Genomic DNA, 56,339 nt, shown 5'->3' on the forward strand with positions numbered 1-56,339 from the left:
CTCGTGCTCGACGCCGTGCTGCTCGGACTCACGGTGCTCGTGATCGCGATCGCGATCACGACCGTCACGCTCCTCTCGCGGCGGGTGCGCGAGGCGTCGCACCAGGCGCAGGAGAAGGTGGGCGACGTCGCCGCCTCCGTCGAGCGCGCGATCAGCGCCGTGCGCACCATCCGCGCCGCGGGCGCCACCGAACGCGAGATCCGCACCGTCGACACCGAGGCCGAGGGCGCCTGGCAGATGGGCGTGAAGGTCGCGAAGATCTCCGCGCTCATCGTGCCGATCGCCGGCATCGCGATGCAGGTGTCGTTCCTGGTGGTGCTCGGCGTCGGCGGCTACCGCGTCGCATCGGGCGCCATCACCGTGGCGAACCTCGTGGCGTTCATCCTCTTCCTGTTCATGATGATCCTGCCGCTCGGCCAGGCGTTCGGGGCGATCACGTCGGTGAACCTCGCGCTCGGGGCGCTCGGCCGCATCCAGGAGATCCTCGACCTGCCCGACGAGGACGCCCACGATCGTCAACTCGCCCCGCTCGCACTGATGGTGGGCGAGGCGAACGACGGCGTGCTCCCGGATGCCGCGGCGATCGAGTTCGACGATGTGCACTTCGCCTACGCGGCCACCCGGCAGGATCCGGCCGATCCCGGCAACGAGTCCCCCGACGAGCACCTGCCCGAACCCGACGTCACGGCGCGTCAACCGGTGCTGCGCGGCGTCTCCTTCCGGGTGCCGCGCGGACAGCGGATCGCGCTGGTCGGCCCTTCGGGCGCGGGCAAGTCGACGATCCTCGCCCTCGTCGAGCGCTTCTACGATCCGAGCGTCGGCGCGGTGCGCATGGGCGGCCTCGACCTGCGCTCGCTCGACCGCCGCGAGCTCCGGGCGCAGATCGGGTACGTCGAGCAGGACGCTCCCGTGCTGGCCGGAACCCTGCGCGACAACCTGAAGCTCGGCAGCCCCGACGCGACCGACGCCGAGTGCGAGGCCGTGCTGCGCGCGGTCAACCTCGGCGGCGTGCTCGACCGCGACCCGGCGGGACTCGACGCCGCCGTGGGCGAGGACGGCATCATGCTCTCGGGCGGCGAGCGCCAGCGACTCGCGATCGGTCGTGCGCTGCTGTCGGCCCCGCCGATCCTGCTGCTCGACGAGTCGACGTCGTCGCTCGACGGACTGAACGAGCGCATGATGCGCGAGGCCATCGACGCCGTCTCGGCCGGCCGAACGCTCATCGTCATCGCGCACCGCCTCTCGACGGTCATCGACTCCGACCGCATCGTCGTGGTCGAGGACGGGCGCGTGATCGGCGAGGGCACCCACGCCGAGCTCGTGGCATCCGTGCCGCTGTACCGCGACCTCGCCGCGCACCAGCTGCTGGTCTGAGCGCCCTGAGTCGACGGAGCCGAGCGCTACCTCAGCCCGATCGAGACGGAACCGGCTCAGGGAAAACCCCGGGGCGGTTTGGGGGCTAGCCGGGATGGAGCGGCGCGGCATCCTCCGTAGCGTGGGTTCCGCATCCGGTTCAGGGTGCCCCGAGCCCATTCCCCCACGGAGGACCACCATGACCATCGCGACCGTCTCCAGCGCACGCGATCTCTCCCGCATCGACGAGCTGCCCGTCGAGCTCATCGACGACCTGCCGAATGCGGCCGACGGCGAGGCGAACGCGTCGCGAAGCGGCCTCGGCGACTCCTTCGACCGCATCCAGGCGGGCATCCAGGGCTGGCTGCGCCACTGGGAGCCGCAGCGACTGCCGGCCTTCACGGCGGTGCGCGACGAGATGCCCGAGAGCGACCGCGGACGCAGCGCGCTGCGGGCGGCGCCGACCCACGCCGACGGCGCCGTGCGCATCACCGCCAGCCTCTACGACCCGCCGAACCGCGAGGGCGGCCCGCTCAACTGGTCGCGCAACTGGGCGAGCGTCGCCGTGCTGCCGCCGGCGCGCGACGCCGGGCGCCTCTACTACCGCTTCCGCGTGTCGAGCCGCCTCGTGCTCGACGGACAGGCCTCGATGAGCCTCGTCTCGACGAGCGTGAACTTCGGCATCGTGGCGGATGCCGCGAAGGCGAGCCCCTTCCAGACCGCGGGCTTCGCGACCCCGATCGCCCGCCCGCTCGTCGGCGTGCAGGCCCGCGAGGACCAGGACGCCTCGGCGTCGCAGGTGTTCGAGGGCTCGATCGCCGTGCGGCAGGGCGACACCCCGGCCATGGCGTTCGTGATCGGCACGGACCTGCTCTTCGACCAGGGCTGGGTGCGAGTGCACGAGGGCTCGAGCACCTGGATCGGGCCGTCGGAGCCCGGCGCGAGCGGCACCGTCGAGTTCCGGTACGCGCCGGCCGCGATGCTGCGACTCATGGGCCGGCTCGACGAGCCGCACACCGTGGCCTGAACCCGCCCGGTCTGACGCAGCGCCCCCCGGCTAGAATCGCCGGATGGCGCGCTTCGTCGTCGTGCTGCCGCTCGTGCCGCTCGCCGCAGGCGACGAGTTCACGGTCGCGCAATGGCCGCTGCACGTCACGCTGGTCGAGCCGTTCCCCACCGCGCTCACGGCCGACGACGTCGCACGACTGCTCGACGAGGTCGAGGGCATCGGGTCCGTCGCGTCGGTGATCCACGCCGCCGCCGGCGACGAGGCCATGTTCGGACGCCGCCGCGACGTGCCGGTCACCCTGGTGCGAGACGGAGGGGAGCTCACCGCCCTGCGCTCGCGCACGCTCGCGGCCCTGCAGCGGGGGGGTGTCGACGTGCAGCCGCGCCTCGACTTCCAGCCGCACGTGACCCGCAAGCAGCACGGGCGGATCCGCCCGGGCGACCGGGTCGAGCTCGAGACGGTCGCGCTCATCGACATGCGCCCGCCGAAGGGCGGTCACCACCGGCGCGTCGTAGCCGCGTGGCGGCTCGGCGCGTCATCCGGAGCTGCACCCGACGCCGCGACTTCGCGGCGCTAGCCCGGCCCTCCGGCACCCCACACCCGGATGTCGGGATCGTCGCGCCCACGCTCCGCCTGACGCGTGCCGGGGTCCTCGAACACGTCGGGACCCTCGGTGCCGGCGGACCGGTCCCGACGGATCCGCATGCCGAGCACCACGCCGAGGACGACGAGCCCGCCGACCAGGATGAGCGCTGTCGGCCACCATTCCATGGCCGAACGATACGCCCCTCCAGGGGGTGCGGCAACGCGCTCAGAGCGCGTCGGCCGACGCCGGGTCGTCGACCGTCTCAGCTCGCTTCTGCCAGGGCCAGCGCCCCGAGATCTCGAGCTCGAGCGACCAGCTGAGGAACGTCCGGATGAGCACGATGATCGCGAGCACGGCGACCGACTCGAGCGTCGGTGTGACGGCGACGGTCTTGATGATGTCGGCGGCCACGAGGAGCTCGAGCCCGAGCAGGATGGCCCGCCCGAGCACCCGGCGGAAGCGGGTGTAGATCGGATGGATCCGACGGACGCCGCGGAGCGCGGCATCGACCACGGCGTACGAGACGCCGAGCACGATCGCGACGACGCCCAGCAGATCGACGACCTCGCCGACCGTGGAGATGACCTCGCCGAACTCCATCGCGCTCCCCTCTGCGGGACACGCTAGCGGCGCGGGCCGACGACCGCCGTGCGACCTGCCGCAGACCCCGTGAACCGCGCGAGCGGCGCGATCGCCGGCGCAGCGGCAGACGCGCACGAGGGCCGGGGCGCGCCTTCCCGTGCGCGCCCCCGCCCTGGAGTCCCTGCTACCCCTGGTGCTGCAGGTGGTAGCGCAGGCTCGACAGCTCGGCCTTCAGGGCCGCCGGCACCCGGTCGCCGAACTGGGCGAAGTACTCCTCGGTGAGGTCGCACTCGGCGAGCCACGAGTCGGTGTCCACGTCGAAGAGGTGCTCGAGCGCGGCATCCGTGATCTCGAGGCCGTCGAGGTCGAGCGAGTCGGGTGCCGGAAGCAGCCCGATCGGCGTCTCGACCGCGTCGGCGTCGCCCTCGATGCGCCCGACGATCCACTCGAGCACGCGGGAGTTCTCGCCGAACCCGGGCCAGAGGAACGAGCCGTCGGAGCCCTTGCGGAACCAGTTCACCTGGAAGATCTTCGGCGCGTTCGCGCCGAGGATCCGGCCCATCTTCACCCAGTGGCCCCAGTAGTCGGCCATGTTGTAGCCGCAGAACGGCAGCATGGCGAACGGGTCGCGGCGCAGCTCGCCGACGGTGCCCTCCGCGGCAGCGGTCTGCTCCGACGAGATCGTCGCGCCCATGAAGACGCCGTGCTTCCAGCTGCGCGCCTCGGCGACGAGCGGGACGTTGGTGGCCCGGCGGCCGCCGAAGAGGATCGCGTCGATCGGCACGCCGTCGTGCGCGTCCCAGTCGTCGGAGATCTGCGGGCACTGGGCGGCGGCGACCGTGAAGCGCGAGTTCGGGTGCGCGGCCGGTCGGCCCGAGTCGGGCGTCCAGTGGTTGCCCTCCCAGTCGGTCAGCTCGGCCGGCGGCTGGTCGGTGAGGCCCTCCCACCACACGTCCCCATCGGGGCGCAGCGCCACGTTGGTGAAGATCGTGTTGCCCCACAGGGTCTGCACGGCCGTCGGGTTCGTGGTCTCGCCGGTGCCCGGCGCGACGCCGAAGAAGCCGGCCTCGGGGTTGATCGCGTAGAGGCGGCCGTCGTCGCCGGGGCGCATCCACGCGATGTCGTCGCCGATGGTCTCCACCGTCCAGCCGGGGATCGTCGGGCGGAGCATCGCGAGGTTCGTCTTGCCGCAGGCCGACGGGAACGCCGCCGCGACGTGGTAGACGCGGCCCTCCGGCGAGGTGATCTTGATGAGCAGCATGTGCTCGGCGAGCCAGCCCTCGTCGCGGGCCATCACGCTCGCGATGCGCAGGGCGAAGCACTTCTTCGCCAGCAGCGCGTTGCCGCCGTAGCCCGACCCGTACGACCAGACCTCGCGGGAGTCGGGGAACTGCACGATGTACTTGGTGTCGTTGCAGGGCCAGTCGACCTCGGCGCGCCGGTGGCCCACCCCGTCGACCAACGGGTAGCCGACCGAGTGGATCGTGCGCACCCAGGGCTCGCCGGCCTCGATGAGTCGGTAGACCGACTCGCCCATGCGGGTCATGATGCCCATGGACAGCACGACGTACGGCGAGTCGGTGATCTCGACGCCGAGCTGCGAGATGGGGCCGCCGAGGGGACCCATCGAGAACGGCACGACGTACATCGTGCGGCCCTTCATCGAGCCGTCGAAGACGTCGAGGAGCTCCTCGCGCATCTCACGCGGGTCGCGCCAGTTGTTCGTCGGGCCGGCGTCCTCCTCGTACGTCGAGCAGATGAACGTGCGGTCCTCGACGCGGGCGACGTCGCTCGGGTCGGTGCGGGCCAGGTAGCTGTTGGGCCGCCACTCCGGGTTGAGCTTGATGAGCTTGCCCTCGGCCACGAGCTGCTTCGTCAGGAGGTCGGCCTCGTGCTTCGACCCGTCGCACCAGACGATCTCGTCGGGCTTGGCGAGCGCCGCGATCTCGTCGACCCACGCGCGCAGGGCGGGATCCGTCGTGCCGTGCTGCGCGTGTCCGGACGTGTCGGAGCCAGAAGTTCCGACTGAGAACTCGGAGATCGTCATCGTCGTCCCTTTCGTGGGTTCCCGACCAGCGGCCGGATGGGTTCGTACTTCAAGGATGCGACGGATTGCGGCATCCATTCAGCCATTTCCACTGTTAAGAATGTGAGATCTTTCGCTATCCTTAAGCGATGAAAGCCGGCACCCCAGACCTCGCCACACTCGGCCACCGCATCCGCCATTTCCGCGCCGAGCGAGGCCTGACGCTCGACCAGCTGGGCGACGCGGTCGGCCTCGCCGGCAGCCAGCTCTCCCTCATCGAGAACGGCAAGCGCGAGCCGAAGCTCTCGACGCTCGACGCGCTCGCGGCAGCGCTGGGGGTCGAGCTCGCCGACCTCCTGGCCCGCGAGGCGCCGAGCCGCCGGGCGGCGCTCGAGCTCGAGCTCGGCCGCGCCCAGTCGAGCCCGCTCTACGCGAGCATGGGCCTTCCCGCGATCCGTCCCGGGCGCGGCATCACCGACGAGACGCTCGAGGCGATCGTCGGGCTGCACCGGGAGCTGCAGCGCCGGGCGAGCGAGGCCATCGCGACGCCCGAGGAGGCCCGACGCGCGAACACCGACCTCCGCGAGCGCATGCGCGAGCAGGACAACCACCTCCCCGACATCGAGCAGCTCGCCGAGGAGCAGGTGCGCGCTTCCGGTCACCGCACGGGGGCGCTCACCCACCGCGAGGTGAGCGTCATGGCCGAGCGCCTGGGCTTCCAGCTCATCTACGTCAACGACCTCCCCGACTCCACGCGTTCGATCACCGACCTCGCGAACGGGCGCATCTACCTCCCGCCGGCGTCGATCCCCGGCGGACACGGCCTGCGGTCGATGGCGCTCCAGGCCATGGCGCACCGGCTCCTCGGGCACACTCCCCCGGCGAGCTACGACGAGTTCCTCTGGCAGCGGCTCGAGATCAACTACTTCGCGGCCGCCTGCCTGATGCCGCAGGAGGCATCCGTCGCGTTCCTGCAGCAGGCCAAGAAGGAGAAGCGACTCGCGATCGAGGACTTCCGCGACGCCTTCGGCGTGACCCACGAGGCGGCGGCGCTGCGGTTCACGAACCTGGCCACGAGCCACCTCGACATGACGCTGCACTTCCTTCGGGTGGCGGGCGACGGGGCCCTGCTGAAGGGCTACGAGAACGACGGGCTCGTGCTGCCCACCGACGTCACCGGTTCGATCGAGGGTCAGTGGGTCTGCAAGAAGTGGAGCGCTCGCACCGCCTTCGAGCACACGAACCGCACCACCGAGAACTACCAGTACACCGATACGCCCGCCGGCACGTTCTGGTGCGCCACGCAGACCGGGCGCACGGATGCCGCGGAGTTCTCGATCACCGTCGGCGTCCCGTTCGCGCAGGCGAAGTGGTTCCGCGGGCGGGAGACCACGCTGCGGGCGGCGTCGACGTGCCCCGACGAGTCGTGCTGCCGCCGGGCGCCGGACGGACTCGCCGAGCGCTGGGCGGGACAGGCCTGGCCGAGCGCGCGCCTGCACGCGCACGTGCTGTCGCCGCTGCCGTCGGGCACGTTCCCGGGCGTCGACGATGCCGAGGTCTACGCGTTCCTCGAGACGCACGCCGACCACTAGCAGCGCAGGCCGACCGGGAGTGGGCGCCCCGACCGGACCGGGACATGGTCGCGCGCATCAGTGCGGTAGACGCATCGATGTTTATCTTGCATTAGTGTGTGTCACACAGTATCGTGTGGACCATGATCGACGATGAGACGACGGCCGGACACATCCAGGAGCTGCGACGCGGCACCGTGGTGCTCGCATGCCTCGTGCGCCTCCGACAGCCCGACTACGGGTACGCGCTGCTCGAGTCGCTGAACTCGCTCGGCATCATCGTCGACGCGAACACGCTCTACCCCCTCCTCCGCCGCCTCGAGAAGCAGGGCCTCCTCGTGAGCGAGTGGAACACCGAGGAGGCCAGGCCCCGCAAGTTCTACCGCACGAGCCCGGCCGGCGAGGCGCTCGCCGAGGTGCTCACGACCGACTGGCGTCGCATCGACGACGCCCTCGCACGACTCACGACAGGAGACGACCGATGACCACCCTGACCGATCGCTACGTGTGGGCCGCCGCCCGCACCCTGCCCGAGGCGCAGCGCGCGGAGTTCGAACGCGAACTGCGCGAGCGCATCGGCGACGCGACCGACGCCCTCGTCGAGACCGGGCGTGCACCCGCCGACGCAGAGCGCATGGCCCTCGTCGAGCTCGGCGATCCGGCCGCCCTCGCCGCGAGCTACGTCGATCGGCCGCTGCAGCTCATCGGGCCGCGCTACTACCTCGTCTGGTGGCGCCTGCTGAAGCTGCTCTACTCGGTCGTGCTGCCGATCTCGGTCGGCGCGGTCCTCCTGGCGCAGCTCCTCTCCGGCGACGGTGTCGGCGATGCCATCGGCAACGCCATCGGGGTGGGCCTCTCGATCGCCGTGAACCTCGGGTTCTGGACCACGCTCGTGTTCGCGCTGCTCGAGCGCTCGCCGGGCAAGGGCGCCGCCGATCTCGCCTGGACGCCCGACATGCTCCCGGCCCTGCCCGAGCTCAGCCGACCCGGCCGGCGCGGGGAGCTCATCGGCTCGCTCGTGTTCCTCGGCCTCTTCGCCCTCGTGATCGTCTGGCAGCACTTCGGACTCCCCTGGGTCGGCGCGCTCGAGACCACCCCGCTGCTCGACCCGGGGCTGTGGAGCTTCTGGATCCCGTACTTCCTCGTGCTCATCGTGCTCGAGATGCTGTTCGCGGTCGCCATCTACGTTTGGGGCTGGAACTGGTGGCTCGTCGCCGCGAACCTGGTGCTCAACGTGGCGTTCGTCGTGCCGGCGGTATGGCTCTTCACGACGGGTCAGCTGATCAACCCCGAGGCGCTCGACGTGATGGGCTGGCCGTGGGGCGATGCGGGCGACGTGATCGTGCCGATCGTGGTCGTGGTCGTGATCGGCGTCGCCGTGTGGGACGTGATCGACGGCGTCATCAAGACGGTGCGCGGCAGCCGCGCGGGGGCGATGCCGACGCTCGGGCGGATCTGACGGCCGCGACGGCCCGACCCGATCCGGATGCGGCTACTTCGGCTGCATCCGGATCGCGCCGTCGAGGCGGATGACCTCGCCGTTGAGCATCGGATTCGCGATGATCGAGCGCACGAGCGCCGCGTACTCGGCCGGGTGGCCGAGTCGCGACGGGTGCGGCACCTGCGCCTCGAGCGACGCCCGCACGTCGTCGGGCATGCCGGCCATCATCGGGGTCTCGAAGATACCGGGGGCGATGGTGACGACCCGGATGAGGAGCTTCGACAGGTCGCGCGCGATCGGCAGGGTCATCCCGGCGACCGCCGCCTTCGACGCCGAGTAGGCGGCCTGCCCGATCTGCCCGTCGAACGCGGCGACCGACGCGGTGCTCACGATGACGCCCCGCTCGGGCGTCGCAGGCCCGCCGGGCACGCCGGCGCTCACGGGGTCGGTCGCGGCCATCGCGGCTGCGGCGAGGCGGGTCACGTTGAAGGTGCCGATGAGGTTCACGCGGATGGTGCGCTCGAAGGCCTCGAGCGGCGCGGGGCCGTCGCGTCCGACCGTGCGGTTCGCGGTGACGATGCCGGCGCAGTTCACGGCGACGCGCAGGGGTGCGAGGGCGGATGCCGCGTCGACCGCCGCCTGCACCTCCGCCTCGTTCGCGACATCCGCCGCCACGAAACGCGCGCGATCGCCGAGCTCGGCCGCGGCCTCCTCGCCGCGCGGGCCCGGCAGGTCGACGAGCACGACGGATGCCCCGCCGTCGACGAGTGCGCGGGCGGTGGCTCGGCCGAGGCCCGAGGCCCCGCCGGTGACGATCGCGGAGGCGCCGTCGAGTTCCATGTGGTGTCCTTTCGTGGTCGAGTCGGGCGGTCTCGGGTCGAGGGTCCACCCCTGGTCGGAATCGCCTGCCCCGATGCGGCAACCGGCGCCATCTCGGCGACGCGGGGGCGTGCGGAGCGACGGCGCCCGGGCTAGAGGCGTTCGATGATCGTGGCGTTGGCCATGCCGCCGCCCTCGCACATCGTCTGGAGTCCGTAGCGTCCGCCGGTGGCCTCGAGCTGGTTCACGAGGGTCGTGAGCAGGCGCGTGCCGCTCGAGCCGAGCGCGTGGCCGAGGGCGATGGCGCCGCCCCGCGGGTTCAACTTCGCGGCATCGGCGCCGGTGTCGGCGAGCCAGGCGAGGGGCACGGACGCGAACGCCTCGTTGACCTCGTAGGCGTCGATGTCGTCGTGGGTGAGCCCGGCCCGCTCGAGCACCTTCGCGGTGGCCGGGATGACGCCAGTGAGCATGTACAGCGGATCGCTGCCGACGACCGAGAACGAGCGGAACCGCGCGCGCGGCTCGAGCCCGAGCTGCTCGGCCGCCTCGGCGCTCATGATGAGTGCGGCGGAGGCCCCGTCGGTCAGCGGCGACGAGTTGCCGGGCGTGATGCGCCAGTCGAGGTCGGGGAACCGCTCCGCGAGCGGATCGGTGCGGAACGCCGGGTTGAGGCCGGCGAGCGACTCGACCGAGGTGCCCGGTCGCACCGTCTCGTCGACGAGCGCGTCGACCCCCGGCACGGGCACGACCTCGGTCGCGAAGGCGCCGGACTCCCCCGCCTCGGCGGCGAGGCGGTGCGACCGCGCCGCGAACTCGTCGAGCTCCTCGCGCGAGAAGCCCCATCTCGCGGTGATCAGCTCGGCCGAGACGCCCTGGTTGACGAGCCCCTCGGGGTAGCGCGCCCGCACGCGCGACCCGTAGGGGTCGGCACCGGCCGCGCTCGAACCGAGCGGCACGCGGCTCATCGACTCGACGCCGCACGCGATGACGATGTCGGCGTGGCCCGCGAGCACCGCCTGGGCGGCGAACGTGGCGGCCTGCTGGCTCGATCCGCACTGCCGGTCGATGGTCGTGCCGGGCACGGTCTCGGGGAACCCCGCGGCGAGCACGGCGTTGCGCGTGACGTTGTAGCTCTGCTCGCCGATCTGGCTGACGCATCCGCCGATCACGTCGTCGAGGAGCCCGGGGTCGAGGTCGTTGCGGGACACGAGCGCGTCGAGCACCCCGGCCAGCAGGTCGACGGGATGCACGCCGGAGAGGATGCCCCCGGGCTTGCCGCGCCCGACGGGCGTGCGGATGACGTCGACGATGACGGCTTCGGTGCTCATGCGATCCAGCCTAGGACGGTTGCGAGGCCACCGGTGCCGCGCGCTCAGCCCACCCGGGCGGCGGATGACGCCGGCACGCGCTCGAGCAGCACGGGCTCGCGCTCGGGCAGCACGACCGGGTGCGAGCCCGCCATCGCCTCGATGACCCGCACCACCTGGCAGCTGTAGCCGTACTCGTTGTCGTACCAGACGTAGAGCACGGCGTCGGTGCCGTCGGCGATCGTGGCGAGCCCGTCGACGATGCCCGCGCGATTCGAGCCCACGAAGTCCGTCGAGACGACCTCGGGCGATTCGATGTAGTCCACCTGCTGGCGCAGCGGCGAGGTGAGTGACACCCGGCGCAGGTAGCGGTTGAGGTCGGCCCTGGTGGCCGGGCGCTCGAGCTGCAGGTTGAGGATCGCGAGCGACACGTCGGGCGTGGGCACGCGGATGGCACTGCCGGTGAGCTTGCCCGCGAACCCGGGCAGCGCCTTCGCGACGGCCTTCGCGGCACCGGTCTCGGTGATCACCATGTTCAGCGCGGCGGAGCGGCCGCGGCGATCGCCCGCGTGGAAGTTGTCGATGAGGTTCTGGTCGTTCGTGAACGAGTGGACCGTCTCGACATGGCCGCGCACCACCCCGTACGCGTCGTCGACGGCCTTCAGCACGGGTGTGATCGCGTTCGTCGTGCACGAGGCCGCCGAGAGGATGCGGTCGGATGCGGCGATGTCGTCGTGGTTGATGCCGTGCACGATGTTCTTGATCGCGCCCTTCCCGGGTGCGGTGAGGAGCACGCGGGCGACGCCGGTCGAGCGGAGGTGCTGCGAGAGCCCCTCCGCGTCGCGCCAGCGCCCGGTGTTGTCGACCACGAGGGCGTCACGGATGCCGTAGGCGGTGTAGTCGATCGACGCCGGGTCGTCCGCGTAGATCACCTGGATGAGCGTGCCGTTGGCGAGGATGGTGTTCGCCTCCTCGTCGACCTCGATCGTGCCGGCGAAGGGCCCGTGCACCGAGTCGCGGCGCAGCAGGCTCGCACGCTTGACGAGGTCGTTCGCCGAGCCCCTGCGCACCACGATGGCGCGCAGGCGCAGCCCCTGTCCGCCACCCGTGTGCGCGATGAGGATGCGCGCGAGCAGGCGCCCGATGCGTCCGAAGCCGTAGAGCACGACGTCGGTGCCGGATGCCGCGGGCGCGTCGAGGTCGACCAGCACGGGCGCGAGCTCGGCCCGGAGGAACTCGACGAGCGGCATCCGCTCGCCGTCGGCCCCGGACTCGCGGTGGCGCGCGACGAGCCGGGCGACGTCGATCGACGCCGGACCCGGGCCGATCTCGCGCAGCGCCTCGAGGACCCGGATCGTGTCCGCGAGGGGCAGCTCCTCCTCACCGGCCTGCCGCGCGAAGCGGTGCGCCTTCACCAGGGCGATCGCCGAGCGGTTGATGAGCCGCCGGCCGTGGATGGAGGTCACCACCCCGTGGTCTCGGTAGAGGCCGCCGATGAGCGGGATCATCCGCTCGGCGAGCTCCTCTCGGGCGATCCATTCCGCACGTCGGGCGTCGAACTCGTGGCTCACGGTCTTCCTTCTCCGGCTCGCGCGCGTGGGCGACGTCGCCGTGTCATGCTCGGGCCGCGCCTGCCGGTGGGCAGCGTCGACCACGTGTCTTCCGGGGGATGCCTCGATCCTACGCGCCGCCCCCGGAACGTCGCCTGTACGCGACGGCCTGCGGGCGGCACGGCACTGGACGCGCCGGCGCCCGTGGCCCGGGCGGGGTCAGCCCGCCGTGGGCTCGTCGTCGACGAAGCGGATGTCGTACACGGCGACCCGCTGCGGCACGCCCGCGAACACCGCCGCGCGCGCGTCGGAGGCCAGGTAGGCCGTCTCGAGGCGGGCGAACTCCTCGCGATCGCCCGGCGTGCTCACGGCCCAGACGAACTCGTTCGACTCGCGGAGGCCGTAGGCGAACTCGATCGTGAACCCCGCCGGCGGGCGCACCGCGGGCATCGCTCCCCGCCACCAGGCGACGAACGCGTCGTACTCTCCGTCGACGAGCGTGTACCTGCGCAGCTGGGTCGTCTTCACCCGACCCATTCTGCCGTGTCCTGGCCGCGCCGATGCATACTGCGAACCGCCGTGGAAACCCCTCGACACGGCCGCGAAACTGTGGTCGGGTGGCCCTGAGCTCGATCGACGTCGCACGAATCGCTGCGACGGCCCGGATCGACCAGTCCGGAAGGGACCATGATGAACATCCTCCTGATCGTCGTCGCCATCATCGCCGTCATCCTGTTGTTCACGGGCGGGTTCGTGCAGTCGCTGAACTTCCTCCTCTGGGTGGGCATCGTCCTCCTCGTGCTCGCCGTGATCATCTGGCTGGTGCGCATGCTGACGGGCAGCCGCCGGGCCTGACCGCGCTCCCTCCCGCGACACGCGCGCCCGGAGGGACGTAGACTCGTCCCGTCCAGGCGCGCGTGGGCGCCGGTGCTCGAAAAAAGGGCACGAAGCCGGCCACGCGCCGGGGGTCGGCGAGACACATACGGAATCCAGATCCGTCACCGTCTCGAAATGGACCCCGCCATGGCCTCCGTCTCCGCGCACGTCGCGCACACCCTCTCCGCCCATGTCGATCACGTCTTCGGCGTGATGGGCAACGGCAACGCCGCGTTCCTCGACGCCCTCGACGCGACGCGCGCGCACTACACCGCGATGCGGCGCGAGGCCGGGGCGGTCGCCGCCGCCGACGCGTTCCACCGCGCCTCCGGCCGTCTCGCCGCGGCGACCGCGACGTACGGCGCGGGCTTCACGAACACGCTCACGCCGCTGGCCGAGGCGGTGCGGGCCCGAATCCCGCTGGTCCTCGTCGTCGGCGACGCGCCGACCGGCGGCCCGCGCCCGTGGGACGTCGACCAGGTCGCGATGGCGGCGGCGGCGGGCGCCACGACCTTCGCCGTCGACCGAGCGGATGCCGCCGCGACCACGTCGCACGCGATCGAGCACGCGCTGGCGCACCGCACGGCCGTGGTGCTCGCCATCCCCTACGACCTCGCCACGGCCGACGCCGGCGCACTCACCTCGCCGGTCGCGATCACCGCGCCCGCGGCCCTCCCGCCGACGCCGCCGAGCTCGACGCCGTCGCGCGGCTGCTGGCCGGGGCAGTGCGTCCACTGCTCGTCGCCGGTCGCGGCGCGTGGCTGTCGGGTGCCGGCGATGCGCTCGGCCGGCTCGCCGCCGCGACCGGCGCCGTCACCGCGACGACGGCGCTCGCGCGCGGGATCTTCCCCGACGCCGCGTTCGACCTCGGCGTCGCCGGCGGATTCGGACAGGAGTCCGCCATGCGACTCGTGCACGATGCGGACGTCGCGGTGGTCTTCGGCGCCTCCCTCAACCAGTTCACGATGCGGTTCGGCGGGTTGTTCGCGAAGGACACGCAGGTCGTGCAGGTCGACGTCGGCGCGGGCCCGACGCATGCCGCGGTGACGCGGTTCGTGGCGGGCGACGCACGCCTCGCGGCATCCGGGATCGCCGACCGCCTCGCCGCGATCGACGCCGCGCCCGGCGGATGGCGGGAGTCGATCGACGTCGCGCCGTTGCGCGCGCGCGAGGCGGGCGACGGCATCGCGGCCGACGGCCGGCTCGATCCGCGCAGCGTCGCGGCCCGCCTCGCCGAACTGCTGCCGCACGACCGCGTCGTCGTCTCCGACGGCGGCCACTTCATCGGCTGGGCCAACACCCACTGGCCCGTCGCGGCGCCCGACCGCATGCTCATGGTCGGCACGGCGTTCCAGTCGATCGGGCTCGGCCTGCCGAGCGTGCCCGGCGCGGCCGCCGCGAGGCCCGACGCGACGATCGTGCTGACGACCGGCGACGGGGGCGGGCTCATGGCCCTGGCCGACCTCGAGAGCGCCGTGCGAGCGGCCGGCGGGCGCGGGATCGCCGTGGTCTGGAACGACGCGGCCTACGGCGCCGAGGTGCACCTCTACGGACTCCAAGGCTACGCCGAGGCGCCCATGCGCATCCCCGAGGCCGACTTCGCGGGACTCGCCGCGGCCGTCGGCGCGGAGGGCGTGGTCGTGCGCGAGCTCCCCGACCTCGACCGGGTCGCGGAATGGGCTGACGAGCCCGTGGCGTCCCGGCGCTTCCTGCTGCTCGACTGCCGCATCTCGGGCACGGTCATCGCGCCGTACCAGCACGAGATCATCGCCGTGAATGCGCGCTGATCGCACCTCGAACGCCGACGGGAGCACGACCTCGGCGACTGGCGGCGAAATCGTATACGATCGGCACCAGCATTCCGACGACGAAGTGGAGCTCCCGTGCTCGATCCCTCCCGTATCGCGGCGATCGCCGACGAGCTCGCCGACGCCGACCGCGCGCGCACCACGGTCCCGCTCCTCACCGCCCGCAACCCGGGCATGACCATCGAGGACGCGTATGCCGTGCAGCGCGAGTGGACCGACCGCGGCATCGCCGCCGGCCGTCGGCTCGTGGGCCGCAAGATCGGGCTCACGTCGAAGGTCATGCAGGTCGCGACCGGCATCACCGAGCCCGACTACGGCGTGATCTTCGACGACATGGTGATCGAGTCCGGGGCATCCGTCGAGTTCGACCGGTTCTCGAACGTGCGCATCGAGGTGGAGCTCGCGTTCGTGCTCCGAGAGCGGCTCGTCGGTCCGGAGGTCACCCTCTTCGACGTGCTCGATGCCACCTCCTACGTCGTGCCGGCCCTCGAGATCCTCAACTCGCACATCGAGCTCGAAGGCCGCACGATCGTCGACACCATCTCGGACAACGCCGCGATGGGCGCGATGGTCATCGGCGGCACGCCCGTGAAGCCCGACGCCGTCGACCTGCGCTGGGTGCCGGCGCTGCTGTCGCGCAACCAGGTGATCGAGGAGTCCGGCGTGGCCGCCGCGGTGCTCGGCCACCCGGCGATGGGCGTCGCCTGGCTCGCGAACAAGCTCGCCCGGCACGGGCAGGCCCTCGAGGCCGGCGAGATCATCCTCGCCGGATCCTTCACGCGCCCGATGTGGGTCGAGCGCGGCGACACGGTGCACGCGGACTACCGCGAGTTGGGAACGGTGACATGCCGGTTCGAATGACCCTCCCCCCGACGCTCGCGGCGCGGCTCGCGGCATCCGATCGCCCGCTCGCCGGCATGTGGGTCTGCTCGGGCAGCGCGGTGAACGCCGAGATCGCCGCAGGCAGCGGCCTCGACATCGTGCTCATCGACGCCGAGCACTCGCCGAACGGACCCGAGTCGATCCTCGCCCAGCTGCATGCCGTGGCCGCGTACCCGGTGGCGCCGCTCGTGCGTCCGCCGTTCGGCGACACGGTCGTCATCAAGCAGTACCTCGACCTCGGCGTGCAGAACCTCCTCGTGCCGATGGTCGACTCCCCCGAGCAGGCGGCCGGGGTCGTGCGTGCGGTGCGGTACCCGCCGCTGGGCGTGCGCGGCGTGGGCAGTGCGCTCGCGCGTTCCTCGCGCTGGAACCGGGTGCCCGGGTACCTCGCGGATGCCTCGAGCTCGATCTCGCTCTTCGTGCAGATCGAGTCCGCGGCCGCCGTCGAGCGGGTGGCCGAGATCGTCGCCGTCGACGGCGTCGACGGGATCCTCGTCGGTCCCGCCGACCTCGCCGCCTCGATGGGGCACCTCGGCAGGCAGGACCACTCCGACGTGGTCGAGGCGGTGCTGCGCTCGATCCGCGCCGCGGTCGAGGCCGGCAAGCCCGCCGGCGTCAACGCCTTCGATCCCGCGGCCGCGGAGCGCTACCTCGCCGCCGGCGCGGCATTCGTGCTCGTCGGGGCCGACGTGGCGCTGCTCGCCCGGGCGTCCGAGGCGCTCGCCGACCGGTTCGTCGGCGACGGATCGGCGACCCCTGCGGCCGAGGCGGCCGCGCGGCCGGAGTACTGACTCGCCGCCCTCTGGCGCGGTCGGCAGATCGTATATGATTTCAGATACCGAACGACGAGGATGTCCATGACCAGCTCCGGCCGCACCCCCGGCAAGATCATCGCCGTGCATCTCAACTACCCCTCCCGCGCGGCGCAGCGCGGGCGCACGCCGGCCCAGCCGAGCTACTTCCTGAAGCCCTCCTCGTCGATCGCGGCATCCGGATCGACGCTCGAACGCCCGGCCGGCACCGAGCTGCTCGCGTTCGAGGGCGAGATCGCGATCGTCATCGGCGAACCCGCGCGTCGCGTCTCGCCCGCCGACGGCTGGACGCACGTGGCGTCGGTCACCGCGGCGAACGACTTCGGCCTCTACGACCTGCGCGGTGCCGACAAGGGCTCCAATGTCCGGTCGAAGGGCGGCGACGGCTTCACGCCGCTCGGGCCCGCGCTCATCGACGCGACCTCGGTCGACCCCGCCGGCCTGCGCGTGCGCGCCTGGGTCAACGGCGAGCTGGTGCAGGAGGATACGAGCGACACGCTCCTCTTCCCGTTCGGCCGACTCGTCGCCGACCTCTCGCAGCTCATGACGCTCGAGACGGGCGACGTCATCCTCACCGGCACGCCCGCCGGTTCCTCGGTCGTCGTGCCCGGGGACGTCGTCGAGGTCGAGGTGGATGCACCGGATGCCGCGGGGGCGCCGAGCTCCGGCCGCCTCGTGACGACCATCACCGCGGGCGACGTGCCGTTCGGCGACTTCGGGTCGGCCCCCGAGGTCGACGACCGCCAGCGCATCGAGGCGTGGGGCGACGCCCGTGCCGCCGGGCTCGCGGAGCCCGAGGGCGCCTTCGAGCTGACCGACGACCTGCGCGACCTGCTCGGCTCCGTCGGCGTCGCGACGCTCAGCGTGCAGCTGCGCAAGCGCGGCTACACCGACGTCTTCCTCGAGGGCGTGCACGCCAACCGGCCCGGCAGCCGGATGGTCGGCCGCGCCCGCACCCTCCGGTTCATCCCCTTCCGACCCGACCTGTTCGCCCGGAAGGGCGGCGGCCACAACGCCCAGAAGCTGGCCTTCGACACCGTCGGCCCGGGCGAGGTGCTCGTGATCGACGCCCGCGGGGAGCGCGGCACGGGCACGGTCGGCGACGTGCTCGCCCTGCGCGCCCAGGTCCGTGGTGCCGCGGGCATCGTCACCGACGGCGGCACGCGCGACTTCGACGTGGTCGCCGCGCTCGACATCCCCACCTTCTCGCAGGGCCCGCACCCCTCGGTGCTCGGGCGCCGGCACGTCCCGTGGGAGACCGACGTCGCGATCTCGTGCGGCGGCGCCGCGGTGGAGCCCGGCGACGTCATCGTGGGCGACGGCGACGGCGTGATCGTGATCCCGCCGGCCGTCGCGTGGGAGGTGGCCCGCGAGGCGGCCGCGCAGGAGGCCGAGGACGCGTGGGTGGCCGAGCAGGTCGCGGCAGGGGCATCCGTCGACGGCCTGTTCCCGATGAACGCCGAATGGCGCGCCAGGTACGAGGCCGACCGAGCCGGCGGCCCCGACGCCGAGGCCCCGAGTGGCGGGGAGCCGCGATGAGCGCCGGGCAGCCGACCCGCCTCGAGAGCAAGTCGCAGCGGGCCTACGGCTTCATCCGCGAGCGCATCGACGACGGCCGCTACGTGCCGGGATACCGGCTCGTGCTCGGCCAGATCGCGAAGGAGCTCGACGTGTCGGTCGTGCCGGTGCGCGAGGCGATCCGCCGGCTCGAGGCCGAGGGCCTCGTGACCTTCGAGCGCAACGTGGGCGCCCAGGTCGCGCTCATCAAGGAGACCGAGTACCTGCACACCATGCAGACCCTCTCGATCGTCGAGGGCGCGGCCACCGCGCTCTCGGCGCCGTACCTCGCGCCCGCGCAGCTCGATCGCGCACGCGAGCTCAACGAGCGGATGCGGCGCACGCTCGACGACTTCGACCCGCACCGCTTCACCGAGCTCAACCTCGAGTTCCACTCGGTGCTGTTCGAGGAGTGCCCGAACCCGCACATCCTCGACCTCGTGCACCGGGGCTGGAACCGCATGCGGATGCTGCGCGACTCGTCGTTCAGCTTCGTGCCCGGCCGCGCACGCGAGTCGGTGGCGGAGCACGACGCCATCGTCGACCTCATCGAGGCCGGCGCCGCCCCGCTCGAGATCGAGCTCGCCGCCCGCCGCCACCGCACGGCCACCCTCGACGCCATGCTCGCCTACCAGGCGCAGCACCGACCGACGACGCCGACGGATGCCGCGACGCGACGCACCCCGGCCGCCGGCGCCGGCGCCGCCGCGGCCCGCGCCTGACCACGACCGACCGACACGAAGGCACGCACATGACGCATCACATCCCCTCCGGGCTCCCCGACCGCATCCGCCACCACATCGACGGGAAGTCCGTCGACTCGGTCGGCGGCGAGAGCTTCGACGTGCTCGACCCCGTCTCGAACGAGACCTACGTCCAGGCCGCGGCCGGCCAGCAGGCGGACATCGATCTTGCCGTCGCCGCCGCCCGTCGCGCCTTCACCGAGGGGCCGTGGCCGCGGATGCTCCCCCGCGCCCGCGCCCGCATCCTGCACCGCATCGCCGACCTCGTCGAGGCGCAGGACGCCCGCCTCGCCGAGCTCGAGACGTTCGACACCGGCCTGCCCATCACGCAGGCACTCGGGCAGGCCCAGCGCGCCGCCGAGAACTTCCGGTTCTTCGCCGACCTGATCGTGGCCCAGCGCGACGACACCTACAAGGTCCCCGGCCGCCAGGTGAACTACGTGAACCGCAAGCCGATCGGGGTCGCCGGCCTCATCACGCCGTGGAACACCCCCTTCATGCTCGAGTCGTGGAAGCTCGCGCCGGCGCTCGCCACCGGCAACACCGTCGTGCTGAAGCCCGCCGAGTTCACCCCGCTCTCTGCCTCGCTCTGGGCCGACATCTTCCACGAGGCCGGCGTGCCGGCCGGCGTCTTCAACCTCGTCAACGGACTCGGAGAAGAGGCCGGCGACGCGCTCGTGAAGCACCCCGACGTTCCCCTCATCTCCTTCACGGGCGAGAGCCGCACCGGCCAGCTCATCTTCGCGAACGCCGCGCCGTTCCTGAAGGGCCTCTCGATGGAGCTCGGGGGCAAGAGTCCGGCCGTCGTGTTCGCCGACGCCGACCTCGAGCAGGCGCTCGACGCGACCGTGTTCGGCGTGTTCTCGCTCAACGGCGAGCGCTGCACGGCGGGCAGCCGCATCCTCGTCGAGCGCGCGATCTACGACGACTTCGTCGCCCGCTACGCCGAGCGCGCGGAGCACATCGTGGTCGGCGACCCCCACGACCCGAAGACCGAGGTCGGTGCCCTCGTGCACCCCGAGCACTACGAGAAGGTCATGTCCTACGTCGAGATCGGCAAGGGCGAAGGACGCCTCGTCGCCGGCGGCGGCCGACCCCACGGGCTCGAGACGGGCAACTACGTCGCGCCCACCGTCTTCGCGGATGTCGCGCCCGACGCCCGCATCTTCCAGGAGGAGATCTTCGGCCCGGTCGTCGCGATCACCCCGTTCGACACCGACGATGAGGCGCTCGCCCTCGCCAACGGCGTGAAGTACGGCCTCGCCGCCTACATCTGGACCAACGACCTCAAGCGCGCCCACAACTTCTCGCAGGCGGTCGAGGCGGGCATGGTGTGGCTGAACTCCAACAACGTGCGCGACCTGCGCACCCCCTTCGGCGGCGTCAAGGCCTCGGGCCTCGGACACGAGGGCGGGTACCGATCCATCGACTTCTACACCGACCAGCAGGCGGTGCACATCACGCTGAACGAGGCGCACTCGCCCCGCTTCGGCACGCACTGAGGGAGGCCGCCGCCCCGCGGCATCCGCTCGACGACCCCACGACCGAACCACTCGCAGCAAGGAAGCCGACATGCATATCCCCGAGCCCGTCGTCACCGACACCGACCCGATCCCCGCCCCGACGGACCCGATCCCGACGCCCGCCGCGACGCCGCCCGACATCGTTCGCTGCGCGTACATGGAGCTGGTGGTCACCGACCTGGCCGCCTCGCGCGCCTTCTACGTCGACGTGCTCGGACTCGTCGTGACCGAGGAGGACGACGACGCCGTCTACCTCCGCTCCCTCGAGGAGTTCATCCACCACAACCTGGTGCTGCGCACGGGCCCGGCGGCGGCCGTGGCCGCGTTCAGCTATCGCGTGCGCACGCCCGAGGACCTCGACCGGGCCGTGGCGTTCTACACCGAGCTCGGATGCCGCGTCGAGCGCCGCGCCGAGGGCTTCACCCGTGGCATCGGCGACTCGGTGCGCGTCGAGGACCCCCTCGGCTTCCCGTACGAGTTCTTCCACGACGTGCAGCACGTGGAGCGCCTCGCGTGGCGCTACGACCTGTACACCCCCGGCGCCATCGTGCGCCTCGACCACTTCAACCAGGTCACGCCCGACGTGCCTCGCGCCGTGAGGTACATGGAGGACCTCGGCTTCCGGGTGACGGAGGACATCCAGGACGAGGCGGGCACGACCTATGCCGCGTGGATGCGCCGCAAGCCCACCGTGCACGACACGGCGATGACGGGCGGCGACGGCCCGCGCATGCACCACGTGGCGTTCGCGACGCACGAGAAGCACAACATCATCGCGATCTGCGACAAGCTCGGTGCCCTGCGGATGTCGGACGTGATCGAGCGGGGACCGGGCCGGCACGGCGTCTCGAACGCGTTCTACCTCTACCTGCGCGACCCCGACGGCCACCGCGTCGAGATCTACACGCAGGACTACTACACGGGCGACCCCGACAACCCCGTGGTGACGTGGGACGTGCACGACAACCAGCGACGCGACTGGTGGGGGAACCCGGTCGTGCCGAGCTGGTACACCGAGGCGTCGACGGTGCTCGACCTCGACGGCGACCCGCAGCCGCTCACCCACCGCACCGATGACTCCGAGATGGAGGTGACGATCGGGGCCGACGGGTTCTCGTACACGCGCAAGGGCGACGAGGCGCAGGGGTTCAAGCTCGGCAACACGCTCTGAGCCCCGCACCGGGCGTCATCACGTCGTCGTGGCCTCCTGCGGCGGAGCGGCATCGTCGAGGAACGCGATCGCGGCGTCCTTGAACCCGCGGGACGTGAGCGTCGAGACGTGGTCGCGCCCCGGGATGGACACGAAGTCGGCACCCCACTCGAGGGCGAGCTCCCGCGCCCCTCGGGGGACGGGATCGGCCTCGCCGGCGACGAACAGCGTCGGGATGTCGCCGGGGATCACGAGCGGGGCCCCCGAGACGCCCTCGATGCACGCGAGCAGCGCCTCCCGGTCGGCGCCGGCCGTGATCGCCGGCCGGAGCACCTGCTCGATGACGGGGTTGCGCGCCGGCTCGTCGCGGAGCAGCACGGCCCGCGCGTCGTCGAGGTCCCAGGTGGCGAACAGCTCGTCGGGGCCCGCTCCCCCGATCACGACACGGCGCACCCGCTCGGGCGCGAGCTCGGCGAGTGCGGACACGACCCGGTTGCCCATCGAGTAGCCGACCACGTCGACCACGTCGGCGCCCGCGGAATCGAGCACGGCGATGAGGTCCCGGCCGAGCCGCTCGGGCGCGTACGCGTCGGCGTCGACGGGCTTGTCGCTGTCGCCGTGCCCGCGCAGGTCGACGTCGATGGCCGACCGGTGCGCGTCCTGCAGGGCGCGGACCCAGCCGGTCCCCTCCCAGGTGACGGCGGCGTTGGAGGCGAACCCGTGCACGAGCAGCACGGGAGGTCGGGCGTCGTCCACCTCGGATCCCCGGTGGACCCGGAATGCGACGAGCACCCCATCGGGGCCCTCCGCGTGCAAGGTGGGGACCTGGTCGCTGCCCGCCTGCCTCACGCCATCGCCTCGTCGAGCACCGACGACTCGGTGATCACCGCGCCGGCGTGGCCGAGCTCGGCGAGCGCGGCATCCGAGCTCGCCGGTGCGACGCCGGCGATGAGGTCGGTGAAGACGCGCACGTGACGGCCGTGCTCGACCGCATCGAGGCCGCTCGCGCGCACGCAGTAGTCCGTCGCGATTCCCACGAGGTCGATGTCGGTGACGCCGAGCTCGTCGAGCAGCTGGGCGACGGGCCGCCCATCGTCGTCGATGCCCTCGAAGATCGAGTACGCGGGCACCCCCTGGCCCTTGCGCACGTGGATGTCGACCTCCGACGTGTCGAACGCGGGATGGTACTCCGCCCCGTCGGTGCCCGCCATCGCGTGCTTCGGCCAGGTCTCGACGAAGTCGGGCTCCGCGTCGGTGGCGAAGTGTCCGCCGTTGTCGTTGTCGGCGTCGTGCCAGTCGCGCGAGGCGACCACGACGCGGTAGGCGTCGCGGTGCTTCTCGAGCAGCTCGGTGATGCCCGACGCGACGGCCGCGCCGCCCTCCACGCCGAGGGCCCCGCCCTCGGTGAAGTCGTTCTGCACGTCGACGATGAACAGTGCTCGGGTCACGTGTGCTCCTTCCGTCCTACCGTCCATTCTCGTCGCAGAATGCGCGGATGACCCCCTCGAGCACGTCGACGAGCGTTCGCAGCGAGTCGATCGACACCCACTCCTCGTCGGCGTGCGCGCCGGCGCCGGCCGGTCCCACGAGCACGACGGGCATCCCCGCCGCCGCGATCAGCCCCGCGTCCGTCCACCAGGGGTCTCCGCGGCGGGCGGCGGGCGCCCCGGTGGCGCGTCCGACCTGCTCGAGCACCACGCGCGCGATCGGCGAGTCGGCATCGGCCTCCATCGCCGGGCGGGCGACGAGCGGGACGATCCGCGCCGGTCGCGACGGCGCCAGCACGCGCTCGAGCTCCGGCCCCGGGTCGGGCTCCCCCGGCAGGGTGCGGCGCTCCACGACGACGACGCACCGGTCGGCGACGGTCGCGGCATCCGTGCCGCCCTCGATGGTCGCGACGCGCACGCTGCCGACGCCGAGCAGCGGATGCCGCGGGCGCCCCGCGAGCTCGGCGGCGAACGCGCGGAGGGCGACGAGCCCGTCGACCGCCCTGTCGATGGCGTCGACGCCGAGCTCGGGCTGCGACCCGTGCGCGGCCAGCCCCTCGTACTCGGCGCGGTACCAGGCGAAGCCGCGGTGGGCGAGCGTGACCCCGAGGTCGGTCGGCTCCAGCACGACCGCGGCGTCCGGACGTGGGCGTGGGCCGGCGGATGCCGCGGCGTCCGCGTCGGCGTCGATCGCCGCCAGCAGCTCCTCCATGCCGACGGAGCCGAACTCCTCGTCCGCGGCGAAGGCGAGCACGAGGTCGCCCGCCGGGTCGGATACCGCCGCCGCGGCCGTCATCGCCGCGGCGAGCCCGCCCGCCATGTCGTACGCGCCCCGGCCGACGACGCGATCGGGGTCGACATCCGTCCCCGCGTCGCCGATGCCCGATCCGCCGACGGTGTCGAGGTGGCCGGCCAGCAGCAGCGACCGGCCCGCGCCCGTCCCGCGGCGCCGCGCCAGCACGCTCGGACGGGCTGGATCCGAGCCCACCAGCCGCACCTCGAAGCCCCGCTCGGCGAGCCATCCGGCGATCACGTCCGCGAGCTCGCGTTCGCCCGCCCCGCCCGGGACGAGCGAGGGATTGGTGGCGTCGATCCCCACCAGGCGGCGGGCGAGCGCCGCGACGTCGGCGCGCGGCATCCGCTCGCCCGGCCCCGACGCCCTCGGGCTCATGTGTTGGCGAGGTTGTCGCCGCAGAGGAAGAAGCCCGTCGTGAGCGTGTCGATGGCCTGCTTGGTGTCGTCCGAGACGTCGCCGAGCGCGTAGATCGCGAACGTCAGCGTGGAGCCGTCCTGCGCGCGGATGACGCCGGACAGCGTGTACCCGGTCTCGATCCAGCCGGTCTTCGCCGACACGGCGCCGTCGGCCACCGCGTTGTCGCCCGCGAATCGGTCGCTGTACGAGAGCGAGCCGCGCTGGCCGGAGACCGGCAGCCCGTCCATGATGACGCCGAGGTGGGCCTCCCGCGCATTGATCTTCGCGAACAGCCGTGTGAGGTACGACGGCGGAACCGCGTTGTTGTCGCTGAGGCCCGAGCCGTCCACCACCGTGATGCCGGCGGTGTCGATGCCGTAGGGGGCGAGGCCCTGCAGGACGGCCTCGTTGATGGCGCCGAAGGTGTTGCCCGTGCCCGCCTCGATCGCGACGAGTCGGGCCAGCATCTCCGCGACGGTGTTGTCCGAGACGACGAGCGCCTTGTCGATGAGCTGCGCGACGGTCGGAGACGCCACCTGCCCGAGCTGCGCGGCGCCCGCGGGAGCCGTTCCCCGCTCGATCACGGAGATGCCCCCGAGCTCGGAGGCGAACGCATCGCCGGCGCGGCCGATCGGATCGCCGCTGCGCCACGACGTGTTCGCACCGGGGTCGTCGCGGTCGCCGTCGACCTGGAGGGCGGTGATGTTCGACATGTAGCCGAACTCGCGCTCCGCCGGATCCCAGCTCGGCTCCCACTCATCACCGCCGAACAGGCTCGCATCGAGGACGAGCTTGGTGAGGGGCGGGTTGGCGGGGTCCGCGTCCCATGCGGCCCGCACCTGGGCGGCGAGCTCGTCGAGGTGGGCGGCGCCGGGATACACGGTCTCCGTTCCGCTCGGCGTACGGGAGAGGGTGACGTCGCCGCCGCCGACGAGGACCACGGAGCCCGGCTCCGCGCCCTTCACCACGGTCGTGGTGGCCCGATGGTCGGGACCGAGCACCGTGAGGGCGGCCGCCGACGTCAGCACCTTCATGACGCTCGCCGTGCGCGAGGGGGTCGTGCCGCCGCGGTCGTAGAGCACCTCACCGGTCGCGGCGTTGACGACCTGTGCCTGCAGGTTCGCGAGGCGCCCGTCGGCCGCGCGATCGGCGACCGAGCACGTGCGGATGCGGCTCGCCGCTGCGGCGGCGGCGGGCGCCGGGCGCGCCGGGTCCGCCGTCGGCGTCGGGGTCGAGGTCGCCGCGATCGCCTCGACGTCGCCCCCGCCGGACACGGCGGCACCGGCGAAGACGGCTCCCGTGCCGAGCAGGGCGAGGGCGAGGGCGCCGCCGGTGATCGAGAGGGCGAGCCGGTGCCTCCGCGCGAAGGCGGCGACGGATGCGCCGACGCCCGTTGCGCCGGCAGGGGTCGTCGCGTCAGCGGTCGTGTCGGCGTCGGCGGCGTTCGTGCCGGCCGTCGCGCCGGGGTGCTCGCCGGGGGTCGCCGCCGAGTCCGCGCTGTCGCGCCGGGGGTCGCCGGGCGTCGTGGGCTCGCCCGCGGCATCCGTCTCGTCGGTCATCCGGGGAATTGTACGCGGCGCCCCGGAGCGCAAGCTGACCGTCGCCCGAACGCACGCTGGGCGCGCGACCGGCCGACGGCGGGAGCCGCTGCGGGATCACTCGCCGGGGTAGCGCAGCCCGATCTGCTCGCGGATCGTGTCGAGCGTGCCCATGATCGCGACGGTCTCGTCGATCGTGAGGAGGTCGCCGCGGAGGTCGCCCCCGGCCACCAGTCGCTCGACCGCCTCGGCCTGGAAGTGCATGCCGCGGCCCGTCACCTCGGAGCGGAACTCCTCGACGATGGTGCCGTCGGCGGCCACCACGCGGAACGTCGTCGGCGTGTACCAGACGCGATCGATCTCGATCCGGGCGAGCGTGCCGATCACGGCGGCGGTGTTCGGGCCGAGGGTGTCGCTCGCCGAGAGCATCGACGCGACCCTGCCCCCGTCGTAGGCGAAGAGGTTGGCGATCTGCGCGTCGGCGCCGGTGCGCTTGAACGTCGCCGTGGACTGGATGGTGAGGGGGGCGCCGAACAGGTCCCACGAGAACGACACCGGGTAGATGCCGAGGTCGAGCAACGCGCCGCCGCCCAGCTCGAGCGCGTTGATGCGGTGCAGCGGGTCGTCCGAGAGCTTCTGGGTGTGGTCGGCGATGAGCGTGCGCACCTCGCCGAGCGCGCCGTCGGCGATGAGTTCCCGGATGCGCACCATGTGGGGCAGGTACCTCGTCCACATCGCCTCGAGGGCCAGCAGCCCGCGCCCCGCGGCGAGGTCGGCGATCTCCTGCGCCTCCCGCGCGTTCACCGTGAACGGCTTCTCGACCAGCACGTGCTTGCCGGCCTCGAGCACCAGTCGGGCGTTGGCGGCGTGCAGCGGATGCGGCGTGGACACGTACACCACGTCGACGTCGGGATCGGCGACGAGCGCCTCGTAGCTCGCGTGGGCGTTCGGGATGTCGAACTCGGCCGCGAACGCGTCGGCTGCGGCCTGCGATCGGGATCCGACCGCCTGCACCGTGAATCCGTTGAGCTTCAGGTCGTTCGTGAAGGCGTGGGCGATGCCGCCCGTCGCGAGGATGCCCCAGCGCAGTCGATCGGTCATTGCGCCAGCCTACTGGGCACGATCGTGCGCATTCGCGGCGGCCCACGCGGTTCGCCCGCAGGATCGGCACGTGCGGCGCCCGCCGTCAAGGGATTGATCGTCGATTGGCCCTGCGGTACTCGTTGAGCATGGAGCGCATCTACTACGCGGGCGACCGCTTCCTCACCGGAACCGATATCGCGCGGGCGCTCGTCGCCTATGCGGCGGCCCTCGCCCAGCAGGGCAGCGCCGGCGCGATCGAGATCCCCGTGCGGCACGAGCAGGACGGTCGGCCGGGCGTGGTCAACTTCCTCGTCGGCCCCGCGAGCCAGCTCGTCACCGAGAGCGTGGAGGCCGACGGCTACGACGAGGTGCGCGACGAAGCACTCGTCGCCCGCCTGCAGGGCCTCATCGCGGAACTCGCGCCGATGCATCCGGTGGCGAGCACGTCGGCGCCCGATCGCGACACGGTCGACTACGACTGGACCGACGAGGTCTAGACCGGGCGCTCGTCGGGGATCGGCATCAGCGCGATCGGGATGCCCGGCCCGACCAGGATGTCGGCCGGCTGCGGGCGCCCCTCGCCGTGGTTGACCCGGACCCAGACGGCGCGGCCGTTCCGGTTGGCCTCCTCGATGTCCGCCTTCATCTGCTCGAAGTCCTCCTCGCCGATGGAGAACTCGCGGCCGGCGTAGATGATGCCGATGCGCTTCATGGCTCCCGCTCTCCGCTGGGCCCCGACTCCTCGGGCTCCGGCATCAGGTGCAATCCGCCCGGTGAGTTCGCCGCGCTCATGAGCAGGTCGATCCAGGCGCGGTTGATCGACGGCTGGCGCCCGCCCGCGTACTTGAAGTACAGCGGGATGGTGGGATGGATCCAGAGTGCGCTGCGACCGTCACCGACCGCGGGATCGTCGCGCCAGCTGAAGTAGAACGACTCCGCGCGGCGCAGCTTGGCGCCGATGACGAGTTGCAGGTGTGCGAGCACGCGGTCGTCGAAGTCGACGGTCAGCGTGGAATCGTAGGTGAGCTTGCCCACCGGACCTCCCTCGAACGTCCCGCGCGATCGGGTCGTCGCGGCAGTCGTCGGCCCCAAGGATAGTGCGGGCCCGCCCCTGCCGCGCCCCCTTGACGCCGCGCCCGACGGTGGTATGGACCCCCGAACTGGGTCGCGCGGCGAGCCCGCTCGGGGACTATCCTCCGGGCATGACAACGCTGTCGAGAACCCGGCGTCTCCTGACGCTCGCCAGCGCATCGATCCTCGTCGCCTCGGCGGCGGTCGTCGGTGCCCTTCCCGCGAACGCCGCCCCCGGCGGCGAACCCGGACCACCCGCGGCAGGCAAGGTCGCCTACGCTGCGCTCGGCGACTCGTACGCGGCCGGCGTCGGCGGCGGCGACTACCTCGACGAATGCTTCCTGAGCCCGAACGGCTACGCCGCGCAGCTCGCGAGCGACCCCGGCAACGTGCACGTCGCCCTGAACGGATGCATCGGAGCGACGACGACCGACGTGCTCGGGCAGCTCGGCGGAATCGATCATCGCACGCGCTCGATCACCCTCACGGTCGGCGCCAACGACCTCGGTCTCGCCGCCGTCACCGCGGCGTGCCTGGGCGGCCCGATGGAGGCATGCCTGGCGGCGATCGCCGAGGCACAGGCCGACCTCGGCCCGATGGCCGTGAGCCTCAGCACCACCCTGGCGGCGATCCGTGCCGCGGCCCCGAAGGCGGAGGTGATCGTCACCGGGTATCCCGTGCTCCTCGAGCCCACGGTCGACCCGTCGGGCGGAGCGCTGGCCATCGCCATCGCCGCCCTCAACTCGACGATCGCGGGCGTCGTGGCCGCGGCGGGCCCCGGGTTCGAGTTCGTCGACGTGACCGAGGAGTTCGCCGGTCACGGCATCGGAAGCCTCGACCCCTGGATCGTCGCGCCGCCGGCGCTCGACGCGTTCCACCCGAACATCGCCGGCCACACCGCCTACGCGGACGCGATCCGGGCCGTCCAGTGACCTCGGCGGGGACGGCGCCGACGACCACTCGTCGGCGGGCGATGCTGCTCGCGACCGCGCTGCTCGCGACGCTGGGCCTGGCCTTCGGCTGGGTCGCGGTCGGACCGGCGGACGGTGCGGGCGCCGTCGTCGTCACGGGCAAGGGCGACAAGCCCGGGAAGCCGGGGGGCGGCGGTGGGGGCGGTGGCGGCGGGACGACGGAGCTCGAGTACGCCGCCGTCGGCGATTCGTTCGCCGCCGGTGTCGGCGCGCGCAGCTATCTCGAATCCACCTGCTACACGAGCGCCAAGGGCTACCCCAAGCTCCTCGATGCCGAGGCCGATCTGCGCCTGGTGGCGCTCCCCGCGTGCTCGGGCGCCTCCACCGCCGAGGTGATCGCGGGCCAGGTGCCCGCGGTCCCGACGACCGCCACTCGTGTGACGCTCACGGTGGGCGGCAACGACGTGGGCTTCGCCGCGGTCATGCAGAACTGCTTCGTGATCGTGACGAGCTCATGCGAGTCCACCATCCTGAGCGGGGAGGCCCTCGTCGCGAACGGCACGGTCACGGCGAACGTCGCCGCGGCCGTCCAGGCGGTCCGTGCGCGGGTCCCGGGAGCGAAGGTGATCGTCACGGGGTATCCGCTGCTCTTCCACCTCCCGAACGCGCGGTACCAGTGGGCGGAGCGTGTCAATCAGGGCACCGTCGCGCTCAACGACGCCATCGAGGCGGCCGCCGCAGCGAACCAGGCGGTGTTCGTCGACGTGGAGGGGGCGTTCGCGGGCCACGGCATCGGCAGCTCCATCCCGTGGATCAACGACTGGAACTGGTTCCGCTACGTCGACGGCTTCCACCCGACCGCCACCGGATACGTCGCATACGCGACGGAGATCCGGAAGGCGATCGGCTGACGCGGACCTCCCGGACGCACGAAGGGCCCGGATCTCTCCGGGCCCTTCGTGGCGTTCCGAGCCGCCTGTGGGAATCGAACCCACGACCTTCTCATTACGAGTGAGACGCTCTGCCGACTGAGCTAAGGCGGCGTGGCATCCGGTCTCGCCTGGGCGATCCGGCTGGCACGAGAATCTATGTTAGCGGGTTTCGCGCGTGCCGATGACCACGTCAGCACATCGGATCGCTGGCGGGAACCGTGCCCTCGATGAGGAATCCCTCGACGGCCTGGCTCACGCACGCATTGGACTTGTTGTAGGCCGTGTGGCCCTCGCCCTCGTAGGTGACGAGCACGCCGCTCTCGAGCTGGTCGGCGAGCGCGACGGCCCATTCGTACGGCGTGGCCGGGTCGCCCGTCGTGCCGACGACGAGGATCGGCGCGGCCCCCGCGGCATGGATCTCGACCCGCTCCCGATCGCTCACGACGGGCCAGTTGACGCAGCCGAGGTCGCCGTAGCCGAAGTAGGGCCCGATGGTCGGGGCCGCCGCTGAGATCGCCGCGGCCTTCTCGCGCATGACGGCGACGTCTGCCTGGTAGGTGTAGTCGAGGCAGTTGATGGCACGGAACGACTCGGTGGAGTTGTCGCGATAGGTGCCGTCCTCGTTGCGGCCGTAGTATCCGTCGGCGAAGGACAGCGCGACGTCGGCCTCGCCGAACATGACCGACTCGAACATCTGGCTGAGGTAGGGCCACGACTCGGAGCTGTAGAGCGGGTAGATGATCGCCGTGAGGAGCGTGTCGGCCCCGACCATGCGGCCGTCGGTGGCCCGAAGCGGGCTCGCGTCGACCGACGCGAGCAGGCGGCTCACCTCGGCCATGCCGTCGTCGACGGTGCCGTCGAACGGGCATTCCGTGCCCGTGAGGCAGTCGCCAAGGTACGCGCGGAGGGCCTGCTCGAAGCCGACCGCCTGCGCCTCGGTGACCTCGGCGTCGCTCGCCGAGGGGTCGATGGCCCCGTCGAGCACGAGCCTGCCGACGTGGTCGGGGTAGAGGTCCGCGTACGTCGCCCCGAGGAAGGTGCCGTAGGAGTAGCCGAGGTAGTTGAGCTGCTCGTCGCCGAGAATGGCGCGGAGCAGGTCGAGGTCGCGCGCCGCGCTCACCGTGTCGACCTTGCCGAGCAACTCACCGGTCTTGTCGCTGCAGGCCTCGCCGAACTCGGCGGCCGCCGAGCCGACGAGGTCGATCCACTCGTCGCTGCCGCGTTCCGCCGGCACGATGCCGTAGAGGTAGTCGTCCATCTGCGCCGCGTCGTAGCACGCGACCGCCGACGACCGGCCGACGCCGCGCGGATCGAAGCCGACCACGTCGAAGCGCTGCATGAGCGGCTCGCCGACGGCGTAGTCGAGCGACTCGGCGATGAACTCGTAGCCCGAACCACCGGGGCCCCCGGGGTTCACGAGGAGCGACCCGATGCGGTCGCCCGTGGCGACGTGCCGCACGAGCGCGAGCTCGACCTCGCCGTCGCCCGGACGCTCCCAGTCGAGCGGTGCCGTGGCGGTGGCGCAGCTCAAGCCGTCGCCGCAGTCCTCCCACTCGAGGACCTGGGAGTAGAACGGGCGGAGGTCCTCGGCGACGTCCTCGCCGGTGGGCGTGGAGACCGGCTTCGCCGGGCTCAGGAACGTCGGCATGCAGCCCGTGAGGACGAGCAGGGCGGCGAGCGCGACCGCCGCGATGCCGGCTCGGGGGGCGCGCGGCATCCGGCCGGTGCGGCTCGTGCTGCGTCTGCCGGTCATGCGGCTCCCCGTTCGGTCGTGGCGGTGCGGATGGCGGAGACGAGCATCGCCTCGAGTGCGAGCGCGGGCTGGACGTTCCCCTCGATGCGCTCCCGGGCCTGCTGGATGGCGTCGAGCGTCGCGAGCGTGCGCGCCGGCGTGGCGGACGCCGCGGCACGGCGCATCGGATCGAGCAGCTCACGATTCACGAGGTCGACATCGGCATCGAGCTGGATGAGCAGGATGTCGCGGTACAGCGAGGCGAGGTCGACGAGGATGCGATCGATGCCGTCACGGAGGCTGCGCGTGGCACGGCGCTTCTGGTCGTCCTCGAGGGCCTTGAGCTGGGGTCGCAGCGCAGGGGGTACGGCCTGGCCCGGCGCGAGCCCGAGCGAGTGCAGCGCGTGCTCGCGCTCCTCGGCATCTCGGAGCTCGGTGATGGCCTTCGCGTCGTCGCCCGCGATCTCGAGGAACCGGGCGGCGGTCGCGACCGCGGTGGCTGCGGAGCGGACCTCGAGCGCGAGCCGCAGCGTCTCGCCGCGACGCCGTCTCGCCTCCTCGCTCGTGGCGAGCCGGTGCGCCATCCCGATGTGGCACTGCGCCTCGCGCGCGGACCGCTCGGCCAGCTCGGCGTCGACGCCGTCGCGTCGCACCAGGAGGGCGGCGACCTCGGCGACCGTCGGCATCTGGAGCCGAACGGTGCGGACGCGCGAGCGGATCGTGGGGATGAGGTCGGCCTCGCTCGGCGCGCACAGGATCCACACCGTGCGCTCCGGCGGCTCCTCGAGCTCCTTCAGGAGGAAGTTCGAGGTCTGCTCGGTCATGCGATCCGCATCCTCGACGATGATCACTCGGTGCCGCCCGACCGACGGCGCATAGTGGGAACGCCGGACGATCTCGCGCACGTCGTCGCGCTTGATGATGACGCCCTCGGTGGCGAGCACGTGCAGGTCGGGATGACTGCGCGCCTCGACCTGGATGCGGGTGGGCCGGTCGCCGTCGGGGTCGCCGGAGATCAGCGCGGTGGCGAACGCGTAGGCGAGGTTCGATCGGCCGGATCCGGGAGGACCGGTGATGAGCCACGAGTGGGTCATCTGGTGCGACGGAGCGCCCGCGGCCTCGGCGGCGGTGCGGAACACGGCGATCGCCTGCTCCTGCCCCGTCAGCTCGGTCCACACGCTCACGTCACCACGCTACCTTCCGCCGCCGACCGCGACGCCCAGACGATTCAGAGCAACCCGGCCACGCGGGCGCGGATGCGGCCAGCGATCTCGTCGACCGGTCGGGAGGCGTCGACGACGAGGAAGCGAGCCGGCTCGCGATCCGCGATCGCGAGGTAGGCCTCGCGGACCCGGTCGTGGAACTCGGATGCCTCCGCCTCGAGCCGGTCGTATCGCGTGCGCGCCTCGTCGAGCCGGCCGCGCGCAGCCGCCGCCTCGAGGTCGAGGAGGATCGTGAGGTCGGGGGCGAGGCCCTCGGTCGCCCAGTCGGAGAGCGCCCGGACGGCGTCGGCGTCGAGCACCCGGCCGACGCCCTGGTAGGCCACCGAGGAGTCGATGTAGCGGTCCTGGATCACGACCTCGCCGCGCTCGAGCGCGGGACGCACGACCGTGGCGACGTGGTGGGCGCGGTCGGCCGCGTAGAGCAGCGCCTCGGCACGCGGAGTGATGTCGCCCCGATGATGCAGCACGATCTCGCGGACCTCGACGCCGACCTCGGTGCCCCCGGGCTCCCGGGTGCGCACGACGACGCGCCCCTCAGCCGCCAGCCATGCGCGGAGCAGCTCGGCCTGCGTGGTCTTGCCGGAGCCGTCACCGCCTTCGAGTGTGATGAAGAGGCCGCGCGTCACGCCGGGCTCTTCTTGGCCGCGGGCTTGCGCGCGGGCGCCTTCTTGGCGGTCGTGGCGCGCTTGGCGCGCGGTGCCGCCGGACCCTTGTCGCGCTTGATCTGCAGCAGTTCGACGGCCCGCTCGAAGGTGATGTCCTCGACCGACTCGGCGCGCGGGATCGTCGCGTTCGTCGTACCGTCGGTGACGTACGGGCCGAATCGGCCGTCCTTCACCTTGATCGGCTTGCCGCTCACGGGGTCGTTGTCGAACTCCTTGAGCGCGCTCGAGGCACGGCGGGCACCGTACTTCGGCTGCGCGAAGAGCTCGAGCGCGCCCGGCAGGTCGATCTCGAAGATCGCGTCCTCGCTGGGGAGGGTGCGCGTGTCGGCCGCCTTCTTGAGGTACGGGCCGTAGCGGCCGTTCTGGGCAGTGATCTCCTCGCCCGACTCGGGGTCGAGCCCGACGACGCGCGGCAGGTCGAGCAGCTTCAGGGCGGTGTCGAGGTCGATCTCCTCGATCTGCATGCTCTTGAAGAGGGACGCCGTGCGGGGCTTGGGCGCTGCGGCCTTCTTCGCACCGCGCTTCGGCTTGGGCGCCTCGACGACCTCGCCGGTGGCCGGGTCGACGGATGCCTCGGCGGACTCCGGCTCGGGCTCGAGCTCGGTGACGTAGGGGCCGAAGCGGCCGTCCTTCACGACGACCTGCTTGCCGGTGTCGGGGTTCTCGCCGAGCACCCGGTCGACCTGCACGGGCGCGTCGATGAGCTCGCGCGCCTTCGCCTCGGTGAGCTCGTCGGGCGCGAGGTCGGGGGGCAGGTTGACCCGCCGCGGCGTCGCGTCGGGCGCGGCGTCGGGCTCGACCGCCTCGAGGTACGGCCCGTACTTGCCGATGCGGAGGGTGACGTCGGGTGCGATCTGCACCGAGTTGATCTCGCGCGCGTCGATCTCGCCGAGGTTGTCGACGACCTGCCGGAGCCCGCGGTGCTTGTCGGAGCCGAAGTAGAAGCTCGAGAGCCAGTCGACCCGGTCGGCCTCGCCGGCGGCGATGTGATCGAGGTCGTCCTCCATCTCGGCGGTGAAGTCGTACTCCACGAGGTCGCCGAAATGCTCTTCGAGCAGTCGCACGACCGAGAAGGCGACCCAACTCGGCACGAGCGCCTGACCGCGCTGCGTGACGTACCCGCGATCGAGGATCGTGGAGATGATCGATGCGAACGTCGAAGGGCGCCCGATGCCGAGCTCCTCGAGTCGCTTGACGAGGCTCGCCTCGGTGTAGCGCGGCGGCGGGCTCGTCTCGTGCCCCTTCGCCTCGAGGTCGGCGATCACGACCGCCTGGCCCTCGCGGAGCGGCGGCAGCTTCGCCTCGCCCGGGGCGTCGTCGGCGTTCCGCTCCTCGTCGCGGCTCTCCTCGTAGGCCGCGAGGAATCCGCGGAACGTGATGACCGTGCCGCTCGCGGTGAACTCGGCGATCGTCCCCGCGACGGACACGCTGCCCCCGTCGGGCGTCGATGCGTCGGCGGCCGTCGGCCCGACCTCGATCGTGACCGTAGCGGTCTGGCCCTTCGCGTCGGCCATCTGCGAGGCGACCGTGCGCTTCCAGATGAGGTCGTAGAGCTTGAACTCGCTGCCCCGGAGCACGCTCTGCAGTTCGGAGGGCGTGCGGAAGACCTCGCCCGAGGGGCGGATCGCCTCGTGCGCCTCCTGTGCGTTCTTCGACTTGCCCGCGTAGACGCGGGGCTTGTCGGGGATCGAGTCCGAGCCGTAGAGCTTCGTCGCCTGCGCCCTGGCCGCGGTGATCGCCTGCTGCGACAGCGACGTCGAGTCGGTGCGCATATAGGTGATGTAGCCGTTCTCGTAGAGCGACTGGGCCACCCGCATCGTGTCGCGGGCGGAGAGCCGGAGCTTGCGTGCGGACTCCTGCTGGAGCGTCGAGGTGGTGAACGGGGCTGCGGGCCGGCGCGAGTACGGCTTCGACTCGACCTTGGAGACGGTGCGGGAGACCCCGTCGGCGCGGAGGGCGTGCACGAGCGACTCGGCGACGCGCTCATCGAGCACCACCGCCTTGCCCTTCAGCGCGCCGGCGTCGTCGAAGTCGCGACCGGTGGCGACCCGCTCGCCGCCGAGGCGCACGAGCCGGGCCTCGAACGCCTGGGCGCCATCGTCGGACGACGTCGCCGGGGAGAAGCGACCGATCAGGTCCCAGTACCCCGCGGCGACGAAGGCGAGCCGCTCCCGCTCGCGATCGACCACGAGCCGGGTCGCCGCCGACTGCACGCGGCCGGCCGACAGGCCCGGGCCGACCTTGCGCCAGAGCACCGGCGACACCTCGTAGCCGTAGAGGCGGTCGAGGATGCGGCGGGTCTCCTGCGCGTCGACGAGCGCCGTGTCGAGGTCGCGGGTGTTGTCCTTCGCCTGCTGGATCGCGTCCTTCGTGATCTCGTGGAAGACCATGCGCCGCACGGGCACCTTCGGCTTCAGCTCCTGCAGCAGGTGCCACGCGATGGCCTCGCCCTCGCGGTCCTCATCCGTTGCGAGGAGGAGTTCGTCGGCGTCCTTGAGGGCGCGCTTCAGCTCGGCGACCGTCTTCTTCTTGGCGTCGGAGACGACGTAGTACGGCTCGAAGCCGTGCTCGACGTCGACGGAGAACTTGCCGAGCGAGCCCTTCTTGAGTTCGGCGGGAAGGTTCTTCGGCTCGATGAGGTCACGGATGTGGCCGACCGAGGACAGCACCTGGTAGCCGTCGCCCAGGTACTGGGCGATCGACTTCATCTTGGTCGGCGACTCCACGATGACCAACTTCTTCGCGCCTGACACCAGACTCCTCTTGTTCCTTGTTCCGTGAATGGGAGAACGCACATCCGAGCCGCGCCCCCGAGCGGTGTGCCGTCGATCGGCGGGGCAGTCCGCCGACAGGCACACCATACACACCCTCACCGTGAGCGCACCCACTCGACGCCGCGAAATGGGGGTGCGACGACGGGCGAGCCCCCTTGCAGTTCCGCGAGGGCGGAGGAGAATTGGCGCCATGGACACCTCCTCCGCGAGCTCCTACACCGCGAAGCTCATCGACGGTCCGCTCGAGGGCAAGACGGTCGCGACCGCCTTCCTCGAGACCGGCGATCCGCGTCCGCGGCTCGAGCTCAACACCGACAAGGGCAAGCACTACATCTACACCCGCGGCGCGGGCCTCGAATTCGGAGCGGACGACGACGACCGCCCCACGGCCGTCGAGTACCGCTTCGTCGAGACCGTCTTCGACTGACGTCACCCCACCCACCCCGGCGGCCCCGCTCGCGCGACCGCTCGCTGTTCGATGCCGAACGCCGAGACCGTCGCCGTGACGGAGGCGACGGGGCCGTCGGTGCGACAGCCGGCGAGCGAGGCTCCGTTCCGAGCAGCCGTCGCCGCGGCCAGCTCGCAGGGCACACCGGGTACCGCCCCGGAGACCGCGTCTGCGGCGGCGAGGGCGGCGGCGTCCGCGGCGTTCGCGGCGCGTTGCGACGCGACGAACGACGCCGTCACCGGGACCACGAGCGCGGTCAGCGCGACGACCGCACCGACGATACCGAGCGCGAGCACCGACGCGGCCCCCCGGTCGCCGACGCCCACGGCGGGTCGTCGCCGAAGCGCTCGCCGTCGCGGCGAGCCGTGGGCGGCGGCCCGGCGCCACGCCCGCCTCACGCTCCCCCGCCGACCGCGCACGACTCGGCGCGCAACTCGATCGCCGCCAGGAGCCCACCGCCGGGCGCGGTGAGCACGACGCAGACGAACGGCTCCTCGGTCCACGCCACGAGCCCCGAGCCACCCGAGACCCGATCGGCGATGGAGCGGGCCGTGCCCTCCGATTCGCCCCGCCCGAGCGCACGGGCGGCGTCGGCCGCGGCATCCGTGAGTCGCACCTGCTGCGCCACGAGCTGCACCGAGGCCAGGCAGGCGGCGAGCACGAGGGCGATCGCGGGCAGCGCGACGGCGAACTCGGCCGTCACGCTGCCGCGATCGGGGTCAGCCGACCGTGAGCGCATTCCGCACGAGGTCGGTGAGGATGCCGCGCACCTCGTCGCCGCGGAGGATGACGACGAGGAGCCCGGCGAATCCGACGGCCGCCATGGTGGCGACGGCGTACTCGGCGGTGGCGGCGCCGCGCTCGCCGACGACGAGGCGGAGCGCGCGACGGATCCGACCCGGGTCGCCCGATCGGGTCGAGCGGATCGAGCGAGCCGCGACCTGCGCACCGACCGGACCGGATGGGACCGGCGGAGGCGTGTCGATGGTCTGAGGGTGCATGTGGTGTTCCTTTCTGTTGCGCCGGGATCACGGCGGATTGTCGGCACGAGTCGGGGGTCGTCACACGGCACCGTCGAGGGTTCCGGTCACGACGGAGATGAGGAGCGGCGCGACGCCGAGCAGGACGAAGGCCGGCAGCACGCAGGCGCCGAGGGGCAGCATGAGGCGCACCCCGAGCGCCGCAGCACGGGCGGACCCGTCGGCGCGCGCGACGCGTCGCAGGCGCGCGGCCTCGGCGCGGAGCAGCTCGGCCACGGGCGCGCCCGCGCGAGCGGCGAGGCCGATCACGTCGTCGGCCGCACTCGCACCGACGGTGGTGGTGCCATTCGCCTCGAGCGCGTCGCGGACGAGTCGCCGTGCCCGGTCGACCGAGGCGCCGCCCGACATCGCGATCGCCAGCAGCTCCAGTTCGAGTCCGGCGTCGGCCTCCGAGCGGGTCGCACGTGCGGCGAGCGCCGCGCTCCAGCGGCGCCCCGCCCACAGCAGGGCGCCGCCGACGACCACGCAGGCCAGCCCGAGGGGGCTGCCGAAGAGCACCGCGAACGTGTCGAATCCGAGGAGCACCCCGAACGCCATGGCGATCAGCGGGAGCGCGAGCACCAGTCTCGCACTGGCGAGTGGCCCCGCCAGCGCGCTTCCCACCTCGCGCCGCAGCTGCGCCTCGTCGCGAAGCGCGGCCCCGAGCTCGCGCAGGCTCGCCGCGAGCGGCGCCCCCGAGCTCGCGGCGACCGCCCAGGCGGTGGCGAGAACGGACCACTGGGCAGCCGAACCCGGAACCGTCGCGCGCGCCGCGGTGATCGCCGCGGCCACCGGTTCGCCGGCGGCGGCGGCGGAGATGGCCGCACCCCGCACGACGTCGTCGTCGCTCGGGTCGACCGTTCGCATGTCGCCGACGTGCGCCCATGCAGCAGGTGCCGGAACGCCGGCGGAGAGGAGCACCGCGAGGCGTTCGGCCACCACCGCGATCGCATCCGCCGTGGCGCCCGGATCGGGTCGCCGGCGAAGGAGCGCGAACCTGGCGCGGATGCCACCACGCCGTGGGTGATCTCGTCGCCGCCATCGCCCGTGCCGGCCCGGCGCGCGGGACGGCGCGCCGCGCTCGAGCGGACCCGACCCGGTCACAGGGGGACCACCGCGAGCCGCTCGGCACGGAGCTCGAACCGTCCGATCCCGGCGAGCCGGCGGCGCCCGTCGACCCGATCGAGGTGCAGCACGAGGTCGAACGCGCTCACCGTCTGCCGTGCGACCGCCTCGGTCGAGAGGCCTGCGGTGGCGCCGAGCGCCTCGAGGCGCGCGGGGACGTCGTCGAGCGAGTTGGCGTGCAGCGTGCCCGCGCCGCCGTCGTGACCGGTGTTGAGCGCGGCGAGGAGCTCGCGCAGCTCGACCCCGCGGCACTCGCCGACGACGAGCCGATCGGGGCGCATCCGCAGCGCCTCGCGCAGCAGCGCGTCGAGCCCCACGTGCCCCGCGCCCTCGAGGTTCGCCTGCCGTGCCTCGAGGGACACGACGTGCGGGTGGTCGACCGTGAGCTCGGCGACGTCTTCGATGATGACGAGTCGCTCGCGCCCAGGTGCCTCGCCGAGCAGCGCCGCGAGCAGCGTGGTCTTGCCGGTGCCGCCCGCACCGGTCACGAGCAGGTTGCGGCGCCCGGCCACCGCCTCGCGCAGCACCTCCTCCTGCGCCGCGTCGACCATGCCGGTGCGCGCGAGCGCGGCGAGCGGGAACCCGGCCGCCCGCGGCACCCGGATCGAGATCAGCGTGCCGTCGGATGAGACGGGCGGGAGCACGGCGTGGACGCGGATGCCGCGGCCGAGCCGCACGTCGACGGCGGGCGTGGCCTCGTCGATGTGCCGGCCGCCCCGGGCGATGAGCTGGACGGCCAGCGCGCGCACCTCGACCTCGTCGGCCGACCATGCCGTCTCGCGCTCCGGTCCGGCCCCCCGATCGATCCAGAGTCCGCGATCGCCGTTGACGAACAGGTCGGTGACGGGCCCGGAAGCCGCGAACGGCGCGAGTGGACCGAGGAGGGCGAGGTCTGCGGTGGCAGCGCCCGACGCCGGCAGGTCGACCGCGTCGCCTGGCGGACTCGAGGGGTCGTGCGGGGCGACGCCTCCCGAGCGTGCCGGCGCCGGGGGCCACGGGTGCACACCGCCCGCGCCCGCCCGGTCGGCGACGTGCGGCGCGGAGCGGTCGGCGACGATCCGCCGAGCGGGCGCGCGCGCCTCGCGCTCCCACGACGGGGTGGCGACGAACGGGGTGGTCATGCGACGACGGTAGGCAGCGCGGGCGGCCGCGGGGCATCCGGAGCTCGTCGTGGTGGGAAGGAGCCTCCCCCACGTCGTTGTGGAGGAGGACTCGCCCTGCGCGCTGCCTGGGCAACGCCCTTAACGAAAGGGGGCGGCACCCATTGGGGGGAACAGGTGCCGCCTCGGCAGCGCAAGGATTGGGGGGAATCACGAGCGCTGCAGGCCTCGAAACGAGTGTTCGGGCGGTACCCAGTGTATGGCCTCAGAAAGGATGCGCAAGCATTTTTTGTCCCCATTTGTGCGGACATACAGATTTCTCTGCGCAAAGGCACAGTAACCGCTCTCACGGCTGCTCGGAAGAGCATGCGTCCCGGCGTGACCGACCCGTTACGAGCTCGTTCGCGACGGGAGGTAGGGTGCTGGTGGGGCAGGCGACCCAACCGATGCACCACTCGCGAAGGAGCGACCGGAGAACCATGACCGTTCAGATCGATCACGCGCTCGAGGAGATCAGGCGATTCCGCCCGAGCCCCGAGTTCGCCGCCCAGGCCGTCGCCGGCACCCGCCTCTACGAGGAGGCGCGAGCCGACCGCCTCGCCTTCTGGGCCGACCAGGCCCGCAGCCTCCTGCAGTGGGAGACGCCCTTCACCCGCACGCTCGACTGGTCGAACCCGCCGTTCGCGAAGTGGTTCGACGACGGCACCCTCAATGTCGCCGTCAACTGCCTCGACCGGCACGTGGCCGCCGGCAACGGCGACCGGGTCGCGCTCCACTGGGAGGGCGAGCCCGGCGACAGCCGCGACGTCACGTACGCCGAGCTCACCGACGAGGTGAGGCGCGCCGCGAACGTGCTCACCGACCTCGGCATCGGCGAGCACGATCGCGTCGCCATCTACCTCCCGATGATCCCCGAGGCCGTCGTCGCGATGCTCGCCTGCGCGCGCATCGGCGCCATCCACTCGGTCGTCTTCGGCGGCTTCAGCGCCGACAGCCTCGCGTCCCGCATCGACGACGCCGAGGCATCCCTCGTCATCACGGCCGACGGCGGCTACCGCAAGGGCAAGGTGTTCCCGCTCAAGCCCGTCGTCGACGACGCCCTCGCCAAGGCCGAGGGCGGCACGGTGAAGAACGTGCTCGTCGTGCGCCGCGGCGAGAACGACATCGAGATGGCCGACGGCCGCGACCTCTGGTGGCACGACACCGTCGCGCAGGCGTCGAACGAGCACGAGGCGCAGGGGTTCGAGGCGGAGCATCCGCTCTTCATCCTCTACACCTCCGGCACCACCGGGAAGCCGAAGGGCATCCTGCACACGTCGGGCGGCTACCTCACACAGGTGGCGTTCACGCACAAGAACGTCTTCGACCTGCACCCCGAGACCGACGTGTACTGGTGCACCGCCGACGTCGGCTGGGTCACCGGCCACTCCTACGTCGTGTACGGGCCGCTCGCGAACGGCGCGACGCAGGTGCTCTACGAGGGCACGCCCGACACCCCGCACCCGGGCCGCTGGTGGGAGATCGTCGAGAAGTACCGGGTCTCGATCCTCTACACCGCGCCCACGGCCATCCGCTCGTTCATGAAGCTCGGTCGCCAGATCCCGCACGAGTTCAACCTGCGCTCGCTGCGCCTGCTGGGCTCGGTCGGCGAGCCGATCAACCCCGAGGCGTGGATCTGGTACCGCCACGTCATCGGCGGCGGCTCCATCCCGGTCGTCGACACCTGGTGGCAGACCGAGACCGGCGCGATCATGATCTCGGCCCTGCCCGGCATCACCGACCTCAAGCCGGGCAGCGCGCAGGTGCCGGTGCCCGGCATCTCGATCGACATCCTCGCCGACGACGGCACCCCCGTCGAGGGCGAGGGCGGCGGGCTGCTCGTCGTGACCGAGCCGTGGCCCTCCATGCTCCGCGGCATCTGGGGCGACCCGGAGCGGTTCAAGGAGACCTACTGGGAGAAGTTCGGCGACAAGTACTTCGCCGGCGACGGCGCGCGTCGCGACGAGGACGGCGACATCTGGCTGCTGGGCCGCGTCGACGACGTCATGAACGTGTCGGGCCATCGCCTGTCGACCGCCGAGATCGAGTCGTCGCTCGTCGCGCACCCGTGGACGGCCGAGGCGGCGGTGGTCGGCGCCTCCGACGAGACGACGGGCCAGGCGGTCGTGGCGTTCGTCATCCTGAAGGCGAGCCAGGTCGAGCACGTCACCGATCCGTCGGATGCCGCGGAGGAGCTGCGCCGGCACGTCGCCACGCAGATCGGCGCCATCGCGCGTCCGCGGCAGGTGTTCATCGTCAACGAGCTGCCGAAGACGCGCTCGGGCAAGATCATGCGACGCCTGCTCCGCGACCTCGCCGAGGGCCGGCAGGTTGGCGACACCACCACGCTCGCCGACACGTCGGTGATGACGGCGATCACCGAGCAGGTCAGGTAGCACGAACGACGGATGCCGCGGCGGGATCGCTCCCGTCGCGGCATCCGTGCGCCGTGCGAGCGCCGCTAGGCGAACTCGACCACGAGCTCGATCTCGACGGGCGCGTCGAGCGGCAGGGCTGCCACGCCCACGGCCGACCGGGCGTGGCGCCCGGCCTCGCCGAACACCTCGCCGAGCAGCTCCGAGGCACCGTTCACGACGCCCGGCTGCCCGGTGAACGACGGGTCGGATGCCACGAAGCCGACGAGCTTGACGACGCGGGTGACCCGGTCGAGCGAGCCGAGCTCGGCGCGAACCGCGGCGAGCGCGTTGAGGATGCACGTGCGGGCATACGTCTTCGCGTCGTCGGCGGGGACGAACCCGTGGCCGTCGCCGACCTTGCCGGTGGCGGGCAGTGCGCCCGAGACGAACGGCAGCTGGCCCGACGTGTAGACGTACGAGCCGGTCACGACGGCGGGCACGTAGGCGGCGACGGGCGGGGCGACCTCGGGCAGCTCGATCGCGAGCTCGGCCAGCCGGGCCTCGGCGCCCATCAGGCCTCTCCCTCGAACTGCTTGGACGCCACGGCGGCGGCCGCGGCACCCGCGGAGGCCGCCGCGGAGGACTCTCCGCCGACCGGGCGCTTCAGGTATGCGACGAGCCCGCCCTCGGGTCCCTGCACGATCTGCACGAGCTCCCAGCCCTCCGAGCCCCAGTTGTTCAGGATGGCCGCGGTGTTGTGGATGAGCAGCGGTGTGGTGATGTACTCCCAGGCGGGCATGCGGATTCCTCGTCTCTGATGTCTGCGTTGCGTCGACCGATCCGGCGGTCGATCCGACCGGAGTCGGCGTGTCGGCGCGATGGCGGCGCCCGCCGCGCATAGCGGGTTTTGTCAGCCTTCTCCGTTAAGCTCCACTATATGTCTGCCCAAAAACGTACGATGAGCGACGTCGGCACCGGGATCCTCGGCTTCGTCGGCATGAGCGCTCTCGCCGGCGTTCTCGTCACCGCTGCGGTGACCCCGGCACTCGCGGTGACCGGCATGGCCGCGAACAACGGCATCTCCATGTTCGAGAACCTTCCCGGCTACCTCGAGGTCGGCGAGCTCTCCGAGAAGACGGACATCTACGCCGTGCAGGCGGACGGCACGCCCTATCACCTCGCCTCGTTCTTCGACGAGAACCGCGAGGAGGTGCCGTGGGAGTCGATCAGCCAGTACGTGAAGGATGCCGCGGTCGCCGGTGAGGACCCCCGGTTCTACGAGCACGGCGGCATCGACATCCAGGGCACCATACGCGGTGCCGTGAGCACCTACGTCCTCAACCAGGACGTGCAGGGCGGCTCGTCGATCACGCAGCAGTACGTGAAGAACGTGCTCATCAACAACGGCGTGCGCGAGGCGCAGACCGAGGAGGAGAAGGAGGCGGCGTACGACGCGGCCACCGAGACCTCGCCCGAGCGCAAGCTGAAGGAGATGCGCTACGCGATCTCGCTCGAGAAGAAGTTCTCGAAGGACGAGATCCTCATGGGCTACCTGAACATCGCCGCGTTCGGCGGTCGCGTGTACGGGATCGAGTCCGCGGCCCAGTACTACTTCGGCGGGAAGCACGCGTCCGACCTGTCCCTGGCCGAGGCGGCGAGCCTCATCGCAATCGTGAACACCCCCGAGAAGTTCCGGCTCGACTACCCCGAGAGCGAGACGAACGGCGCGAGCACGGTCGTCGACGGCCAGCCCGTCCCGTACGCCGACAACAAGCAGCGACGCGACTACATCCTCGGCCAGATGCTGAAGGAGAAGAAGATCACGCAGGAGGAGCACGACGCGGCCGTCGCCTCGCCCGTCGCCCCGGCGATCCAGGAGCCCAGCACCGGCTGCCAGACGGCCGGCGGGAGCGCCTTCTTCTGCGACTACGTCAAGAACGTCATCCTCAACAACTACGACGATCCCGCGACCGAGGAGAACGAGGGCGCCGCGATGCTGCAGCAGGGCGGCCTGCAGGTCTACACGACCCTCGACCTCGAGCTGCAGGGTCGTGCCGAGGCCGCGATGGCCGAGAACGTGCCCTACACCGACCCCCGATTCGATGTCGGATCCGTGGCCGTCACGGTCCAGCCGGGCACCGGCAAGATCCTCGCGATGGCGCAGAACAAGCGCTTCACGGAGGACCCCGACATCGCGGCGACGAGCCCCGAGTACACCTCGATCAACTACAGCACCGACTTCGGCTACGGCGGCTCCAGCGGGTTCCAGCCCGGTTCGACGTACAAGGTCTGGACCCTGGCGCAGTGGCTGAACTCGGGCCACTCGCTCACCGAGACCTTCAACGGCGCCCGCCGCGACTTCACTCGCTTCACGAACTCGTGCGAGGGCAACTTCTCCGGGTCGTTCAATCCCAGGAACGACGACGGGCGCATCGCGAACAACGCCGTGGATGCCACCAAGTGGTCGGTCAACTCCAGCTTCATGGCCATGGCCCAGCAGATGGACCTGTGCGACATCAAGAAGACGGCGGAGGCGTTCGGCATGCACCGCGCCGACAGCCAGCCCCTCACGATGTATCCGTCGGACGTGCTCGGCACGCAGGAGATCGCCCCGGTCACGATGGCGGCCGCCTTCGCCGGTATCGCCAACAACGGCACGACCTGCAGCCCGGTCGCGATCGATCGCATCGTCAAGGCCGACGGCACCGAGGTGGCGCCGCCGGCGTCCACGTGCACGCAGTCGGTGACCCCCGAGGTCGCGCACGCGATGGCGTACGCGATGCAGCAGACGTTCGCAGGCGGAGGCACGGCCGTCGCGTCCAACACCGGCACCGGCGTGCCCCATATCGGCAAGACCGGTACGACCGACAACGCGTTCGACACGTGGATGGTGGGTTCCAGCACCAAGGCGGCGACCGCCGTCTGGGTCGGGAACGTCACCGGCGGTGACAATCGGACGAACCTCCGCAACATCAGCTTCGACAGCGGTGCAGCGGCGACCGCACGCCACCGCATCTGGCCCTCGATCATGGAGCTCGCCGACACCAAGTACGGCGGCGACGAGTTCCCCGACCCCGACCCGAGCGCCTTCAAGCAGGTGCTGGTCGACGTGCCGCAGGTGGCCGGGCTCTCGCTCGACGCTGCGAGGCAGGCGCTCGAGGCAGCCGGGTTCGTCTTCGAGGACGGCGGCCAGCAGGACTCCAACCTGCCCGCCGGTACGGTGGCCGGCACCGATCCGTCGGGCCAGGCCGGCCGCGGCGCCACCATCCGCGTGTTCACGAGCAATGGCCAGGGAACGACCGTCCCCGACCTCACGGGCATGAATGCGCTCGAGGCGAAGGCCGCACTCGACGCGGCCAGCCTGCGGATGAAGGGCGGCGGCGGCAACCCGACCGGCACGGTCACGAGCCAGAGCCCCGCACCGAACAGTCCGGCCAAGCGCGGTGACGAGGTCACCGTCACCTTCGGCGGCAACGGCAACGCGCCGGGTGACGGTTGACGCGCTCCACCCTGTCGCCTGCCGCGCGGATCGCCATCGCGATCGGCGCGGCAGGCGCTGCCGCGTTCGCCTGGGGCTCCCTCGTGGAGCGCACGCGGTGGACGCTGCGGCGCGCTGAGGTCCCGGTGCTGCCCGCCGGCGCCGAGCCCATCAGGGTGCTGCACGTCTCCGACCTGCACATGGCGCCGTGGCAGCGCGACAAGCAGGCGTGGGTGCGCTCGCTCGCCGAGCTCGAGCCCGACCTCATCGTGAACACGGGCGACAACCTCGGTCACGAACGGGGCATCGAGGGCATCCGACGCGCGTTCGACGGGTTCGCGGGCATCCCCGGGGTGTTCGTGAACGGCTCGAACGACTACTTCGGCCCGGTGCTGAAGAACCCGTTCATGTACTTCGGCGGCCCGTCGGGGCCGATGGCCCGCGCGAAGCGCCTCGACATCGAGGGCCTGCACGCCTACTTCGCCGGCCTCGGCTGGCACGACCTCGACAACACGGCGGCGAGCCTCGACCTGCGCGGCACGCACTTCGAGTTCTTCGGGGTCGACGACCCGCACAAGGGCTACGATCGCCTCGACCTCATCACCGCGGCGATCGACGAGCTGCGCGCCGAGGACCCTCTGGGCGACGAGCTGTGGCCCGACGCGGCATCCGTCAGCGAACGCCGCCCCACGGTCACGGTCGGCGTCACGCACGCGCCCTACCAGCGGGTGCTCAATTCGTTCGTGAACCACGGCGCGCAGCTCGTGCTCGCCGGCCACACGCACGGCGGCCAGGTGTGCGTGCCGGGGTTCGGCGCGCTCGTCACGAACTGCGACATCCCGCGCAAGCAGGTGCGCGGGCTCAGCGTCTGGCAGCACGGACTGCGCACCGCGTACCTCAACGTCTCCGCGGGTCTCGGCACGTCGATCTATGCGCCGGTGCGCTTCGCGTGCCCGCCCGAGGCCACGCTGCTGACCCTCGTGCCCGCGGCGTAGCGCCGACGGCGAGGGTCGGGCGACCCGTCCCACGAGACGGTCGCGTGGTCGGATGGTCCGGATTTATCGGCTATCCTTGTGGAGGCTCGTGAGGGCCACCGGGGTGTGGCGCAGCTTGGTAGCGCGCGTCGTTCGGGACGACGAGGTCGCAGGTTCAAATCCTGTCACCCCGACCACCGGTGAAGCCCCCTCCTCCGGGAGGGGGCTTCGTCGTACCGGGGCGCATCGCATCGCCGCGCGAGACGTGCACGGTTCACGGATGTCGCACGACCACGGCTTCCCCGAGCACGTGCACGACGGTCCACTCCGGCCCCTGCCCGCCCTCGGCCGCCGCGAGCTCGTCGGCGCCCACGCGAACCTCCCGCGGATCCCGTGCCAGCCCCGTCCCGTGCGCCTTCAGCACCGCCTCCTTGATCGTCCACGCCCGAGCGAGCGTCCGGCGTCGCACCGCGTCGGGCAGCGTCGCCGCGAAGGCCCGCTCGTCGTCGGCGCACATGCGGCGCACGAGTGACCGGCGACCGAAGGCCGCGAACGGCTCGTCCTCGACGTCGACGCCCACGAGCCCCTCGGCGGCGACCCCGACCAACAGGGTGCCGGCGCCGTGCGAGATGCTCACGTCGATGCCGCCCCCGCCGAGCAGGACCGGCTTGCGGTGCGTCGCGACGGTGGCGAATCCCGGCCACTCGACGCCGAGCCGGGCCGTGACGAGTTCCCTCACCCAGCGCCGGCCGACCCGGCGGCGCCGATGGAGCTCGGCGACGCGCACCTCGTGGGGACCGGCCGCGGCGACAGGTGGCGGGGCCGGATCCTCCGCCGCGCGCCAGTCCCCCCGGCGCCAGTGGACGCCCGTGTCGGTCACGCCCTCGACGGGCGGAGCCGGCGTCCGGGGTGGGGCGTCGACTCGGGTCACGCCGCCGCCGCGAGCCGGCCGGCGATGCCGTGGGCGAGCGACCTGATCGTCGGGTGGTCCCAGACGATCGTCGGGTCGACCTCGAGGTCGAACCGGTCCTCGATGTCGCCGCACAGCGTCAACGCGTACACGGAGTCGAGGCCGAGCTCGGCCAGCGGCGTCTCGGGGGTGAACGATCCGATGTCGACCTTTCCATAGGCCACGACGCGGCCCTCCAGCCAGGCCTCGATCGTCGATGCATCCGTGTTCATCGGACGTCTCCTTCCTTCGGCGCGGGGTCGCGCGCGTCGTCTCGGGTCGAGATGGTCAAGCGGATGCCGCGATCGGTGCGGTCCACGGCGTAGGCGACGAGGCGCTCCACCAGCTCCGGCTCCAGGGAGCCGGCGCGACCGGCGAGCCGGTCCTCGACGCGACGGAGGCACGCCTCGCGGACGAGCGGATCCGCCGTGATCGGATCGCCCTCGCGCTCGGCGCACACGCCCGCGAACGCGCCCGCGGCGAGCAGGAGCGTGAGGCGATGCAGCGGCACGGCCCACTCGGCCGTGTCCGTCGACGGCTCGGGCGCCCGCGCCACGACGAGGTCGAGCTCGTCGCGGGCGGCGTCGAACGCGTCGGCGAGGCGGTCGAGCACCGCGAGGTGCTGGCCGTTCGTCCCGAGCGCTGCGCGAACCCCGGGATCGCGCAGCGCGGCGCCGAGCACGTCGCCCGGGCCGGCGTCGAGCCCGAGTCGATCGAACGCGAGGGGGCCGAGCGGCGCGCCGAGCCGGAACCACGCGCGGTCGGCGGCCGCGATGCCACGCGAGGAGTCGAGCCATCCGTCGAGTCCCGCCGCGATGGTGCGGAGGCAGGCGTCGGTGCCGTCGTGGCCGATCGACAGCACGGCCACGTCGCGGAGGAACTTCTCGAAGACGTCGTAGGGCTCCACGCGTGCGTAGAACGTGGAGCCGAAGAGCACCGACAGGTCCTGCATCGCCGACGAGAGCAGCTGCGGCACCAGGTAGCCGCTCGCGGCCGTGGGGACGAGGCAGTCCTCTGGCGCGACGTGCAGGCCGCGCACCACCACCGAGCTGAACGCGTCCGCGAGGAGGAAGTCCGCGATCGCGCCCGCGAGGAGCGCGCGCGACTGCGGGAGGTCGAGCACGGAACCGCCGTAGAGCGACCGCTCGCCGGCGTACCGGACGGCGAGCTCGAGCGAGGAGTCCACGGTCGCGACGGCGAGCGCCGGGAGCACCGCCCGGGTCACCTGCGACGCGATGCGGGCGGTCGGCACTCCCGTGCCGGGCGGTCCGACCGTGCGGCCGACGGGCACGGGCAGCTCCCGGAACTCGGCCGCGCCGAGGCGTCGCCCGCGCGTGCCGCCGGTGAGCACGCGGCGCGCGGTGTCGACGTGCGGGGCGGCGACGGCATCCCGGTCCCAGAGCAGGAGCGAGTGGCTGCGCGGCCCGGACCCGGAGCCGGTGCGGGCCAGGATGAGCATCGACTCGGCTCGATCGGCGTTGTCGACGACCTGCTTCACCCCGCTCACCAGCCAGCGATCGCCGTCGAGCGCCGCGGTGCAGGCCACGTGCTCGAGGTCGCCGCGGTCGAGCTCGTCGAGGCCGGCCGCGATGCGCTCACCGCGCAGGAGGCGAGCCGCGACGGCCGCCTGCTGCGCGGGGTCGCCCGCGATCCAGACATGCGTCGCCGCCGTGAGCGTGGCGACACCGTGGCCGAGGCCCAGCGACGGATCGCGGCGGAAGACCGGGCGCCAGCGATGGACGAGCTCCTCCGTGGACACCCACCGGCCGCCGAGCGCTGCGGGCACGAAGTCGGCGGCCGCGCCCCACTCGTCGAGCAGTGCCTCGGCGGCGGTGCTCACTCGGCGCGCCTCGTCGTCGGCCACGATCGACGCGTAGTCGAACGGACCCGTGGTGCGTGGGTCGCCGAAGCGCACCTCGAGGTCGTCGGGCTCGCGGACCCGCGGTTCGGCGTCGACGCGCGGCCGGCTCACGGCGCAGCCTCCCATCCCTCGAGCACCGAGAGCCGGCGACCGTCGCGGGTCGCCTCCAGGGCGAGGTCGCCGAGCAGCGAGGCCGACGCCGACGCCGACGCCGCATCCAGCACGCCGAGGCGCACCGCGATCCGGTCGAGCATGGCGCGCAGTCGGGCCTCGGATGCCGCGCCGGCGGCATCCGGCCCCCCGAGCTCGACCGCGATCGCGCACGAGGCGCCGAAGCAGAGCGCGATGCGCTCGGCGAGCTCGAACGACCGGGCGCTCGGCATCGCCGCACGCGGCGCGCCGGCGGCGAGGTCCACCACCCGGTCGAGCTCCGACGCGATCCGCCGGGCGGGGCGGGCGGACTCGCGCGGCCCGAGCAGGTCGACGAGCCCGGGCAGGGCACGGAGCAGCCGGGACCCGCGACGGGTGACGAGCCGCAGCCGCCCGGGATCGAGCCATCCGTCGGGCGCCGCGTCGTGCCGCATGGACGCCACGACGAGCGAGGCGTCGACGGGGTCGTCGGGCCGCGCGATCGTGCCGAACTCGTTGACGATCATGTTCAGGTTCACCATCGAGTTGCCGTCGAAGATGCCGACCACGCGATTGTCGCGGGCCACCTTCTGGAAGCCTCCCGCGCCCGCGACGCCGAGCAGCTGCGAACGCTCGCCGAGGAACGGCGCGATCTCGCGCACGAGGAGGTCGACCGTGTTGGGAACGAGGAACTTGGCGAGCGAGCTCACGAGCGCCATCTCGTGCGTGGCGTGGTGCATCTCGCGTGCCGCCGCGACCATGACCGCCTCGGCGAGGAGCCCGTCGGCGACGGCGGTGCCCAGCGTCGACCGGGTCGAGGGTCGGCGGGCGGGTGGGCCGCCGACGGCGGGCGAGGTCACCGCGAACTCGAGCGCGACCCCGATGGCGTGGTCGGCCGCCCCGACCGAGAGCGGCGTGGTCAGCGGGCGGGTGAGCTGCAGGCTCTTCAGCACCGTCTCGAGGCCGTGACCGGGCTCCCCCACGAGCATCTCCGGGTCGACGACCGCGCGGCGCATGGCGAGCCCGCTGATGTCGGCGCCGCGCGTGCCGTGCGTGGCGACCTTCGGCAGCGTCGTGAGCGTGGCCGCGTCCACGCGACGCTTGTCGACGAGCACGAGCGACAGCGATCTCGGGCCGGGCTGGTCGGAGCTGCGGGCGAGCACCGTCATCGCGCGTCCGCGCGTCGCGTTGTTGATGGGCCATTTCTCGCCGTCGAGCACGACGTGGCCGCCGATGCTCGCGGTGGTCGCCGTGTTCGAGAGGTCCGACCCTCTGCCCCGCTCCGTCAGCCCCCACGAGACCGGACCGCCGTCGAGCACGAGCTCGGCCATGGTTCGGGCGATCGGGCCGCCCGTGATCCAGGCGCCGACCGCCCCGAGGAAGGTCACCCCGTGCGCCACCGCGACCGTGAGGTCGCGTCGCGCGATGCTCCGGATCATCAGCATCGGCACGAGGAAGTCGCGGAGCTCGCCGCCGTGGGCCTCGGGCACGTACCACCGCTGCAGCCCCAGCTCGTCCACCGCGGCGATCGCGTCCGCCGGGAACTCGCGGCGCTCGTCGAGGCCCACCGACCGGTCGACGGGAATGACGGATGCCGCATCGCGCGGATCCCCGAGGTGCCGCTCGAACTCGCGCACGACGCGTCGCGCCGCCCGAACCGTCGGGGCCTCGTCGAGCACGGCGTGGTCGGCGGTGCTCACCGCGCGCCCGCCCGTTCGAAGCCGAGCGTGAGCACGGTCGCGAGTCGATCGTCGGCCAGGAGCGACCGGGTGAGGCTCCGCTGCACCTTGCCACTGGTGGTGCGCGGGAGCGTGCCCTTCCTGATCAGCGCGACGCCGAGCTCGGGGAGCTGGAACTCCTCCGCCACCGAGCGCCGCACGCGCTCGGCCAGGTCGCCGAGGTCGTCGGGCGAGACCCTCGCCGTGTCGACCTCGGCCACGAGCCCGACGAGGGGCTGCGCGACCGTGCCCTCGAAGGCGGCGCTCAGGCATCCGGAGTGCAGCAGCCCCGCCGCCATGCCCTCGAGGTCCTGCGGGTACAGGTTGCGCCCGCGGATGATGATGAGGTCCTTGAGTCGTCCCGTGATCACGAGCTCCCCGTCGACGAGGACGCCGAGGTCGCCGGTCCGCAGGTATCGACGGCCGTCGGGATCACCCGGGATCGTGGCGGCGAAGGTCTCCGCCGTGGCGTCCGGCCGCTTCCAGTACCCCTGTGCGACGCTCGGGCCGCGCACGAGGATCTCGCCGATCGAGCCCGCCGTCGCCCGCTCGCCCGACCGCGGGTCGACGATGACGACCTCGTGGCCGCCGGCCGGCGGACCGCACGACACCAGCTCCACGGGTCGTCGGCCGATGGACGCCGGTACGAGCTCGCCGCGCTCGATCGCCGCCGAATCGGCCTCGACCGTCGAGACCGCTCCCTCGCGCACGCTCGCCGTGACGAGCAGGGTGGTCTCCGCCATGCCGTACGCGGGGATGAACGCCCGGGCCCGGAAGCCCGCCGGGCCGAATCGCCCGGCGAACGCCGCGAGCGTGTCGGCGCGCACCGGTTCGGCGCCCGTGATGACGCCCTCGAGCGACGACAGGTCGAGCTCGCCGACCTGTTCGTCGGTCACCAGCCTGGTGCAGAGGGCGTACGCGAAGTCGGGCCCGACGGTGTGCGTCGAGCGGTGCTGGGTGATCAGTCGGAGCCAGAGCAGCGGCCGCCGGAGGAACTGGCTCGGCGAGGTGAGCACGCTGTCGGCGGCCACCGACACCGGCTGCAGCAGCTGGCCGATCAGGCCCATGTCGTGGTAGTGCGGCAGCCACCCCATCGTCCGGGACTCGCCCGTGATCCCGACGGCTCCCGCGATGGCCGCCTCGTTGGCGACGAGGTTGCCGTGGCTCACCATGACGCCCTTCGGCACGCCGGTCGACCCTGAGGTGTACTGGAGGATCGCGAGCGAGTCCGGCGTGATGGGCGGTGCGGTCCAGTCGTCGACGACCCCCTCCAGGGCGGTGATCGGCACGAGGTCCGCGCCCGCGAGCGTGCCCGACGGCTCCAGGCCCAGCGACCGCAGCGCGGTGGGGTCGGCGAGGATGAGGCGACTCCCCGAATCGGCGATGATCGCCTCGAGGCGACGCAGTGCGACGTCGGGCTGCCGCGTCGCCGCGACGGGGACCGGGGCCGCCACGAGGCCGGCGTAGAACGTCGCGTACAGCGCCCGGATGAACTCGAGGCCCGGCTCGAAGGCCAGCACCGCGACCTCACCGGGAGCGTGGCCCAGCGCGGCCAGCGCCGCGGCATCCGCCCTGGCCTGCCGGTCCAGTCGCGCGTAGGAGGCGAACGCGGACTCCGTCGGGTTCGCGTAGAAGCGGAAGCCGCGCGCGTCTCCTGCGGCGACGGCCGCAGTCCGCATGGCGTCGAGGAAGGTGCTGTTCGCGGTCACGCCGGATCCCTCCGCTGGTCGGCAGGGCTCGGGGCGCCGACGCGCCCGTCCCCCCTTCGGTCCGGCGAGCCTACGGCCCGCAGTTGAACGGGGAGGGCGCGTGGTGTTGCGACCGTGTTACAAGTCCCTGCGTCCTACCCCCAACTCGGGGGCGGCGTTCGCGGTCGCCCCTGTTACCTCCCGGTAAACAATCCCCCGCACGACGGCCCCGGCGTCCGGTCGCCGGATACGCTGGTCGGGCTGGCGACTCGGCCGACGGCGGACCCTCGGTGACGGCACACCGGCTCGGGGGCGCGGTCACCGAGGTCGGCGACCGGGGAGGGCGGACGTGAACGGACTTGACCTGCTCCTGCTGATGCAGCGGGCACGCGACGCGGCCTTCTCGTGGATCGCCGGTACGGGCTTCGCGCGCTTCGGTGCGCGGACGCGGATCCTGCTGCCGTTCCGGGTGGGGAACGCGGATCGCATCGCGATCGGCTCCGACGTGCTGATCGGACCGGGCTCCTGGCTCATCGTGCCGCGCCTCGACGAGCCCGGCCCGGTGATCGTCATCGGCGATCGCGTCCGCATGAACGAGACCTCGATCTCCGCCGTGCACAGCGTCGTGATCGAGGACGGCGTGGCGATGGCGCGCGGCGTCTACATCTCCGACCACACGCACGGGTTCGACGCGCCGGACACGTTCATCAGGGACCAGCCGCTCGCCAGGGTCGCGCCGGTGCGGATCTGCCGGGGCGCGTGGCTCGGCCAGAACGCCGTGATCATGCCCGGCGTCACCATCGGCGCCGGCGCCGTGGTCGGCGCCAACTCGGTCGTCAGGGAGGACGTGCCGCCGCGCTGCGTCGTCGCGGGCGCTCCCGCCCGACTCATCCGGCAGCTGGCCGCATGACGGAGCAGACCGGCACCGGCTCGGTCCCGGCCCAGGTCGGGGCCGGTCCTCGCCGCGCCGCCGACTACGTCTTCACCTTCAGCTACGAGACGTACTCCGACGCCGTGCGTCGCGGCATGATGCGCCCGCCCGACCGGATCCTCGCGAGCCTGATGCGGAGCCCGGAGGTGCGCCGCCTGCTCGTGGCGAACCCGTTCCGGTGGCTCCCCAGGGTCGCGGCGACGCCGCTGCTCGACCGCGACGCGCGGTTCCCCCCGAGTGGGCGGATGTCGCTGCATCGTCCCGTGCGGATGCGCCGCGACGACCCCACCGACGTCGGCGCCCTCGACGCCGCTTACCGCGGCTACGACCGCTCCCTGCTCCGTGCCGCCCGCCGGCTCGAGCTGGTGCTGCCGTACGTGCTCACGACCAATCCCCTCGTCGCCGGATTCGCGCCGTTCGACTGGGCCTCCGAGGTGACGTTCTTCGCGCGTGACGACTGGTCGAGCTCCCCGGCGCGCGAGGCGTACTGGCCGGCGTATCGGGCGGCGTACCGCCGGATCTCGGAATCGGGACGGCCGGTCGCCGCCGTCTCCGAGGAGATCATCGATCGGATCGCCCCGACCGGCCCCAGCGCCGTCGTGCCGAACGGCGTCGAGCCGTCGGAGTGGCTCGGCCCGCCGCCGCCGGCCCCCGCCTGGCTCGACGCGATCCCGGGTCCACGGGCGGTGTACGTCGGCACCCTGGACTCGCGTCTCGACGTGCCGGGGATCGTGGATCTCGCGATTCGCCGCCCCGACCTGCAGGTGGTGCTGCTCGGCCCGCTGCCCGACCCCGCGTACGTGGCCGAGCTCCGCCCGCTCCGCAACGTCCACCTGCACCCGAGCGTCGCTCGTGCCGAGCTCGTCGCGACGCTTCGCAACGCCGACCTCTGCCTGCTCGCCCATCGCCGCACCCCGCTCACCGAGGCCATGAGCCCGCTGAAGATCTACGAGTACCTCGCGGCCGGGATCCCGGTCATCGCCACCGATCTGCCGCCCGTGCGGGGCATCGACGAACGGGTGCTGCTCGCCGACACCGTCGGCGAGTTCGCCGACGTCGTCCCGATGGCGCTCGCGCTCGACCGCGCGGACGAACCGCGGCGCACCGCCTTCATCGAGGCGAACTCGTGGGCGGCGCGACACGAACGGGTCTTCGCCCTCGCACGATCGTGAGGTGCTCGCCGTGCGCGTCACGAGCCCGCCGGGGAGCCTGTGCGCCGCCGGATCGGCCCGCTGCCCCCCGAACGGAGGGGGCACCCACCCGAATGTGTCGGCCGTGTATCGGTCACCTGAAGAGCCTGTGAATTGCACCTCCGGGCGCTATCGCGGGGATCCGACGTCTGGCTAGCATCGCCCCAGAGGACGATCGACCGCGGCACCGGGGAGGGCCGCGGATCCCCCGACGGGACGTGGACACCACGTCGATCGCACTCGCTCGAGTTCACAGGCGACGACCGCCTGCACCACTGCCAGCATTCGGCCGGGCAGGGTGGTCGCCCCCTCCGACCGCTCGTACGAGCCGTATGGGCCGCCACGGAGGGGGAACGATCGTTGACCACTGAAGCAGACAGCAGGTCGATCGCGGGCTCACCCGCGGAGCGCCTGCTGGACCGCGCGGCATCGGTCGGGGCATCCGTCGGCCAGCGCGTGGCCTCGCAGCCGCGCAAGCTCGGTTGGCGCCACCGGCTCGTGTTCGCCCTCACGGCGACGGATGCCGCGGTCATCGTCGTCGCGCTCCTCGTCGCGCAGTTCGTGCGATTCCGGACCACCGCGCTCGGTGCCGCGACGCCCCAGGCGGACGTCGCCTACCTGTCGCTCGGCGCGACCATCGCGGTCGTCTGGGTGGTCGCCCTCTCGGCGACGAGGTCCCGGCTGATCCGCAACATCGGCACGGGCACGGTCGAATACCAGCGCGTGGTGAACGCCACCCTGATCACCTTCGGGACGCTCGCCGTCGTGGCCTTCCTGCTGCAGCTCGAGATCGCGCGCGGCTACCTCGCGGTGGCCCTGCCGCTCGGGCTCGCGCTGCTGCTCGCGGGCCGCGTCACCTGGCGCTACCTCCTGCACCGGATGCGTCGTGTCGGCCGCTGCACGACGGGGTCGATCATCGTCGGCCGGCCGGACGACGTCGCGCGCGTGGTCGACGAGCTCCGTCGGCAGTACCGCGTCGGCTACCGCGCGATCGGCGCCACCTTCGCGGGATCGGCGCGGACCCGCCGGTCGCAGGAGATCGACCTGCCCACGGTGGACTTCGCCGACCTCGCCGCGACGTCGAAGCGCACGAGGACGCGCGCGGTGATCGTCGCCGGCGACCTCCCCGG

Annotated in this window: 53 protein-coding genes, 2 tRNA genes and 1 pseudogene (2 of these 56 only partly in view); 25 read left to right on the forward strand and 31 right to left on the reverse strand. The window is 72.3% G+C overall.

The features are described 5' to 3' along the window. From EV187_RS02070 to EV187_RS02080, 3 genes are all read left to right on the forward strand, one after another. On the forward strand, positions 1-1,374 hold the 3' portion of the coding sequence (locus tag EV187_RS02070) for an ABC transporter ATP-binding protein (protein WP_130351373.1). Its footprint begins 516 nt before the window's first position; only the last 1,374 of its 1,890 coding nucleotides appear in the window; the start codon falls outside the window, past its left edge; the stop codon is at positions 1,372-1,374. A 178-nt stretch (positions 1,375-1,552) separates the two neighbouring features. Next, positions 1,553-2,380: a hypothetical protein gene (locus EV187_RS02075; protein WP_130351374.1), complete on the forward strand. Its 828-nt coding sequence runs from the start codon at positions 1,553-1,555 to the stop codon at positions 2,378-2,380. Positions 2,381-2,423: 43 nt separating this feature from the next. Continuing rightward, the gene (locus EV187_RS02080) at positions 2,424-2,939 is read left to right on the forward strand and encodes a 2'-5' RNA ligase family protein (protein ID WP_130351375.1); all 516 of its coding nucleotides are present in this window, start codon (positions 2,424-2,426) and stop codon (positions 2,937-2,939) included. Here EV187_RS02080 and EV187_RS02085 read toward each other — a convergent pair. From EV187_RS02085 to EV187_RS02095, 3 genes are all read right to left on the reverse strand, one after another. Then, complete coding sequence (locus EV187_RS02085) at positions 2,936-3,133, reverse strand: hypothetical protein (RefSeq protein ID WP_130351376.1); 198 nt, start codon at positions 3,131-3,133, stop codon at positions 2,936-2,938. The two genes, EV187_RS02080 and EV187_RS02085, sit on opposite strands and share 4 nt — an antisense overlap. Before the next feature lie 40 nt (positions 3,134-3,173). Beyond that, entirely contained in the window at positions 3,174-3,548 is a 375-nt protein-coding gene (locus EV187_RS02090) for a DUF1622 domain-containing protein (protein WP_130351377.1), read from the reverse strand. A gap of 166 nt (positions 3,549-3,714) precedes the next feature. After that, a complete protein-coding gene (locus EV187_RS02095) occupies positions 3,715-5,577 on the reverse strand; it encodes a phosphoenolpyruvate carboxykinase (GTP) (protein WP_130351378.1) in 1,863 nt (620 codons plus the stop codon). A 128-nt stretch (positions 5,578-5,705) separates the two neighbouring features. On the opposite strand from EV187_RS02095, the gene EV187_RS02100 reads away from it, so the two are divergent. From EV187_RS02100 to EV187_RS02110, 3 genes are all read left to right on the forward strand, one after another. After that, a complete protein-coding gene (locus EV187_RS02100; protein ID WP_130351379.1) occupies positions 5,706-7,148 on the forward strand; it encodes a helix-turn-helix domain-containing protein in 1,443 nt (480 codons plus the stop codon). 122 nt (positions 7,149-7,270) lie between these two features. Then, entirely contained in the window at positions 7,271-7,612 is a 342-nt protein-coding gene (locus EV187_RS02105; protein WP_130351380.1) for a PadR family transcriptional regulator, read from the forward strand. Next, positions 7,609-8,586, forward strand: coding sequence for a permease prefix domain 1-containing protein (locus EV187_RS02110; protein ID WP_130351381.1), 978 nt, complete (start codon positions 7,609-7,611; stop codon positions 8,584-8,586). Before EV187_RS02105 ends, EV187_RS02110 begins: the two co-directional genes overlap by 4 nt. 33 nt (positions 8,587-8,619) lie before the next feature. Here the strand turns inward: EV187_RS02110 and EV187_RS02115 are convergent, their stop codons facing one another. The 4 genes from EV187_RS02115 to EV187_RS02130 form a co-directional block, all read right to left on the reverse strand. Next, complete coding sequence (locus EV187_RS02115; protein WP_130351382.1) at positions 8,620-9,408, reverse strand: SDR family NAD(P)-dependent oxidoreductase; 789 nt, start codon at positions 9,406-9,408, stop codon at positions 8,620-8,622. 131 nt (positions 9,409-9,539) lie between these two features. Next, complete coding sequence (locus tag EV187_RS02120) at positions 9,540-10,715, reverse strand: thiolase family protein (RefSeq protein ID WP_130351383.1); 1,176 nt, start codon at positions 10,713-10,715, stop codon at positions 9,540-9,542. A gap of 44 nt (positions 10,716-10,759) precedes the next feature. Then, the gene (locus EV187_RS02125) at positions 10,760-12,265 is read right to left on the reverse strand and encodes a glyceraldehyde-3-phosphate dehydrogenase (RefSeq protein WP_130351384.1); all 1,506 of its coding nucleotides are present in this window, start codon (positions 12,263-12,265) and stop codon (positions 10,760-10,762) included. A gap of 198 nt (positions 12,266-12,463) precedes the next feature. Beyond that, entirely contained in the window at positions 12,464-12,772 is a 309-nt protein-coding gene (locus tag EV187_RS02130; RefSeq protein ID WP_130351385.1) for a hypothetical protein, read from the reverse strand. 162 nt (positions 12,773-12,934) lie between these two features. Between EV187_RS02130 and EV187_RS18260 the strand changes: the two genes are divergently transcribed. The 8 genes and pseudogenes from EV187_RS18260 (at position 12,935) to hpaD (ending at position 21,616) form a co-directional block, all read left to right on the forward strand. After that, positions 12,935-13,099, forward strand: a complete 165-nt coding sequence (locus EV187_RS18260; protein ID WP_165391071.1) for a DUF2207 domain-containing protein — start codon at positions 12,935-12,937, stop codon at positions 13,097-13,099. A gap of 168 nt (positions 13,100-13,267) precedes the next feature. Next, a pseudogene (locus tag EV187_RS02135) lies at positions 13,268-14,907 on the forward strand (thiamine pyrophosphate-binding protein). 96 nt (positions 14,908-15,003) lie between these two features. Further along, positions 15,004-15,789: a 2-oxo-hept-4-ene-1,7-dioate hydratase gene (hpaH, locus tag EV187_RS02140; protein ID WP_130351386.1), complete on the forward strand. Its 786-nt coding sequence runs from the start codon at positions 15,004-15,006 to the stop codon at positions 15,787-15,789. Beyond that, positions 15,774-16,601: an HpcH/HpaI aldolase family protein gene (locus EV187_RS02145; RefSeq protein WP_130351387.1), complete on the forward strand. Its 828-nt coding sequence runs from the start codon at positions 15,774-15,776 to the stop codon at positions 16,599-16,601. The genes hpaH and EV187_RS02145 overlap by 16 nt, the downstream gene beginning before the upstream one ends. 66 nt (positions 16,602-16,667) lie before the next feature. Further along, a complete protein-coding gene (locus EV187_RS02150; RefSeq protein WP_130351388.1) occupies positions 16,668-18,161 on the forward strand; it encodes a fumarylacetoacetate hydrolase family protein in 1,494 nt (497 codons plus the stop codon). Then, on the forward strand, positions 18,158-18,901 hold the full coding sequence (locus EV187_RS02155) for a GntR family transcriptional regulator (RefSeq protein ID WP_130351389.1): 744 nt from the start codon (positions 18,158-18,160) through the stop codon (positions 18,899-18,901). The genes EV187_RS02150 and EV187_RS02155 overlap by 4 nt, the downstream gene beginning before the upstream one ends. Before the next feature lie 29 nt (positions 18,902-18,930). Continuing rightward, positions 18,931-20,424 (forward strand): 5-carboxymethyl-2-hydroxymuconate semialdehyde dehydrogenase, encoded by a 1,494-nt coding sequence (gene hpaE, locus EV187_RS02160; RefSeq protein WP_130351390.1) that lies wholly within the window; start codon positions 18,931-18,933, stop codon positions 20,422-20,424. Positions 20,425-20,494: 70 nt separating this feature from the next. After that, a complete protein-coding gene (hpaD, locus tag EV187_RS02165; RefSeq protein ID WP_130351391.1) occupies positions 20,495-21,616 on the forward strand; it encodes a 3,4-dihydroxyphenylacetate 2,3-dioxygenase in 1,122 nt (373 codons plus the stop codon). 18 nt (positions 21,617-21,634) lie between these two features. Here the strand turns inward: hpaD and EV187_RS02170 are convergent, their stop codons facing one another. The 5 genes from EV187_RS02170 to EV187_RS02190 all read right to left on the reverse strand — a co-directional run bounded on the left by EV187_RS02170 (position 21,635) and on the right by EV187_RS02190 (position 26,913). Further along, positions 21,635-22,351 carry an alpha/beta fold hydrolase gene (locus EV187_RS02170; protein WP_130351392.1) on the reverse strand — a complete coding sequence of 239 codons (717 nt, stop codon included), beginning with the start codon at positions 22,349-22,351 and terminating at the stop codon, positions 21,635-21,637. 89 nt (positions 22,352-22,440) lie between these two features. Beyond that, a complete protein-coding gene (locus EV187_RS02175; RefSeq protein ID WP_130351393.1) occupies positions 22,441-23,043 on the reverse strand; it encodes an isochorismatase family protein in 603 nt (200 codons plus the stop codon). A gap of 16 nt (positions 23,044-23,059) precedes the next feature. Beyond that, a complete protein-coding gene (locus EV187_RS02180; RefSeq protein WP_242609389.1) occupies positions 23,060-24,253 on the reverse strand; it encodes a M20/M25/M40 family metallo-hydrolase in 1,194 nt (397 codons plus the stop codon). Then, positions 24,250-25,833, reverse strand: a complete 1,584-nt coding sequence (locus EV187_RS02185; protein WP_130351394.1) for a D-alanyl-D-alanine carboxypeptidase/D-alanyl-D-alanine-endopeptidase — start codon at positions 25,831-25,833, stop codon at positions 24,250-24,252. The genes EV187_RS02180 and EV187_RS02185 overlap by 4 nt, the downstream gene beginning before the upstream one ends. A gap of 96 nt (positions 25,834-25,929) precedes the next feature. Further along, positions 25,930-26,913, reverse strand: a complete 984-nt coding sequence (locus tag EV187_RS02190) for a Gfo/Idh/MocA family protein (RefSeq protein ID WP_130351395.1) — start codon at positions 26,911-26,913, stop codon at positions 25,930-25,932. 128 nt (positions 26,914-27,041) lie between these two features. Here EV187_RS02190 and EV187_RS02195 point away from each other — a divergent pair, with 128 nt between their 5' ends. Next, positions 27,042-27,392, forward strand: coding sequence for a hypothetical protein (locus EV187_RS02195; RefSeq protein WP_130351396.1), 351 nt, complete (start codon positions 27,042-27,044; stop codon positions 27,390-27,392). Here EV187_RS02195 and EV187_RS02200 read toward each other — a convergent pair. Both EV187_RS02200 and EV187_RS02205 read right to left on the reverse strand, forming a co-directional pair. Then, positions 27,389-27,607 carry a hypothetical protein gene (locus EV187_RS02200; protein ID WP_130351397.1) on the reverse strand — a complete coding sequence of 73 codons (219 nt, stop codon included), beginning with the start codon at positions 27,605-27,607 and terminating at the stop codon, positions 27,389-27,391. The two genes, EV187_RS02195 and EV187_RS02200, sit on opposite strands and share 4 nt — an antisense overlap. Continuing rightward, complete coding sequence (locus EV187_RS02205; RefSeq protein ID WP_130351398.1) at positions 27,604-27,930, reverse strand: DUF7882 family protein; 327 nt, start codon at positions 27,928-27,930, stop codon at positions 27,604-27,606. Before EV187_RS02205 ends, EV187_RS02200 begins: the two co-directional genes overlap by 4 nt. Before the next feature lie 167 nt (positions 27,931-28,097). Between EV187_RS02205 and EV187_RS02210 the strand changes: the two genes are divergently transcribed. Continuing rightward, complete coding sequence (locus tag EV187_RS02210; protein WP_130351399.1) at positions 28,098-28,898, forward strand: SGNH/GDSL hydrolase family protein; 801 nt, start codon at positions 28,098-28,100, stop codon at positions 28,896-28,898. 41 nt (positions 28,899-28,939) lie between these two features. After that, positions 28,940-29,788 (forward strand): SGNH/GDSL hydrolase family protein, encoded by an 849-nt coding sequence (locus EV187_RS02215; protein ID WP_130351400.1) that lies wholly within the window; start codon positions 28,940-28,942, stop codon positions 29,786-29,788. A 59-nt stretch (positions 29,789-29,847) separates the two neighbouring features. On the opposite strand, the gene EV187_RS02220 is transcribed toward EV187_RS02215, so the two are convergent. The 5 genes from EV187_RS02220 to topA all read right to left on the reverse strand — a co-directional run bounded on the left by EV187_RS02220 (position 29,848) and on the right by topA (position 36,182). After that, positions 29,848-29,920, reverse strand: a tRNA-Thr gene (locus tag EV187_RS02220). A gap of 79 nt (positions 29,921-29,999) precedes the next feature. Then, positions 30,000-31,562, reverse strand: a complete 1,563-nt coding sequence (locus tag EV187_RS02225; RefSeq protein ID WP_207221708.1) for an alpha/beta hydrolase — start codon at positions 31,560-31,562, stop codon at positions 30,000-30,002. Continuing rightward, the gene (locus EV187_RS02230; RefSeq protein WP_130351401.1) at positions 31,559-32,725 is read right to left on the reverse strand and encodes a DNA polymerase III subunit delta'; all 1,167 of its coding nucleotides are present in this window, start codon (positions 32,723-32,725) and stop codon (positions 31,559-31,561) included. Before EV187_RS02230 ends, EV187_RS02225 begins: the two co-directional genes overlap by 4 nt. Before the next feature lie 44 nt (positions 32,726-32,769). Continuing rightward, entirely contained in the window at positions 32,770-33,390 is a 621-nt protein-coding gene (tmk, locus tag EV187_RS02235; RefSeq protein ID WP_130351402.1) for a dTMP kinase, read from the reverse strand. Beyond that, on the reverse strand, positions 33,387-36,182 hold the full coding sequence (gene topA, locus EV187_RS02240) for a type I DNA topoisomerase (RefSeq protein ID WP_130351403.1): 2,796 nt from the start codon (positions 36,180-36,182) through the stop codon (positions 33,387-33,389). Before topA ends, tmk begins: the two co-directional genes overlap by 4 nt. A gap of 211 nt (positions 36,183-36,393) precedes the next feature. On the opposite strand from topA, the gene EV187_RS02245 reads away from it, so the two are divergent. Then, positions 36,394-36,630 (forward strand): hypothetical protein, encoded by a 237-nt coding sequence (locus EV187_RS02245; protein WP_130351404.1) that lies wholly within the window; start codon positions 36,394-36,396, stop codon positions 36,628-36,630. A gap of 2 nt (positions 36,631-36,632) precedes the next feature. Here the strand turns inward: EV187_RS02245 and EV187_RS18265 are convergent, their stop codons facing one another. The 5 genes from EV187_RS18265 to EV187_RS02265 all read right to left on the reverse strand — a co-directional run bounded on the left by EV187_RS18265 (position 36,633) and on the right by EV187_RS02265 (position 39,916). Continuing rightward, positions 36,633-36,977, reverse strand: coding sequence for an Rv3654c family TadE-like protein (locus EV187_RS18265; protein ID WP_165391072.1), 345 nt, complete (start codon positions 36,975-36,977; stop codon positions 36,633-36,635). A gap of 68 nt (positions 36,978-37,045) precedes the next feature. Then, positions 37,046-37,354, reverse strand: coding sequence for a TadE family type IV pilus minor pilin (locus EV187_RS18270; RefSeq protein ID WP_165391073.1), 309 nt, complete (start codon positions 37,352-37,354; stop codon positions 37,046-37,048). Positions 37,355-37,370: 16 nt separating this feature from the next. Beyond that, entirely contained in the window at positions 37,371-37,544 is a 174-nt protein-coding gene (locus EV187_RS18640) for a DUF4244 domain-containing protein (RefSeq protein WP_242609466.1), read from the reverse strand. Between the two features lie 168 nt (positions 37,545-37,712). Next, positions 37,713-38,609, reverse strand: coding sequence for a type II secretion system F family protein (locus EV187_RS02260; RefSeq protein WP_242609390.1), 897 nt, complete (start codon positions 38,607-38,609; stop codon positions 37,713-37,715). 161 nt (positions 38,610-38,770) lie between these two features. Beyond that, positions 38,771-39,916: a TadA family conjugal transfer-associated ATPase gene (locus EV187_RS02265; protein WP_130351407.1), complete on the reverse strand. Its 1,146-nt coding sequence runs from the start codon at positions 39,914-39,916 to the stop codon at positions 38,771-38,773. Positions 39,917-40,374: 458 nt separating this feature from the next. On the opposite strand from EV187_RS02265, the gene acs reads away from it, so the two are divergent. Beyond that, positions 40,375-42,330, forward strand: a complete 1,956-nt coding sequence (acs, locus tag EV187_RS02270; RefSeq protein ID WP_130351408.1) for an acetate--CoA ligase — start codon at positions 40,375-40,377, stop codon at positions 42,328-42,330. Between the two features lie 65 nt (positions 42,331-42,395). Here acs and EV187_RS02275 read toward each other — a convergent pair whose 3' ends face one another. Further along, positions 42,396-42,863, reverse strand: a complete 468-nt coding sequence (locus tag EV187_RS02275) for a RidA family protein (RefSeq protein ID WP_207221709.1) — start codon at positions 42,861-42,863, stop codon at positions 42,396-42,398. After that, positions 42,863-43,090, reverse strand: a complete 228-nt coding sequence (gene sp36 / locus EV187_RS02280; protein ID WP_130352190.1) for a Sp36 family protein — start codon at positions 43,088-43,090, stop codon at positions 42,863-42,865. Before sp36 ends, EV187_RS02275 begins: the two co-directional genes overlap by 1 nt. Positions 43,091-43,249: 159 nt before the next feature. Between sp36 and EV187_RS02285 the strand changes: the two genes are divergently transcribed. The 3 genes from EV187_RS02285 to EV187_RS02295 all read left to right on the forward strand — a co-directional run bounded on the left by EV187_RS02285 (position 43,250) and on the right by EV187_RS02295 (position 46,940). Further along, on the forward strand, positions 43,250-45,790 hold the full coding sequence (locus tag EV187_RS02285; RefSeq protein ID WP_130351409.1) for a transglycosylase domain-containing protein: 2,541 nt from the start codon (positions 43,250-43,252) through the stop codon (positions 45,788-45,790). After that, the gene (locus EV187_RS02290; protein ID WP_130351410.1) at positions 45,787-46,764 is read left to right on the forward strand and encodes a metallophosphoesterase; all 978 of its coding nucleotides are present in this window, start codon (positions 45,787-45,789) and stop codon (positions 46,762-46,764) included. The genes EV187_RS02285 and EV187_RS02290 overlap by 4 nt, the downstream gene beginning before the upstream one ends. A 99-nt stretch (positions 46,765-46,863) precedes the next feature. After that, a tRNA-Pro gene (locus EV187_RS02295) sits at positions 46,864-46,940 on the forward strand. Positions 46,941-47,017: 77 nt separating this feature from the next. On the opposite strand, the gene EV187_RS02300 is transcribed toward EV187_RS02295, so the two are convergent. Genes EV187_RS02300 through EV187_RS02320 form a run of 5 tightly spaced genes read right to left on the reverse strand, consistent with a single transcriptional unit; the run spans position 47,018 to position 53,109 of the window. Next, positions 47,018-47,674: a 4'-phosphopantetheinyl transferase family protein gene (locus EV187_RS02300; RefSeq protein WP_165391074.1), complete on the reverse strand. Its 657-nt coding sequence runs from the start codon at positions 47,672-47,674 to the stop codon at positions 47,018-47,020. Then, positions 47,671-47,925 (reverse strand): acyl carrier protein, encoded by a 255-nt coding sequence (locus EV187_RS02305; RefSeq protein ID WP_130351412.1) that lies wholly within the window; start codon positions 47,923-47,925, stop codon positions 47,671-47,673. The genes EV187_RS02300 and EV187_RS02305 overlap by 4 nt, the downstream gene beginning before the upstream one ends. Further along, positions 47,922-49,664 carry an acyl-CoA dehydrogenase family protein gene (locus EV187_RS02310; RefSeq protein WP_165391075.1) on the reverse strand — a complete coding sequence of 581 codons (1,743 nt, stop codon included), beginning with the start codon at positions 49,662-49,664 and terminating at the stop codon, positions 47,922-47,924. The genes EV187_RS02305 and EV187_RS02310 overlap by 4 nt, the downstream gene beginning before the upstream one ends. Further along, entirely contained in the window at positions 49,661-51,382 is a 1,722-nt protein-coding gene (locus tag EV187_RS02315) for an acyl-CoA dehydrogenase family protein (protein ID WP_130351414.1), read from the reverse strand. Before EV187_RS02315 ends, EV187_RS02310 begins: the two co-directional genes overlap by 4 nt. Next, on the reverse strand, positions 51,379-53,109 hold the full coding sequence (locus tag EV187_RS02320; RefSeq protein ID WP_130351415.1) for a fatty acyl-AMP ligase: 1,731 nt from the start codon (positions 53,107-53,109) through the stop codon (positions 51,379-51,381). Before EV187_RS02320 ends, EV187_RS02315 begins: the two co-directional genes overlap by 4 nt. Before the next feature lie 328 nt (positions 53,110-53,437). Here EV187_RS02320 and EV187_RS02325 point away from each other — a divergent pair, with 328 nt between their 5' ends. The 3 genes from EV187_RS02325 to EV187_RS02335 all read left to right on the forward strand — a co-directional run. Next, the gene (locus EV187_RS02325) at positions 53,438-53,998 is read left to right on the forward strand and encodes an acyltransferase (protein ID WP_130351416.1); all 561 of its coding nucleotides are present in this window, start codon (positions 53,438-53,440) and stop codon (positions 53,996-53,998) included. Next, positions 53,995-55,191, forward strand: a complete 1,197-nt coding sequence (locus EV187_RS02330; RefSeq protein ID WP_130351417.1) for a glycosyltransferase — start codon at positions 53,995-53,997, stop codon at positions 55,189-55,191. Before EV187_RS02325 ends, EV187_RS02330 begins: the two co-directional genes overlap by 4 nt. Before the next feature lie 378 nt (positions 55,192-55,569). Then, a protein-coding gene (locus EV187_RS02335) for a sugar transferase (protein WP_165391076.1) crosses the window boundary here: on the forward strand, positions 55,570-56,339 show its 5' portion. It continues 760 nt past the right edge of the window; the window shows 770 of its 1,530 coding nt (coding positions 1-770); the start codon lies at positions 55,570-55,572; its stop codon lies off the right edge, out of view.

Origin of the sequence: Agromyces ramosus (assembly GCF_004216665.1) — a bacterium.
Classification (GTDB): domain Bacteria; phylum Actinomycetota; class Actinomycetes; order Actinomycetales; family Microbacteriaceae; genus Agromyces; species Agromyces ramosus.

Excerpts from the sequence above, each read along its gene's own strand:
- hpaD (WP_130351391.1), top strand. The coding sequence starts at position 20,495 with ATGCATATCCCCGAGCCCGTCGTCACCGACACCGACCCGATCCCCGCC.
- EV187_RS02075 (WP_130351374.1), top strand. The coding sequence starts at position 1,553 with ATGACCATCGCGACCGTCTCCAGCGCACGCGATCTCTCCCGCATCGAC.
- EV187_RS02115 (WP_130351382.1), bottom strand. The coding sequence starts at position 9,408 with ATGGAACTCGACGGCGCCTCCGCGATCGTCACCGGCGGGGCCTCGGGC.
- EV187_RS02200 (WP_130351397.1), bottom strand. The coding sequence starts at position 27,607 with ATGAAGCGCATCGGCATCATCTACGCCGGCCGCGAGTTCTCCATCGGC.
- acs (WP_130351408.1), top strand. The coding sequence starts at position 40,375 with ATGACCGTTCAGATCGATCACGCGCTCGAGGAGATCAGGCGATTCCGC.
- EV187_RS02145 (WP_130351387.1), top strand. The coding sequence starts at position 15,774 with ATGCCGGTTCGAATGACCCTCCCCCCGACGCTCGCGGCGCGGCTCGCG.
- EV187_RS02150 (WP_130351388.1), top strand. The coding sequence starts at position 16,668 with ATGACCAGCTCCGGCCGCACCCCCGGCAAGATCATCGCCGTGCATCTC.
- EV187_RS02080 (WP_130351375.1), top strand. The coding sequence starts at position 2,424 with ATGGCGCGCTTCGTCGTCGTGCTGCCGCTCGTGCCGCTCGCCGCAGGC.
- EV187_RS02105 (WP_130351380.1), top strand. The coding sequence starts at position 7,271 with ATGATCGACGATGAGACGACGGCCGGACACATCCAGGAGCTGCGACGC.
- EV187_RS02285 (WP_130351409.1), top strand. The coding sequence starts at position 43,250 with ATGAGCGACGTCGGCACCGGGATCCTCGGCTTCGTCGGCATGAGCGCT.
- EV187_RS02265 (WP_130351407.1), bottom strand. The coding sequence starts at position 39,916 with ATGACCACCCCGTTCGTCGCCACCCCGTCGTGGGAGCGCGAGGCGCGC.
- EV187_RS02305 (WP_130351412.1), bottom strand. The coding sequence starts at position 47,925 with ATGAACACGGATGCATCGACGATCGAGGCCTGGCTGGAGGGCCGCGTC.
- EV187_RS02095 (WP_130351378.1), bottom strand. The coding sequence starts at position 5,577 with ATGACGATCTCCGAGTTCTCAGTCGGAACTTCTGGCTCCGACACGTCC.
- EV187_RS02215 (WP_130351400.1), top strand. The coding sequence starts at position 28,940 with ATGCTGCTCGCGACCGCGCTGCTCGCGACGCTGGGCCTGGCCTTCGGC.
- EV187_RS02195 (WP_130351396.1), top strand. The coding sequence starts at position 27,042 with ATGGAGCGCATCTACTACGCGGGCGACCGCTTCCTCACCGGAACCGAT.
- EV187_RS02245 (WP_130351404.1), top strand. The coding sequence starts at position 36,394 with ATGGACACCTCCTCCGCGAGCTCCTACACCGCGAAGCTCATCGACGGT.
- EV187_RS02275 (WP_207221709.1), bottom strand. The coding sequence starts at position 42,863 with ATGGGCGCCGAGGCCCGGCTGGCCGAGCTCGCGATCGAGCTGCCCGAG.
- EV187_RS02210 (WP_130351399.1), top strand. The coding sequence starts at position 28,098 with ATGACAACGCTGTCGAGAACCCGGCGTCTCCTGACGCTCGCCAGCGCA.
- EV187_RS02085 (WP_130351376.1), bottom strand. The coding sequence starts at position 3,133 with ATGGAATGGTGGCCGACAGCGCTCATCCTGGTCGGCGGGCTCGTCGTC.
- hpaE (WP_130351390.1), top strand. The coding sequence starts at position 18,931 with ATGACGCATCACATCCCCTCCGGGCTCCCCGACCGCATCCGCCACCAC.
- EV187_RS18260 (WP_165391071.1), top strand. The coding sequence starts at position 12,935 with ATGAACATCCTCCTGATCGTCGTCGCCATCATCGCCGTCATCCTGTTG.
- EV187_RS02330 (WP_130351417.1), top strand. The coding sequence starts at position 53,995 with ATGACGGAGCAGACCGGCACCGGCTCGGTCCCGGCCCAGGTCGGGGCC.
- EV187_RS02155 (WP_130351389.1), top strand. The coding sequence starts at position 18,158 with ATGAGCGCCGGGCAGCCGACCCGCCTCGAGAGCAAGTCGCAGCGGGCC.
- EV187_RS02190 (WP_130351395.1), bottom strand. The coding sequence starts at position 26,913 with ATGACCGATCGACTGCGCTGGGGCATCCTCGCGACGGGCGGCATCGCC.
- EV187_RS02120 (WP_130351383.1), bottom strand. The coding sequence starts at position 10,715 with ATGAGCACCGAAGCCGTCATCGTCGACGTCATCCGCACGCCCGTCGGG.
- EV187_RS02185 (WP_130351394.1), bottom strand. The coding sequence starts at position 25,833 with ATGACCGACGAGACGGATGCCGCGGGCGAGCCCACGACGCCCGGCGAC.
- EV187_RS02110 (WP_130351381.1), top strand. The coding sequence starts at position 7,609 with ATGACCACCCTGACCGATCGCTACGTGTGGGCCGCCGCCCGCACCCTG.
- EV187_RS02090 (WP_130351377.1), bottom strand. The coding sequence starts at position 3,548 with ATGGAGTTCGGCGAGGTCATCTCCACGGTCGGCGAGGTCGTCGATCTG.
- EV187_RS02225 (WP_207221708.1), bottom strand. The coding sequence starts at position 31,562 with ATGACCGGCAGACGCAGCACGAGCCGCACCGGCCGGATGCCGCGCGCC.
- EV187_RS02100 (WP_130351379.1), top strand. The coding sequence starts at position 5,706 with ATGAAAGCCGGCACCCCAGACCTCGCCACACTCGGCCACCGCATCCGC.
- EV187_RS02180 (WP_242609389.1), bottom strand. The coding sequence starts at position 24,253 with ATGAGCCCGAGGGCGTCGGGGCCGGGCGAGCGGATGCCGCGCGCCGAC.
- sp36 (WP_130352190.1), bottom strand. The coding sequence starts at position 43,090 with ATGCCCGCCTGGGAGTACATCACCACACCGCTGCTCATCCACAACACC.